This is a genomic window from Anabaena sp. UHCC 0187 (assembly GCF_009712035.1).
GTDB lineage: Bacteria > Cyanobacteriota > Cyanobacteriia > Cyanobacteriales > Nostocaceae > Dolichospermum.
The window spans coordinates 1-57,671 of record NZ_VILB01000011.1 but is presented as its reverse complement, the minus strand read 5'-3'; the positions used below and the strand labels follow the sequence as shown (position 1 = coordinate 57,671).

The window sequence follows — 57,671 nt, the reverse complement described above, 5'->3', positions numbered from 1 at the left end:
AGATCCCTATATTGTCCGAGCTATTTTGTGGACGCTTTCAGAAACTCAGGCAACTTTTGCAATTAAATGGCTAAGAGGTGAGGAATTAGCAAAGTCTAATGCTGATGTTCTAGGATTACCAAATCCCAGTAAAACTAATCAAGATAGAGAAGCTGAAGCACTCAAGAATATTCAGCAAATTTTAAATTTAGTTAGTCAATACAATTCTATTGTCATTTGTTTCGACGAAATAGATGTTAAAAACAATTGTACTGATAATGGATTATCAACAGAAATTGTCATAGCCAATCTAGTCAAAATTCTGCATGATACTCTCGAAAATTCTGAACTAGGTAAAGGTATTGTAATTCTCACAGTAATGCTTCCTGAAACTTGGAAGGACAAGATTTTAGAGATACCAGGTGGTACGCCTGATAGACTTTCAAAGTATACGGGACGGAAACCGATAGATTTAAGAAATATTGATGGTGATTCTCTAGTTGAATTAGTAACCCTTTGGCTGAAGGATTTTTATGAAATTAGGAATTTATTACCACCTCAAAAAACCTACCCTTTTGAAGAAATTAATCTTAGGGAATATGCAAAAAAAAGACCAACTGTTAGGGAAGCTTTATCCTGGTGTGCAGAAAATTTTAAAGTTGAGGTTAAGGTTAATGACAGTATTCTACCCAAGGAACCATTAAAGCGATTTGAAATAGCATTAAAAATAGAGAGTGAGGCAGATATTGGAGATTATCTGGATGAGAAGAATAATTCTATCATTGCTGATGCTTTACGCTTTTGTTTTCAAAGTTTAAAAGGTTATAAATTAGAAGGTGAAACTCCTACAGGAGAGAAATTAGAACAAGTAATAATCGAAGATATTACTGAAATTGAGCCACAGTCAATTAATCAAGGTTGGATAAATTTCAAACTTGTTGGCAAAGAAAAAGACAAGCTGTTCAAAATTGGTGTAGCCGTTCTACAACACTCAAATGGACGTACAGTAGGAGCGGGAATGTGGCGTTTAATCGACTATGAAAGATTTGACTTAACACGAGGCTGTTTAGTTCGTTCTAAAGAAAAGAAAATTCGTAAAGCTTGGGATTCTTACACTTATCTCAATAAACTTGTCAAAGAATATGGTGGAGAATGGGTATCTTTAAATAAAGATGAAATTCGACCACTTATTGACATCTATTCTGTTTATCAGAAGCGCGACAGTTATCAACTTAATGAAGAACAAGTGCTGGAGTATGCCCAAAGTTTAACTCGTATTAATCCGTTATTACTGGAAATTTTGAGTGATCCTTCTGGTCAAATAGATGAAGAAACTTTAGAGGGAGAAGAACTATTAAATGATTTCTCAAAAAATCCATCCCTTACTGAAGAAATAGACGATACAGATGATTTGAGTGAATTATTTAATTAAGCATGATTAAATCAGTTTTGATTGATAAAGCCCTATGTATTTCTACTCTCGATTTTGAGGCTTTAATACAAGGGCGAATTATTGTAGCTATTCCCCAAACATTGCTAAATTCAGGGCAGAAATTTGCACTTTATCCTGTTGATGATTCAGCAAATCAACTTTCAATTCAAAAATACTATCGCTCAAGTTTTTTACTTACTGCTCAAACTGCTATCAAGCAGGTTAATTCTGAGACAGTTTCAATTAAAACTTGGGCTAAATGTGAACGTTGTCAAATGCTAGATAAAACAACACCATTAGATATTTTATCTCAATTAACAATCTGGAAACCAGAAAGATTTGAGGAAATATTACAAAACCGTCCGCATTTTTTTCTGGCTTATTTGCGCGTTTATCATTTACCTCAGTTTATTGAAGTTCCAGCTAATCCAAATATTCAAGATAAATTAGGTAAGTTTGTAGGTTTACCTAACATTTCTGCTTCCGAAGATAAACCCGTATTAAGTGATCAGGTTTTTATTCGACGCAAACAACAATTAGAAAAACGAGAACCTCCCCTACATCCTGAACTAGAAAAATTGCAAGTTGCATTATCACAAATAGTCAATAATAACCCAGCAGCAGAACAATTAGAAAATGAAATCAAAGTATTTTTAGGTTGGAGTAATGAAGCAACTACCAATACAATAGATGCTGATTTAGCTTGGATAAAAACAATTGCTGCTTTAGGAGATAGAAGCATAGAACAAGACGAAGGAAAAAGTAATTATCAAGCAGGTACAGACTTTGAAAATGTAGTCCGTCAAAGCCTTGAATTTTTAGGTTTTATAGTTGATTATTTCCATAAAGGAGGTGCTGGAGGAGTAGATGTATTTTGTTCATACCCTTATCCATTAGTTTCCGAATGTAAATCAGGTAAAAAAATTCCTAATACCACAGCAGTACAGCTACTAAACTTAGGAATGCTTCGCTTAAAAAGTCAAGAACTATTTAAGCAAGCAACCAAATTAATTATCGGACCAGGTGAACCTACAACCCAACTAAACGACGCAGCAAAAGTACAAGATATGGCTATTATTAACCCAGAAACATTAGAAAAACTAGTTCAACTGCAAAGTAAATATCGTAATTCAATAGACTTATTTAAACTCAAAGAATATTTAAAACCTGGTCAATCTGATCAAGAAGTTGAAAAATATATTGTACAAGTAGAACAGGATATTAAATTACGTTCAGAAATTATCAAAACTGTCAAAGAACTCTCTGCACAAAATAACGATAATTTACAAATAACCCATCAACAGCTAACAGTTACAGAAATTCGTGTTCATTACAACGCAATTAATAAGCAAAATTTAACAAATGAAATAACTCATGATTTATTAATAGAACTATCATCACCATTAACAGGTTATTTAGGAAGAGAAAAAGGAAATGATGGGAAAACAGATAAATTTTACTATTTGCGAGACTTATCAATTAATTAAAAATTACTATTCTCTCTTCCGTCCCCGTTCCCCCGCCTAACCCCCAACGATAATTAATTACGGTTTCAGCACGTTAGCGGGAAACTGTCCTTGCACGTTACCAGCGGGCGCATAATTACAGACGACATAGAAAGCGTTGAATTTAGTGCCATTCATCGTTTTAGTGCCTTGTGCTGCACCACAACCTAATTGGGTACTACTCTTCCACACGACCTGGGTAAAATGCCCAGTGGCGCTAGAAAACCCAGGATTATTGTAGTTATAAGCGGAAACTTCGTCGTACCAACTCTTAATTGCTAAATTGGCAAGAGTGGCTGGGTCTACTGAGGTAGCCGTAGTGTAGTAAACATACAAATTTTCTCCAGCATTATTCCGTTGACTGGGGGTGCTATGTTGAAACAATCCATTGGTCGCCAGGTATTGCGCCCAGCTTTGAGCAGTATTATTGATTGAACTACTAATTGCCATGCTAGGACTACGGTGAATAGCTCGATAACTGTTATGTTTAGATAAGGAAGCTGTACGAAAAGTATCTAAATTAATAGATGTCTGCGCTAGAACGGGTTTACTACTGATGGGAATCATACCTGCAAATTGAGATGGAGCTATTCCTGTTAATATGAGAGTTAAAGCTGTACCTGTTGTTAGAGTTAAAGTTGAAAAGAACTTATTCATGCTTTTATCTTTCCTATTTTTTGAGTAAGTAGATTATCATCTCTACAATAACAAATAAAGCCCATCCTCTAATAAGAAACTATATTATTATGGTTGAGTCAAACTCCGCTTAATTCAACCTAGGAAATACAAAAAACAAGATCCCCGACTTCCTAAAGAAATCGAGGATCTCATTAATTAACGAAGAGAATTTTATTAACCGAGAGAAACAGTTAAACTGCCAGGTTTAGCCAAATCACCAGTTAACACCACACCCCGATTATTACTGTGTAAATGACGGAGAATTTTGTAAATTGCTTCAACTTCCTCAGCAGCGCCGGCAATATCTGCAACTTCAGAAATAGAAAGTGCTTTTTTCTGAGTTTTTAACACTTCTAAAACTCGGTTTTGTAAATCCAGAATCACAGCAGCGGCTTTTTTACCAGCTTCCACACCTGGTTGATGATAAGCATTGACATTTACTAAACTGGCATATAAACCTACAGCCCGTTCATACAATGCAATCAACGCGCCCACAGTGCGAGCATTAACTTGAGGAATACTGACTGTAATGGAATCGCGGTGATTCTCATACAATGCTTGACGAGTTCCTAACAAGAAACCACAGAGATAATCACCAGAAGTCACACCAGGATCAACTTCTACGGATTTTCCTTGACGATCTTCCAAAACTTCAATCAAGGTGGCAAAGAAGTTGGGGACACCTTCGCGCAACTGTTGCACATAGGCGTGTTGGTCGGTTGAACCTTTGTTACCATAAACTGCAATCCCTTGATATACAGTTTTGCCGTCTAAATCTTTTTCTTTACCCAAAGATTCCATCACCAGTTGTTGCAAATAGCGGCTAAATAGCAACAAGCTGTCTTTGTAAGGGAGAACCACCATATCTTTTTCACCTTTGCCATTTCCGGAGAAATACCAAGCAAGGGCTAATAAAGCGGCTGGGTTGTTTTTGAGATCAGCGACGCGGGTGGCATCATCCATTTCTTTTGCACCATCCAGCATGGCACGGACATCAATGCCCTGTAATGCCGCAGGTACTAGCCCGACAGCGGACATTTCCGAGGTACGTCCACCCACCCAGTCATACATGAAGAACCGGGCTAACCAATTTTCAGATTTGGCGACTTTATCCAAGTTGCTATCTTGTCCAGTAATAGCGACTGCATATTTAGCAAAGTCTAATTTTTGGTCTGTGTAGGCTTGTTTGACCTCAATCATGCCGTTGCGAGGTTCGGGAGTGCCTCCAGATTTGGAAATTACTAATACCAAGGTTGTGGCTAGTTTATTGCCAAGTTGGGCAAGAACCCGATCAATTCCGGTGGGGTCGGAATTGTCAATAAAGTGAATTTGTAAGGGAGGTAAGTCCGGGGAAAGGGCTTCAGCGACAAATTGGGGACCCAAGGCTGAACCACCAATACCAATGGAGATGATATCTGTGAAGCGGCATTCCTTGGGGGGATGAATGGACCCGGTGTGTACCTGGTCGGCAAAAGCTTCGATTTGTTCTAAAGTTTGAACTATTTCTTGGGTGAGTTCGGGGGTGGGGGCTAAGTCTGGATTCCGCAACCAGTAATGTCCTACCATGCGGTTTTCGTCGGGATTGGCGATCGCCCCTTTTTCTAATTCTGCCATATCCGCAAACGCTTTGTCAAATTTAGGCTGCAATGATGCCACGAACGCATCATCAAACCGCATCCGACTAATATCTAGATATAGTCCTAATCCCTCGTGTAAATATAACCAATCTTGGTATCGTTGCCAAAGTGCCTGAGCATCCATATATGGGAATCTCAAATAAAGTGTTGGTCAAACACAAGTTTAATGTATGGTTTTGGCGATCCCTGCTTTGTCTTATACAGTTTTTAATAGAATAACGAATATGGGGATATTAGGTTCATATTGCTTTACACATCTGGCATCGGCACAACACGCAGGAATTTGACTATTTCTCCCCTAATTTCTATAGCTATCAAGTATTTATCTAAACTAAAGCGAAAAAAAATCCCTTCCTGATCAAGCTGTCGCAGTTCTGGGAGGTTATGGGGCTGTAATTTTTCGGCTAAGGTAACAAAGACAAAATTATACACCTGTTCATAGGCAGCAGGTTCTAAACTTTTAAGGTCCATTAAAAAAGACCTAGCGTAACGCACTTCGTGATTCACTAACCATTACCTAGATTCAAAGGGATTGGGAAGATAGTCTGATCCAGGATTTACGCAAAAATGGCGTAAAATACCTGGTTTACCCTAGGGTAAAAACATCAATTGTTTGGTAGCTTCTTCTAGAGTTAGCATATCCCACGGTTGCTGAAATTCCTTAAGTTCTTCTATAGCCTTAAGCATATAAAAGTCATAATGGGAAGCTTCTATAATATTCCAAACGCCATACAACTCCTCCTCAGCTAGTTGTTCAATGAGATGGTGCATTCTAATCCGTAGTAAGTTCATATATTTGTTACCATTTAATACCATTTGACTTTTTATATTAAAACAGTAATCCTCAATAATCTTCAAGATAAACTACAATTTATGGCACTAAGAAGCAGGGCAGCAAATAAATAATTACCACTAACCACTGACAACTGACTAACCTATGATTGAATATCTGATTTTTCTGGCTATTTCTACTGCAACCTTTGCCCTATTTGGACTAGGACTCAATTTACAGTGGGGTTTTACGGGTTTAATTAACTTTGGTCATATTGCTTTTATGACTTTAGGTGCATATACAACAGTTTTGTTAAGTTTGAAGGGCGTACCCTTGCTGCTATCAGCGGGAATTGGGGCAATTGTTGCCGCAATGCTAGGTTTATTAATTGGTTTTGCGACTCTGCGCTTACGTGAAGATTATCTTTCAATTGTCACTATTGGTACAGGTGAATTGATTCGATTGATCGTCAATAACCAGGAGTTACCTGTGGGTAATGCGTGGATATCGGGATCTTTCGGTGTGCAAAGTTATGTTATCCCTTTATCAACAACTCCCAATTTATTTTTCCGCTTGGTGATGATTGGGGTATTAACTTTATTAACAGGAATTACATTATTTTCTTTGTGGGGTTGGGTGCGAACTGCTCAAATTTCTGCCCGTAATATTACAATTAGAAATAGCAGTATTCGACAAGAATTTACTTCGCGGTTGATAGTGGGAATTGCTTTAGGATTATTAGCTGCTGCAATTTATATTTCTGGTGTGATCGGACTGTATAATTATAATCCCAAAGCGGGTTTAATGTTGTTTGTGTTGTTAATTTTGGCTTTTGTATTTTGGCGGTTAGAAATTTTAGTCCGTTCTCCTTGGGGAAGAGTGCTAAAATCTATTCGTGAAGATGAAGAAGTTCCCAAAGCATTAGGAAAAAACGTCTTTTCCTATAAACTACAATCATTAATGTTAGGTGGGGCAATTGCGGGAATTGCTGGGGCGTTCTTTGCTTGGCAACTAGGAGCAATTTATCCTGATAATTTCCAACCTCAACTGACATTTGATGCCTGGATTATGGTAATTTTAGGTGGTTCTGGGAATAATTTGGGGACTATTTTAGGTGCAGTTATTTTCTTTACCTATGATGCCCTAACTAGGGAATTTTTACCCAAAATTGTTCCCCTAGATGTAGAACGCATAGGTGCTTTTCGGATCATGTTTATTGGGTTACTTTTAATGGTGTTGATGATTTGGCGGCCTCAAGGTATTTTAGGGAAAAAGGAGGAACTGACTCTTGGTAAATAATATCGAATCACCCCAATTACCTCTATTAGCTGCAACGGGGCTTTGTAAAAGTTTTGGCGGCATTAAAGCAGTTCAAGAAGCTAATATTGAAGTTATCAAAGGGAGTATTACTGGATTAATTGGTCCCAATGGGGCTGGGAAAACTACTTTATTTAATTTACTTTCTAATTTTATCCGTCCAGATAAAGGTAGAGTCATTTTTGATGGTGAACCTGTTCATCAATTACAACCATACCAAATTGCCCAACAGGGATTAGTGAGAACCTTTCAAGTTGCACGGGTTTTATCGAAGTTATCAGTATTAGAAAATATGCTTTTGGGGGCGCAAAAACAAACCGGTGAGAACTTTTGGCAAGTGCAATTTCAACCCCACATTGTTGCTAAAGAAGAAAAGCAATTAAAAGAACGGGCAATGTTTTTATTAGAGTCAGTAGGTTTAGAAAAAAAAGCCGCTGATTATGCCGGTGGTTTATCTGGAGGACAACGGAAACTTTTAGAAATTGGTCGAGCGTTGATGACTAATCCTAAGTTAATATTGTTAGATGAACCTGCTGCTGGCGTAAATCCCAGGTTAATTGATGAAATAAGCGATCGCATTTTAGCGTGGAATCGTCACGACGGCATGACATTTTTGATTATTGAGCATAACATGGATGTAATTATGTCCTTATGTGATAGAGTTTGGGTATTAGCTGAAGGACAAAATCTAGCCGTTGGTACACCTACAGAAATCCAAAATAATACCAAGGTTTTAGAAGCATATTTGGGACAATAATATTGTATTAAATATGCCCAAAAAAATTAGAGAACTGAAAAATTTATTACTGCAATCAGGTTTTACTTGTCGGACTGGAAAAGGTAGTCATACTAACTGGTATCATCCTTTGTTATCTGGGAGAGTTACTATATCAGGTAAAGACGGAAAAGATGCGAAGGAATACCAGGAGAAAGACGTTAATAACGCTATTAAAAGAATAGAAGAAATTAAAAAAGCTCAAGAGGAAGCAGAAAATGAATAATCATTACACAATCATTATTCAATGGTCAGAAGAAGATAAATGCTTTGTGGTAAGTCTTCCTGAATGGGGAGAGTTTTGTCATACCCATGGAGACACTTACGAAGAGGCTTTAAAAAATGCTCAGGAAGTTTTAGAAATGCTGATTTCATCTTATTTAGAAGACGGACAACCAATACCCGAACCGCAAATTGTCGGAAAGTCATTAACAGCAGCTTAATTTTAAGTAAATAAAGTTAGAATTAAAGAATCAATCTGTAGGGGTAAAGCACAATCCTAAACCCTGACAATATTTGAGAATAAAGAGCATTTTTCTGTTCCCTGTTCCCTATTCCCTATTCCCTGCCCCCTGTGAGTAACCGTAACCTACAAGAAACCCATTTAAACCGCGCCCGTGCTAGTCTCAGACAAGCATTATCTTGGTATGGATATCTCCGTAAATCGGGACAAATGGCAGCAAATCCAGAATTGGCAAGTTTGCTAAAACCGGAAATAGAAGCCTTAAATACCACCCTCAATAAATTAGATGCAAATGTCATCAGAATTGCCGCTTTTGGTTTAGTTAGTCGGGGAAAATCAGCAGTCTTAAACTCTTTGTTAGGGGAAAAAATTCTGCAAACAGGACCTTTAAATGGTGTCACTCAATGGCCGCGTTCTGTGCCTTGGAAGCCCGGAGATAAGGTATTAGTTGAATTAATTGATACTCCCGGTTTAGATGAAATTGCCGGAGATGCACGGGCGCAAATGGCACGAGACGTAGCGCGTCAGGCTGATTTAATATTGTTTGTGGTTTCTGGGGATATTACTAGAACCGAATATCAGGGATTATTAGAATTACGTCAAGCCCAAAAACCCTTAATTTTAGTATTTAATAAAATTGATTTATATCCAGAAACAGATAAAAATGCAATTTACAAAAATCTCCAACAATTAGGGGCAGGAAATATCCAAAATAAGCCTTTATTACCCGATGAAATTGTCATGATAGCGGCTGAACCTGCACCCATGGAAGTTAGGGTAGAATATCCAGATGGAACTATTAATTATGAATGGGAAAACCCACCACCTCAAGTAGATGAATTAAAGCAAACAATCTTAACTATCTTAAATAGAGAAGGACGATCTCTTTTAGCTTTAAATGCACTAATTCAAGCTAGGGAATCGGAGCAAAATATCGCCGAAAAAACCATTGATATCCGCGAGAAAGAAGCAGAAGATATTATTTGGCGATTTAGTCAATATAAAGCCCTCGCTATTGGTTTAAATCCCATTGCTTTTTTAGATATGATTGGTGGTTTAATTACCGATTTAGCTTTAATTCGAGCTTTGGCTAAATTGTATGGTTTACCCATGACTAGCTATGAAGCCAGTAAATTATTAAAAACAATTTTATTTAGTTCTGGTGGTTTATTATTAAGCGAAATCGGTAGTAGTTTTATATTAGGTTTAGGTAAAAGTACCGCAGCCATAGCTAGTGGTGATAATCCTCTTAATATTACTACTTTTGTGGGGAGTGCTATTACCCAAGGGGGAATTGCTGGTTATGGTGCTTACACAGTCGGTAAAGCTGCACAGTTATATCTAGAAAAGGGCTGTACTTGGGGACAATTGGGTGCTAATACTGTCATTCAAGAAATATTATCACAAGTTGATAAAAATACTATTTTGTATCGCTTACAGCAAGAATTAGGCGGTAACTTTGGTGAAGGTTAAAAGTTTTGGTTGGTAAATTACTAAGCTGAAGGCTTTTGTGTTATCGCAATTCAAATATTAATGGTTCTTGACTAATGGGTGGTTCGGTGGAAACTGCCACCACATGATCCAAGGGAATAATAATTGTTTTTTGGGTATTGACTGCTAAAAATTTTTCATGCAATTCCCAGGAAATTTGTAATTGATTGTGATTAATAAAAGTCATGTTCATAGGTTTTCTCCTTGATGCTTAAACAATGTAAAATGGGGAAAAAGAATTTCGATCACTGCCTCTCATAATGCAGATTTTCAACCATCTTTTCAATCATCAAAAACAACTATTACTCAAGAAATAGATGCAAATTTACTTCTTGGTTTACCAAACTCCTTAATTTCAGCTAGTAAAGTGAGTTACGCTAACTTACCAAAACAAAAAACTAAATACCTAAACTATGAGCAAACAAAAATTATTAGAAAGAATCACATTTGACCCCCAAATCTTTGACGGTAAACCAATCGTTCATGGTCGTCGTCTAGCTGTTGAACATATTTTAGGAATGTTAGCAACAGGAGATACTATCGAAACTTTGTTAGAAGGATATTTCTGGCTAGAAAGGGAAGATGTGCAAGCCTGTTTAGTCTACGCAGCTAATTAAAACATTGCAGTTATGAGTAATCAGATTTCTGATGATTATAGACATCTACTTATGGAAGTACAACAACGAATTCGTGCAGCCCAATACGATGCTCTCAAAGCAGTTAATCGAGAAATGATTAACCTTTACTGGGATATTGGCAAGATGATTGTTACCCGACAACAGAATGTTAATTGGGGTAAATCAGTCGTAGAACAGTTAGCAAAAGACTTACAAGCAGAGTTTCCAGGTATTAGTGGTTTTTCTACTCGCAATATTTGGAGAATGCGAGATTTTTACCTAACTTACCACTCTCAGGAAATTCTGCCACCAATGGTGGCAGAATTTGGATGGACTCACAATATAGTCAAATATTATGGTTTGTAGTCAGGGCTTTAGCCCTGATTTTGAGGACTAAAGTCCTCACTACGAACATTAATCCGAATATTTTCTATTTAGGTTAATTAAGAGAATATGATATCATTAAAAAATGATCAGATTAATCTAATTTTCAAGGAATCAGCAATACCATAAATATTCACCCAATTCAAAACTTCTGGAGTCAGTAGATTCAAAGATGCACCTTGATTAGCCGCTGCTCTGAGTAAGCATAAAACTGACTCCGGTACTTCATCAGAACTTAAACTATTCCAACACCCTTTTAACTCTTCAATTCGTGTTTGGGCTAATTCAAGTTCTTGGGTATTTTTAGGATAAATTACTTGTTTAATTTCTTTATCTAAGCGTTGTATTCGTTGAACATTATGAGTAAATGCCTGAACCTTAGATAAAAGATTGAGCATTTCATGATTAGTGCTGGGCATATTTTGGGATAAGTAAATTTGCCAATTTGTAGATAATTGCTGTTCTAAGGTTTTTGTTAGATTATCTATGCCTTTTTTTAAAATCTTGGCATTAAAATTTTCAGTATCAATAATCCAATCTGGTGTTTTCCGAAAATTCTCTTCAGCATGGATAATAAAATTCAGAAGATCATCTAATTTTTTATCCAAGGTAATGTTACTAATACCTTTTTCCCGAAAAGCTTTTACAGCTTGAACAATTAGCTGTATATCTGTGACAAAATCACTAATTTGTTCTTCTCTAGTTTGAAAACCTTGGAGATTGTTTGCATAATTTTGCAGTGCATTTTTACGCTGAGATAATTCAATTAGTTCCTGTGATTTTTCTATCAACATATTATTTATCCTTTAATTTCTATCAGTAACTTACGTAAGTTAGCTAAACCATCCTGAATAGCTTGATGACTGGTTTCTATAGTTGCACCATCAGATTTTTCTAAATCACTAATATTTTGTTTGACTTCAGCTAAAGAAGCATCAAGAAAATTATTAGTATGTTTAATAAATTCCTCAGTATCTGTCATAGCTTTTTGATAATCTTCACTCAGATACGGAAGCAGCTTGGCTATTTCAGCATGACAATTTTCTTGCTCAGACTGTAACCGTTTCATTGATTCCATATAGCTAGAAGTAGCTGTCCGTCCGAACTGATTTAGTACCAATGTCATATCATCAAAGTTTTTCCTACCTCGAAACACCGCGGCTTCTCTGGCTTTTTCCATTGCTACTTTTAATTTATCAGTAACATCTTTTTTCTTAAAGTTATCTCCTAATTCCATTACTAAAGATTGGTAAAGAGCTAATTGTCTTTCTGTTTCTTCTAGAATAGCTTTTTCTAATAATTCATCTACCTGTTGACGGGATTTATAGATTGGTTGAAGAATATCACAATTAACATCACTGGGAATTTCAGATTGAGGTTGCCAAGATTTTCTAATTTTTTCTAATGGTTCAATAATTTGAGTTGAATCAATAATTTGAAACTGAGTCGAATAACCTTTAGTACAAGCAATCCGACTTTGGACAATATCTAATAAGTCTTGACGGTGTTTTTTGAGAGTATCAAATAGCTTTTTCCAACTGGAAGCGCGATTTACATTTTCCTGATTATCTATTTCCAGAAATAACGCGTTAATTAACTTGTCTAAGGAATTAGTATCATGTCCGGCCATTGTGGAACTTATTGATAACAATTCTACTGCTGCTGGGAGAGGATTCCAAGCTGCTCCAGACTCACGAGGATAACGACGAATTGCAGTTAAGACGTACTGACTCCATTTTTCTAGTTGTTTGCTGTAGGTGCGAAAATAGCGATCGCCATCTTTGAACTTCCAGTGTTTATAATGACTATATAGTACGATAGCTTGAAAAGCGATCACAGTTTCCCTGAAATCAACTTTATCATCTGGATTGAGAGGAAGGGTTAATTTAACTCCAGCAATGGTTTCTCTAGTAACTCTGGGACTATAAAAGACGATATTTCTTTGTTTGAAATATTTACTATAATTACTAGCAAATGTCTTTTCTAATAACATTTCATTATCCCACTCGATATACTGAGCAATAGCGGGAAAGATAAATTCACGGATATCTTTAGCTACTCCTTCTTGAGGGAGAATACTTTGATTATTCCAATTATTTAAAATCTCGATTTTTTTAGCTAAATTTTCGGGAATTCCTTCTAGTTTTATACTTGTGTTAACAACAGGTTTGGGTTCTGTTATATATACATTTTTTTGTTTTTGTTCCTCGACTGTAGTTGTAATTTGGGAAAGTGGCTTAATCTTTACTCCTATGGGTGGTAAATTAAAAGCTGTATGCAACTCCGTTGGTAAATCACAAAGTTCATCCCCATCATCCCATGAATCTAAAAGTACCTGACGACGATCAAAATTTTGTGGATCTTTAATATTTATATCCTGCTGAAGCATGGCACTTAGACGCATTTTACCAAAGTGTTTTTGCAAACTCACAGATGGAAAAATACCTTTTTGAATATCATCATAACCATTTTCTAAAGTGTATTTGAGGACATCTTTAATGAGAATACGGGGATTAAATTCTTTCTGATTAACTTTAGCAAACATCTGTTTTAAAGCTATTGCATTAAAGGGATATAACCCAATTTCATTAACAGCACCAAAACCAGCATGACAAGCTTCTCGATGTTCACAATCACGACAAGCATTTGTTAAAGATTCTGCATTTAAATCTGTTTGTTGATCAGAAATAGCCCAATTTAAAATTACTTCATTTTCTAAACGCACAGCATTCAGGTATTTAGATACAAACTCTTGAATATCAACTTGAGTAACTAAAGATTGTTCACCTATTTTTTCAACATCAAGATTGACACTGAAAGTAACACGCTGTTTCACTGTATCAATTAAAGCTTTAAAATAACCTGTGGTACAAGCTAAAGCTGTTCTCATGGCACATAAAGGTTTACTTCCTGGTTGTTGAGGTCTAGCTAAAACGGCTTCTAATAATTCTCTATCAATACCTTGTAATTTGGCAAAATCCTCAATCAGTAAAACTAATTCAATCCCTTGTTCTGCTAAAGTTTCCCGCACTTCACGCATTAATCTTTGTAAGTCTTCACGACCTAAATTCAAAACTTGAGTAATGGCTTCATCTAAATGCAGATTTAACCAATCTACGGTAATTTTTTTAATGTCGTCATTACTCCAAAGTTCAGTATAAAAACTGCGAGATTTTTCACTAGCTTTTTGAATATGATGAACATCATTGGGTAAATCATGAAGAGAAAATTCTCGTCGTTCTTCAACAATTTCTAATGTATCTCGATATCCGAGAATATGAATAACTAAACGGTGAATAATCCCATTATCTTTTAACCAATAATTTTCTCGGAAAAATGGATCATATAGTAGAGAATCTAATTCTTCAATCAGATAATTTTCTTCATCAGTTAGTTTACTTTTATCCCGTTTTCCATTATCACCAACTGCTGCTGCTAATTGATTAAGTAACTGAATTCGTGCTTGAGTTTCTGTTAATGTATTGGTTGCTCGATTTATCCGCTGACGATATTCATCAAATTTTTCTCCTTCCATCCCTTGGAGAATTAAATTAATGATATCTTTTAAATTAGTGCCAATTTTAGGAATTAATAAAACTTTTCTTTGAGGTGTTGATTGAATATTAGCTGCTAACCAACGAATTAAATGAGATTTACCTGTACCAGAAGTTCCTAAAACTGGTACAAAAGCAAAATCTTTTTCAGCTAAAAAGTCTTTAAGAAATTGCTGTTCATTATAAGGGACTCTTACTGAAGTATCTCTGATAAGTTCCTGAAGATACATTTTAATAGGATGATGGGTAGCCAAGAAAATGTGATTTTCTGCTTGTGTTGCTTCCACATCCATAACGCGACGGATATTTTCTGAATTCCAACAAACAAATTTTTCAAAAGTCATAATTTTTACCCTTTCCAGATAATGTGTGAAACTTTGCTATTATCATCAACTTCATTATTCGCTTTTGGAAGCAACATTAAATCAGCATCTGATTCTCTGAGTAACTGAATATAACCTTCATCTTGGAGACGAAATAAAGCGAAAGCTGTACTGGTAGATAAATAGTTAGGTTGACGAATACCAATATTTGCTTCTATTTGATCTCGAAATTTACCTGTTTCAAATAAAGGACACTTTTGGGCTAATCTATCAATAAATTCTCTAATAGGGAATTTTCTATTTTCTTGTTCAGAAAATAAATGTGAAAGATTACGTTTAATATAAGCCGTAGGATCAGGAACTATCACTTTTTTTCCTTCTAAAGCATGACCCCAAGCTAAACCCATGTAACACATCCAGTCATTCATTTGACCAGCAAGTGTACTACTAGACATTTTTAAATCTAAGGATTCGGAAACTCCTTGTTCAGTGACAACATATTGTAATTCTTTCCAATTTCCGGGGGAATCATATATATCTTGTGCCAAAAACCAAGCGCAGACAAGTGCAAAATCTTCTTCATCTTTATTATCAGATGCAAAAAATAAAGTAGCTAGAGTATCAGGTAATAAATGTTCACCTAATTCACGATTCCGGGCTTCTTTTGGTAATAGGGGATTGATAGATATCTCATAATCAATTTCTATTAACAGACCAGATTTAATACATTCTCTCAGGTTGTTATGCAGCATCGGGTGTGCTGCTTTTTTACCACTGGCTTTTTCTTCGGAAGAAAGAAGACGCTCAACCAATTTATTAGGAGAAAGTATTTGCTCTAATCTCTCTCTTTTCTCTTTCTGATATTCTGTATTTAGCAAATATCGAAAAATACCTTTAAATCTACTGGGTGTTGCTAAAGGTTCTTTAAGTACACTCATAAACTAATCTCCGTACAAAAAACTGCAAATTTTAATTGTTTTCCGGCAAAAATATCTATTAATCGTCGCTCAGGACGACTAGGATCTGGGGTATCTATTGGCAATAAAATAATCCGGGGAGCTTGAAAATTATTATTTATTGTTAAGTAGTTATCCGGTAGTTTCTCTCCTGGAGAATGAACAATTAATGTCGGAAGATAGGGCATTTTTAATGGTTGATATTTTTCCCATAAAAAAATAAAAGCATTGGGGATTATCTTGATATCTTCAGTTAAAGTTTCTGCAAACTCAGATGGAATAATCATATTTCTGATGCCCTGTTCTACAAACCATTTTAATACATTATTTATGGGTATTTTAGTATTTCTATTATTTAAAGATTCATAAAAAATCAGTAATAATTTGTTACCTGCAAGTAAGCGTTCTAATTCCTCCCCAACAAAAAAATTAGGTTCTTGCCAAACACGACTAGGGGAGGGCATAATTCCCGCAAAGGGTTGGATAGCTTTTTGCCGACAGACAGGACAACCTCCACAAGCGCGAGAAACTTTTACAACTTTTCTAGGTTGCGGTACATTGCGGGAAGAAATAGTGTAAGCTTCTGCAAAAATTTCTGAAAGACAACGCTTTGCTGTTAAAGCTTCTTTCATAAGTTTGAGATTTTGATAACTCCAGTTTTTACGTTGTAGTCGGACAGGTTCAACTTCATCTTCCCATGTGGATGGATCTAAATGTTTTTCATTGTGGATATTAATAATTCGAGTATTTTTGGAGATGTCCCAGTCTTTTTGAGGTTCTTCTGAATCAATATCAATTAATTTAACCCTTTGTAGTAATGTTAATGTTCGCAAATTCCAAGCTGTATTTTGCTCACTATTCATATCAATATCTCCAGGTTTCCAAGAAGGAGGTTTATTGATAGGAACTCGAAATCTACCATTAGTTAATATTTTCTTTGCGTCAAACATACTTTGCCAACGTTGTAAACCTCTCTCGATAGTTATGGCGGAATTTTCATTGATATCTGTAGCTATATCGTAATCTTTACTTGTATACAATGTCAGTGATAAACAAGCTTTACCGTCTCTTCCACCTCTACCTACTTCTTGATAAAAACGGTTAATATTTTCGGGAATACAAACATGAATAACTGCCCGCACATCACTTTGATCTACACCTAGTCCAAAGGCAGAGGTGGCAATAACTATGTCAATATTTTGTTCTCGCCAATTTTTGATTAATTGTGACCTTTCTTGCTCACTAGATTGACCTGTCATAATTGCACAACGTTTGAATTCAGCCTGATATAATTCCTTTTTTAAATTATTAACATCATCAACTTTTGTTGCATAAATAATTAGTGGTCGTGGTAGGTAATACAGTGATTCAATCAGTCTTTGTTTTCTCTTTTCTTCACTATCACACCATCTAAACCAGTAAGCAGGTTCTGGACGTAGTTGCACAGCAGAAATAACTTGTAAGTCTTCACCAAATAATGATTCTAGAGTATCTAAACAAGATTCAGTTAATGTTGCTGTGAGTAATAATGTGTTGAAGGAACTATAGTTCCATAAATTTCTAATAAAGCCTGGAAGTTCTTGAAAAGCGGGGCGAAAATCATTACCCCATTGCTCAATCATGTGGGCTTCATCAATCACAAAATATTGCAACATTCCCAGTTTTGCAGCCTCATAAATAGGGCGTGCAAGACTACCCATGAGGCTTTCTGGTGAGGTAAAAATTATTTTTTGAGTTCCTGCATGAATCCGATTGCGTATTTCTTGCTTCCTTTTTTGTCCCTCGAAAGAATCATGACTATAATATGCTGTGGGATGATAAATAAACTGTTTTAATGCTCGTTCTTGATCTATTGCTAGTGATGTTGTGGGGACAACTACCACAGTCAGACTACCATTTTTAGAACTTAACAAAGCTGGTAATTGAGCGCAAAGACTTTTCCCAGAACCTGTAGGTAAATTAATGATTAAAGTTGAGTTTTTTGGTGCAGTTAAAACTGCACGAATAGCTTCTCTTTGTCCAATGCTGAGATATTTATCTAACTGCATTATTTGTAGAAATGGATCACCAACTATTGGTTCATAGTTGCGGCGATTTTCTTCTTTAAATAAGGGTGTATCTGGGGGATATTGATCTGCAAATTTTAGCCATTGGGGTTGCCAAGGACGGGAACTAATGAGAAAGTATTCTCTATCTTCAGCTAGTATATTCATACCAGATTGTTCCCAAATATCTCGATTAGGAAAATTAGGTTTTCGAGGAATTTGCAGTAAAATTTGCGAATTCCCACCCTGTTTTTCATCCTCAAAACGCAGAATATGGCGAATTAAACTGGCAATATCCCCTACCCCAGATTGATTCCGCAGTGCGTTTAATAAACGTTGATAACACCCTTCTTGAAAATCGCTAGTATCTTCAGGGATGTTACCTGTGTGCAGAATTTCTCTCAGTTTGATAAATGAATCTGTCATTATTCACTTTCCTGATTTAGCTGTAAGTTTTGTCCAGAAACAATGATAAAACCTACAGAATCTAAGCGAATATGTGGTTGTCTAATTCCAGCAATAATTTCTTGGTTTAATGCTGTTTCTTCCAAAAGTTCTTGCTGTAATAGTGGATCATTAATTTGCTGTTCTTGATTAAATCTATTGATCCTTAAACGAAGTTGTTCTAATCTTTTACCAAGCTTTTCTTCGGCACGGTTAGCACTTTTTTCACACAATTCTTGAAAATCTGGACGTTGAGATAATAGATTTAAACTGGAATTACTAGCACGACGACAAAAATCAGCCCATTGACTAGGTTCAACAAAATCATCAAGAATAGATAGGCGATTTTTAGCTAAGTTGTAATCTCGATAGGGACTACCTTTAGCTTTATAAGGAGTTTGTAATATTTCCAGTAGTTCTACATCCTCAACAATGCTCATGGGTTCATGACGAGCATCAATAAATATGGTTTCTAAACTGGGTGCAAATAGTCCGTCTGCTAATCTTTGGATGGTTTTTAATTGAGCGGGGTTTTTAACACATTTGGCTAAGTTGGTTTCGATCACATAGTTGAATTGAAAACCAAACCATTCCCTCCCTGGACTAGCATCCCAAGATGGTGCAAATCTCCACATCGCAAAGCATTGTCCTCGATCATCCCAATTAATATAAGATGATAGGGAGTCAATAAATCTTTCACCAATTCGATAAAGATTAACTTCAGTATTTCTGTTAGCAACTCTGCGGTTAAAAGTGCCGATGTTATTTGTACAAGCTGCGAAATGAGTTTTTAGTTCATCTAATGATACCAAGGTATGTTTATCAGGATAATAGCTAATTACTCCTTCTTTATTCACATCTAAACTCCGCCGAAAGTTGATGGTTTGGCAAATCCAAGCTTCAGTTGCTTGCTGCATTCGTTGATGACAAGCATCATCATCATCTAATGTTTGAAAATATTCTGTTGCATTATCATCAAGGGCATCAATTTCATCAATTGCATATTGTTCATTAATCTTCAATAGTTCTCCTTGGATTTGTTCCTGGAGTGGCTCAACCATTGCTAATATTCCCGCAGCACTCAATTCAAACAAAACTGTTTCTAATTCTGGCAATTTTTCATCTATATAAAACTGTAAACTGGCAATTGATTGCTGAAAGATATTAAAACCATTTTTTAATAGTTGAAACCAAGCATTATGGGGACTGTCTTCTGAATAAATACCCAGAAATACACAAGATTGGAAATTGATTTTACTCCCAATGCGATCAAGTCTGCCGATTCTTTGCTCTAAACGGTTAGTTGATAAGGGAATATCAAAATGAATTAACCAGTCTGCAAACTGGAGATTATGTCCTTCTTCCCCAGAGCGATCGCATACAAGAATAAAGCAATTGGGGTTATTCTGGAAATCAGTTAAATTCTTCTCTAGCTTTGCTCGTGATTCCCCAATTTGATGACTAACTACTGCTGTTTCTGGGAAAGTCTGAATTAAATAGCGGACAATTTCTGTACAGGTTTGTCCAAAACTTGTAAAAATAACAAATTTGGGGAGAATATCATCAGAAACAGGCCGACGAATTCTCTGCTGTATTTTTGTTAGTAAATCTTGCTTATTTCGCCGCACCGATGGCGGTAGTTTGAAATAAATACCCAACTGATTTAACAGCATTGTTTGTAAATGATCAATCCTTTCTCCTTCTTCTGCACGTTGTTGAATCGTTTTCAGTAAGGATGTTAGAATCTCTTCTTCACCTGTAAACTTTGGTGTTTGCATCAAGATATTGATATCTTTTTCTCCAAACTCCTGCACAAGTTTTTGTAACTGGTTCTTATTGCCTTGACGGGCTGTAATTACCTGTTCTAAAATTCCTAACCAAGTCCCAGATGCTAGGAAAAATAGTAAATAAATCCGCTGATATTCCTGTTGATGAGGTGCAAGAGAACGCCATTGATCAAGAAGTTCGTGAATATCAATTGCTCGCTCGTCTAAATCATATTCTTCTTGAGGAACAATATTTCTGTCAAAAATAACATCTTCTACCGAAGCCCGACGGTTACGTAACATTCGCCGATGTAAACGATAGGTTTCGCTGATATGGATGCGAATAGACTGAATAATTGCATCTGTTTCCGTGGCTTTTGTTTGTAAACAATTTTCCAAATCATTCGCCAAACTTAATAAATATTTATCTTCTGCAAATAGGCTACGCAGCAGCTTAATATTAGATTTGATCACAAAAGGATTTGCACCTTCTTTAAAAGAGAAAAGAAGTTTACCAATCTGTTGACGATTTTCCACTCTGGCGCGAAACCCAACTAAATCATTGAGGTGATAGGTGTCAGGATCAAGCAGATGTAACATTGCCAAAAAATCTCTCTCATTACTGAGTACAGGAGTTGCAGATAATAAAAGTAAGCGATCACTTTTATGGGCAATATGTTTACAAAGTTCAAATATTTGACGTTCTCCAGAATTTTGAGAATTTGCCAAAGCTGCAATATGATGAGCTTCATCTATAATCACAAAATCAACTTTTACTTTGGGATTAATTTTCTGAAGTTCATCAATAGTAATGATGGCTACTCGCTTAGGAAAATGGGAAAGATAAAATTTTTGTTCTAATTCTTGTCGCCATTGCGCTACTAAATATTGGGGAACTATAATTACTGCCCGCCCTTTTGGTTCATCTAACAGGTATTGGCGCAGAATTACACCAGCTTCAATGGTTTTTCCCAGTCCCACCTCATCTGCTAACAAATAGCGTTGTATAGGGTCTTCTAGCACCCGCCGCACAACTTCAACTTGATGAGGATAAAGCTGAATATTTGCAGATATTAATCCTGTCATTCCCCGACAGACAGCACGTTGCGAAATCAGGGCTTGCACAAAAGTCAATCGTCTATCATAAAAATATGGTGTTTCATGAGCTTTGATTGACAAAGTTTCCATGGGGTTTGCTTGAGGAATATTGCAGCGCACATAAATTTCCTCTTCGCTGACAAAAATCACTTTTTTATCAGGTAAGTGAACTTCATATTCCTCAATTTCTTCATCCCAAGCCCAGATTCTACCTATTATCCAGACAGCTTGGCTTTCTAGCCAGATATAGCATCGAGTTTGACGTTGTAGCTTGGTTTTAGATAGGGCATTTAATAGGAAAGTTTCGGATATGCGTTGACTAACAGAACAGAAATACTCAACTGTTGCTTTTGTATCAGATACATCAACTACCTTTGCTACTCCTAAATTATTTGTCTGAGAATGCACTAATGAACCAAGCTGTATCATATTCATAGTCAAGGATTTGCTTTAATCTTTATTGTTGTGTTACGTTGCTGAAAAAACAAGTGTGCAAAATCACACTGCATTAGTGATTATTGCATAAAAAACTTGCTGTTACAAAAGATATCGAATAACCATAGGTTAGTTTTTATTAATTATTAATAGTTAATATGAAATAAAATGATGTGTGATAGCAGATTTTAATTGAGGAAATTTTCAACATGGCTTTTACATATTACTACACTGTCCGATTTCAAGATACTGATGCGGCTGGAGTCGTTTATTTCGCTAATATTTTCAGAATTTGTCATGAAGCTTATGAGGTTTCATTAGCAGCTTCTGGTATTAATCTTAAATCATTTTTTACTAATCCATCTGTGGCTTTTCCTATTGTTCATGCAAATGTAGATTTTTTTCTTCCTATGTATTGTGGTGACAATTTAGTGATTAGTTTGTTACCGGAAAAAATAGGTTCGGATAAGTTTGAAATTACCTATGAAATGACAGTAGATGAAGTAATGGTTGCTAAGGCAATTACTAGGCACGTTTGTATTGATGCCAGTAGTAAAAATAAGCAGGAATTACCAAATTATATGAATCATTGGTTAGAAACGAACCACAGAGACGCAGAGGGCGCAGAGAGAAGAAGATCGAGGGAGGAGGTTAGGTAATTAGTTAAGTAAGTGGGCGTTAAAAAATATAATATAAACCTCACCCCCCAACCCCCTTCCCTACCAGGGAAGGGGGAGTCAAAGCCTCTCCCCTAGCAGGGGAGAGGTTTGGAGAGAGGTTTTATATTTAATTGTGCCAAGCTACTTAGTTTTCAGAAAGTCTTCGGCGATTTTTTGGAGTTGTTGACGGTTGATTTTACCTTGGGTGTTACGGGGTAGGTTTGGTAGGGAAATCCAATGTTTGGGAATTTTGAATTGACTCAATTGATTTTTTATTTGGGTTTGAATTTCTCTGGGGGAGATATTTCTATCTTTGGGAATATAAATGGCTGTTAATGCTTGTCCCCAATGTTTATCAGTTATACCCATTACACAAACATCTATTACCATGTTTGTTTTTCTAATCGCTGATTCGATTTCTGTGGGGTAAACGTTTTCACCACCTGTAATGATTTTGTCACTGTTGCGGCCAATAATATGTAAGTAGCCGTAATTGTCTAAAAAACCAATATCATCAACTACAAAGTTATCTCTATTTTCCCACATTTGGGGATAATAACCCAAAGCTAAAGATTGACTTTGAATATTTATATTTCCCGGTGGATTATCAATAATGATTTTAGCATGGGGAAGAATTTTTCCACTATTAAATTTACCTTGTAAAAATTCATCAGGTTTAAGAGTTGCTATTTGAGAAGCGGTTTCTGTCATGCCATAGGTAGGTGCTAATCTAATTTGATGAAATCTCGCTTTTTCTAATAGTTCATCCCAAGCTGGCGCACCTCCTAACAGAACTGTAGAAAATTTTGATAGCCATTGAGTTAATTCGGGATTTTGCAGGATTTTTTGTAATTGGGTGGGAACTAAAGATATAAAAAAATTAGTCGGGTTAATATTGGGTATTTGAGAAATTTCTAATGTTTTAGATGAGGTAATTACTAATTTACCTCCTGTTGTGAAGGAACGCATAAATTGCATTAATCCACTCACATGATACAATGGCAATATACAAAATGAATTAACTACATTTATGGAAAAATATTCTGTAAATCCTTGCACAGAAGCCGTTAATGTTTCCCATGTATGAATGGCAAATTTAATCTTTCCTGATGAACCACCTGTAGGAATCATGATAGCATTAGTAATTGGTAATTCATAATTGATAATTGGTGATTTTAAAAAATTATGATCTATTCCTAAAACTATATCTGGTTGTACTAAATTAAAGACTTGTTCCCATTCGTTTTGACTCCAATCTGGGTTACAGAGAAAAACCGGACATTTAGCCGCACAAGCTGCAATAAAACTTCCTAAAAATCTGACTGGGGATCTTTCTGCAATGATGATTTTTGGATTTGATAACTGGGTTAATTTTAAATATAATTCTGTAGCTATTTGCGGTAATTCTTGGCTATGATTACAAATTAGCCAATCATAGTTTTGTAGATTTTCTAACAGGTTTTCCATAGACTTTCTAGCCAGTTTGATTCTTGTGGTTGAAAAAAGTGGTTAATTCCAAAACCAACAGCGCGGTTATTACTAGATAATTCTGCTGCTAATTGTAATGCAGCTTGTCTCCCAATTTCAGTTTCAAATACCGATGAAAATACAACATCAATTTGATGTTTTTTGCAAAACTCTTTTAACCGAAATGGTGAACCGACTATTCCCGGTTTAATCACAAAAATTCCTCGCCAACCTTTCTGAAAACATGATTCTAATTGCTGAAGATTGGCGATAGATTCATCTAAGGCTATTGTTGTAAAATATGAATTACTTAATTCTTGCATTTCTCTAAATTTATCTACAGGTAAAGGTTGTTCGATAAATTCAATTTTTGGTAAGAACTGATCACATTTTTGTAACCATAATTCAGCTTCTTGATAACTAAGTCCCCCATTAGCATCTAAACGTAACTTTGCTGAAGTTGGTAAACTGGAAATTAGTAAATCAAATATTTCTAATTCTTGATTTATATCATCAACAGCAATTTTCCATTTAAATGTTGTATATCCTTGTTCCCATAAATTACCCCATTGATTTAAAGCTAATTTCCCCGCTGATAATAAGCCGCTGTAGGTAAGATTAAAACTAGTACCTTTTCCCACAACCAAAGCAGATTCAAAAGCAAATTGACAAGCTGGTAAATTATCTGGAATCTCTAAAATTATCTCTTGAGTAATTGCTTTTGGAAGTTGACGACAAAAATCTAAAGCTTGTTTGATAGTTTCTGAACCAAACCAAGAAATAGGGGAAATTTCCCCCCAACTAACATTATTTTTTGCATCAATCAAGCGAATAATGATACATTCGCGGATTTCCCAAACCCCATGATTAGTAATAATGGGATTTGTAAATTTTTGACTAAAGTAACGAAAAGAAAATTGATAACCCATAAGGGACTTCCAAATAAAAAAACACTCAAACCCTCATTCCTCCGTGTCCTCTGTGCCTCTGTGGTTAGTTTATTCTATTTGCAAGAAGTCCCTTAACCAAAAATAAATCCTAAACCCAAAAATAAGCAACTCAAAAAATGAACATTGATAGCAATGAATTTAGAATTACTGACTTTATCTGGTTCGCTGTGATTTTCTAAAACGTGACGACATAATTTCACCGCAAAAGGTAAACTCAAGAAACTTAATAATGTCCAAATTGGGAAAATATTCAAAATCACAAATAGCAAAGTTAGAGGATAAATACTAGCAGTAAATCCCACTAAAACCTTTGCACCTGTTTGAGTTCCTAAACGCACAATAGGAGATTTCTTTCCTGCGGCTATGTCATCTGCAACTTGATGAAAATGAGAACAAAATAATACTAAACTGGTAACAATGCCCAAAATTACCGAAGCTGCTAAATTAGTCATAGACCAGGTTTGAGTTTGACTATAATAAGCCGCACTCATACCCAAAGGGCCAAAGGCAAAAAAGCAAAGAATTTCCCCTAAACCCTGATATCCTAGGCGAAAGGGGGGACCTTGGTAAGTGTAGCCTAAACCACAGCATAAGAGGATTATACCAATAACTGTGGGGTCTTTTTGCAAAATAGCGATCGCTATTATCCCCAACAAACCCAAACCTAAACACAGATTTCCTATCCAAAACATTAAAGTTCTGTTACCAGTTAAATTCACCAATGAATGATGTTTATTTTGATCAATTCCTGTTTCCGCATCAAATACATCATTACTAATATTTTCCCAAGCTAAAATTAAAATTGCTGCGCCAATAAACAAAGAAAATATTGTTATATTAAAAATCTTTACTTCCCTAAATGCTACCGCCGAACCTACCCAAATCGGCATAATAGCAACACTGTACATTGGCGGTTTAATAGCCGCCATCCATAGTTTAGCTTGAGGTGGTGAAATCTGAGTTGAAGTCATTAGTTGTGAGTTAGTTAAATTATCAGGACTTGAGTTATCAATTAAATTTTATAATTTTACAGTTTACCTTTAGTAAATTACCAAAAAATGTTAATTTTGTGATTATAGGTGAATATCCTGCCATAAAACCTGCCATCTTGCAGCCAAAACAGGATTAACCTCATAATCAAGCTAAGTTTATGCTGGTTAATGGTAACTGAATTATGTTACCTATAAAAATACCACCATGATTTATTACATTTTAGGAAGATAACTTAATAAAAATTAACTTATACATCCATGACAATTTCACCATGTCGCAGCCACACCTTTGTAGACTACAAATACCTCAATCAATTACTATTAGAGATTCAGGAAAATTGCCGCCGCAATAATTATAGTAAAATTGTGAGTATTCCCCTAGAGATTGGCTTGGTTGATCCTTTGCTAGTTTTTGATCAATTTAATCAGAAAAATACCATAAACTTTTATTTTGAAAATAAAAGTAATGGTGAAGCAATAGCAGCAATTGATACTTTAGATAAAATAGAAATTTCTGGTAAAGATAGATTTACAAAATCAGAAGAATTTATTAAAAATTGCCTGAAAAATATAATTCCTATCTCTCATAAAAATCAGACTTTTTCCCTACCTCGATTTTTTTGTACTTTTAGTTTTTTTGATCAGCACGAGAAAGCAGATTATCCATTTCCCTCGGCTACGGTTTTCTTACCTTGTTGGCAAATAGCTTTAAAAAATAATCGCTGCACATTAATAATGAATACAATTATTAATTCTACTGTCAGTATTACAAAAATATTAGATAATTTACAACGCCATTTAGAAATTATTAAATCTTTGAATCATCATCCTATAAATATTGATAAATTTCCTTTAAATCTATATAAAAGAATAACTAAAAATGGTGATAAATTCAAAACTTCTGTCTCATCAGTTTTAGAAATAATTCACGCTAATCATTTAAGAAAAATTGTTTTAGCTGATACCTTAGATGTCAGTGCTAATCATGATTTTAACCTATTACAATCTTTAAATAACCTGCGCCAATTACATCCTAATTGTTATATATTTTCTACCAGTAATGGCAAAGGACAAAACTTTATTGGTGCTAGTCCAGAACGATTAATTAGTATTTACAAACAACAATTAATTACTGATGCTTTGGCAGGTTCTGCACCCAGAGGAAAAACACCCATAGAAGATGCGGCAAATGCTAACAACTTAGTCAATAGTACCAAAGAAAAACACGAACATAAACTTGTTCTCGATTTTATTACTCAACATTTATCTCAACTAGGTTTATTACCCCAAGTTTTAGCCCCCAGACTGCGACAATTATCTAATATCCAGCATTTATGGACACCAATTAGCGCCGTAGTTCCCAATAATATTCACCCTTTACAAATCGTTGCTAAACTCCATCCTACTCCAGCAGTTGCCGGGGCTGCGAGAGATATTGCTTGTGCTGAAATTCGCCGTTATGAAAGTTTTGAAAGGGGTTTATATGCAGCCCCGTTAGGTTGGGTAGACGGAGAAGGAAATTGTGAATTTATTGTGGGAATTCGTTCGGCTTTAATTGATGGTAATTATGCCAGACTATATGCGGGTGCAGGTATTGTTGCTGGTTCAGATCCTCAAAAAGAATTTGCAGAAGTGCAACTTAAATTGCAAGCTTTATTAAAAGCATTGGTTTGAAGTGAGGACTGATGGATACTTATTAAAAGTTTAAGGACTCCTATTTTACTTTACTGCTAATTCAGGAAGAAAATTCATTTGTAATTGAGCGCGAATTTCACTAATTGGGACATTCCAAAACTGATCCCATTTCTTAGAGATTAATTTGACGGAAGTATGAGAACCTAAACTATAGCCACGTGCTATTTCCGTCATGACAACGTTGAGTTTAGTAGGTTGATAAAGACTAGTTAAAACCATGCCAAAACTTACTAACATGATACTAATAGGAGTGGGGTTTTGTGCTAAGACAAAAGCTTGTAAACCCAATTCACCCATCACATCAGTATCAAAGCCAGTGACTACATGATAAATATCATGGGTAGTTCTCCAAAGCATCTTCAAATAAGAAATATCATCAACAACAGCAACTTTCTTATAGAAATTAGGATCAAAGCCTCTAGCTTTCATTTCCTTGGCATAAATATAACCTAAAGTTCCTTCTGGAAGCTTGCTTAACTCATCTAAATTTATCGGTGCAGGTAGCCAACGTTCTGTAAATAAGGCGTTAATTTCTGGATTTTTTTTCAATTCATCTACAGTTAAATGTGCTATTTCTGTTTGATCAAGTGCATCTTCAAAATCAAATATTGGATCAGTTCCATCGTATTGGTTTTTTAATGCTCTTGATGCGATAAATTGAATGTAAGCTAAGAGTCCTTTGTCGTTGTTATAGGTAATAATATTATCCATGATAATTTTCAGTGAATAATGAAAGTATGTTTTCATTATTGGGGATAATAAAAGTATTTTTCATGTATCAAAGGAAGGATTATTGAAGAAGGAGTCAGGAGTCAGGAGTCAGAATCAATCGAAGATTTAGACCTGCGACTGATTAAAGACCACCAAATCTACGATTTGGTGGGGGTCTTAAACCCGGTTATTCATCCCCCACTCGCACAGAATTCTGTTCGATAAAAGTCACTCTCCTTCTTTCCTGTTCGCTGACCTCGTTCCCAGTCTCTGACTGGGAACGAGATTTTAATTGTTATTCCAAATCACGATGAGTAAATGATTTTGCATTTGCACCTGTGTAGGTTTTCACAATATGTCCGTTACCAGACATTTGATATTTATATGTGATTAAACCTTCTAAACCAACTGGTCCACGGGGTGGCATTTGTTGGGTACTAATTCCCACTTCTGCACCAAATCCATAACGGAAACCATCAGCAAACCGGGTAGAACAATTATGATAAACTCCCGCTGCATTGACTAAGCCTTGGAAAGTTTCTGCGGCTGTGATATCTTCAGTGATAATTGCTTCTGTGTGTCGAGAACCATAATCTTCAATATGGGATATTGCTGCATTTAAAGAATCAACAATTTTAATAGCTAAAATCAAATCGCTGTATTCTGTTTGCCAGTCTATTTCTGTGGCTGGGGCAATATTAGGTAAGATTTGTAAGGTGCGTTCATCACCTCTTAATTCTACATTTTGCGCTTGTAAAGCTGTGGCAACTTGGGGGAGAAATTCGGCAGCAATGCTACTATGAACTAGCAAAGTTTCAATGGCATTACAAGCAGCAGGATATTGAATTTTAGAATCTACAGTAATACTCACAGCTTTATCAATATCAGCGGCTTGATCTACATAAAGATGACAAATTCCATCAGCATGACCTAATACGGGAATGCGGGTATTGTCTTGGACAAATTTCACAAAAGCATTAGAACCTCTAGGAATAATTAAATCTACATATTTATCTAATTGCAAAAGTTCTAATATTTCTGATCTAGTGGTTAACAATTGCACCGCATCAGGATTAACTGCTGTGTGAGATAATCCTTGTTTAATGGCTTTAACTATAGCTGCACAAGAATTTAGGGCTTCTTTGCCACCTTTGAGAATGACACCGTTACCCGATTTAATTGCTAAAGAAACAATTTGAATTGCAGCTTCGGGACGGGCTTCAAAAATGATTCCTAGAACTCCCAAAGGACAGGTAATACGTTTGAGAATTAAACCTGTGTCAATTTCTCGATGAATTTGCACCTTACCAATAGGATCATCCAGTTTACCAACATCACGCACACCAGCGATCGCATCCCTTAATTTATGTTCATCCAAAAGCAACCGTTTATAAAGGGGTTTAGCAATTCCTGCGGCTGTTGCTGCTTGACAATCAGCCAGATTTGCTGCCAAAATATCATTCTTAGCCAATTCTAAAGCTTGAGAAATTGCTTCAATGGCTTGATTTTTTTCCTCAGTTGATAGCACAGCTAACTTAGTAGCAGCATGACGGGTTTGTTGAGCAATTTGAATTAAATCAGCACCAGTATTCATACACAAAAATAAAATTATGAAAGGATGAGTAATTAACTTTGAGAAAGTTGAGCTTTAGCCTGTTGCCACAGAGCATCTAATTCTTCTAAACTGTAATCTGCAAAAGGACGTTCAATCACATCCTCCATTTTTTGTAACCGTTGAATAAATCGCTGACTTGTCCCTTGTAAACCTTTACTGGGGTCAAGATTATGCCATCTCGCAACTTGAATAATTGCAAATAGTAAATCACCTAATTCTGATTCTTGTCTTTCTTTTGTTTCTTCAGCTAAAGCCTGTTGAAATTCCCCTAACTCTTCGTGAAATTTTCCCCAAACTTCATCAACATTGTTCCACTCAAAACCAACCTTAGCAGCTTTTTCAGATATCTTCATCGCTGCATTTATGGGGGGAAGACTGCGACGATAACGATGCAGTTTATCACTAAGTTTTTGCGCTTCTACAGTTTCTCCTTTTTCCGCAGCTTTGATGGTTTCCCAATTTTTGTGTACCTCATCTATGCTTTCCACCTTCACATCAGCAAATACATGAGGATGACGACGAATTAACTTTTGAGAAATGCCTTCAGCGATTTCTTGAAGAGAAAAATCATTAGCTTCCCTGGCAATTTGTGCTTGTAATACTACTTGTAATAATAAATCACCTAATTCTTCAGCGATCGCTTTTTTATCCCCAGTTTGAATCGCATCAACCACCTCATAAGCTTCCTCAATCACATAGGGAGTCAGGCTTTCCGGTGTTTGTGCCAAATCCCAAGGACAACCTTCAGGCGATCTTAATTTTGCCACCACATCAATTAATTCTTGTAACGCCAGCAAAGTTTGATTAACTTCCATATTTTTTACCGCTTTTTTGCACTGCGACGACTGGGGCTAACTTTACGTTTCTTAATTTTGCCACGGGGAAGTAAACCTTGAATACCCTGTTTTTGAAATCGCTTGTAACCAGAAACAGTCCAATCGCTGCAAGAATGACTCATTGCACCGAGTTCGCAACCGAGAAATAGAGCAAAAAATTCTCCATAATATATATAGATAGTTTTCCCCAAAGTCGCCCAGACTTCCCCCCAGTTCCAAGCCACATTTCCCAACTTGGTGAAAACCACCACAAGCACAATGGCCACCAACGCCAAAAAAGTCGTCAGATACACCACCCGTAACGTTGTGCCAATAATCGGACCGTGGGATAGAAAAGACCGATGCCGCAGACTTTTTTGATAAGGTAGCCAAATCCACCGCAGAAACCCCCAGCGCTGAAATTGACGGGAGTAAATATCCAAATCGGGGCCAAACATCAGCCCCCCAAACATAAACCCACCCGCCACCAGCAAAGTCATATTACTGCTGTGAGTGGAAACCAGCGTTATGCCCGCCACCACAGGCATAGACCAAATAGTAATGCGATCATGCGTTTGACCAGAGGGCATCGAAATTAAAAATATAAAATTAACAGTTAAATCCTGAGTCAGTATAGCTCAATACCGTTCCCATCAGCCTTTTCCATGCAGAAAAAAAATTTTCCCAAACCCCTTGCAAAATTTGGAAAGGCTATGCTATATTGATTAAGTGAAAGAAACGGGCGGTTAGCTCAGTTGGTAGAGCGCCTGCCTTACAAGCAGGATGTCATCAGTTCGAGTCTGGTACTGCCCATTTAAAAACGAAATTCTCTTTGCATAGCAGTTTACAACTAGTTTGTGAACTGCTAAAACATTTTTACCCCAATTTTCAATTATATTAATTTCCACTGTTGACGGGTTCGTAGCCTAGTACAGCACGGCGTAAATAAAACAACCATTCTCAATCGCCAAAAAGCTTACGCCATATTACTTTTGACTTTTGACTTTTGACTTCCGCCTTGCGGTACTAGTCCCGTTAGACGGTTGATCAGGTTTTCTTCGAGTTCTAGTTCAGATTGGATCATGTTACTCTAGTTGAGAATTTTATTGATGCCATCGAGAAAAACTTGAAAACTACGAGATTTGTTTTCAGTCAAGGATAAATAGGGCGCGATCATCCTAGAATGAGTACCGGGGTAATATTCTGGAACTAACTTTCTGAGTTCTTCTTTGGCGGAGTTGAGTTGATCGGGGTTACGAAACTTTGTTTTATTTTGTTGTTGACTCAAACTTTCGGGTTTTAGTCTGTATGCTTTTTCCACTGCAACTAAATCACCTAAAAACCAAGATTCTAGTTCATGACATATTATACGTATCAGTATATTTTTGTTCCCTGCATTTTGACAAATTTCTAAAAGTTCTGATTTGAGTTTTTTACAATCATGGGAATCTTGATCATGAACGATTATAAATTTTGTGTCGGGGTTAAACTTAAAGGCTTTGATCTTCTTAGGAATTGATTTAGTAAGATCCTGTTTGCCTTGATGGGGGATACAAATATAGCTAATATGTTCAGGAATTAATTTTGGAAGAATAGTCTCTAGTACAGTTTTCATAGAAGGTTCTTCTAGTAAAAAAATCAGGTTATAGCTCATCAGGGGGCGACTCCTTCAAACCAGCCTTGATTCCAGAGATATCCGGCTAAATCTCCTGCTTTCACTAAGTTATTCAGAGTTTCATTATCACTAGCTCGAAAAATTTTGGTAATTCCTTGTTCTTTTGTCAACCAGAAAATACTTTCTAGGGGAACAGCATTAAGAAAGTCGGGGGAGTGGGTAGACACAAAGACTTGTCCACCTCTGTGGGCATAACTGGCAAATTCTTCAGCAAGTTCGTGAAGCAAACTAGGATAAAGTTGGTTTTCGGGTTCTTCGACGCATAGTAAAGGATGGGGTTTAGGATCGAAGAGTAGAATTAAATAGGCAAACATTTTCATTGTGCCATCAGAAACATAGCGATCAATGAAGGGGTCTTTAAAAGCTTGGTCTTGAAATTTGAGAATTAGTCTACCGTCTTCTGTTTCTTGTGCTTCTACTTTAGAAATACCGGGAACTCTTTCTTTCATTTTGTTGAGAATAGCTTGAAAAATGTCAGAATGGTTTTGATAAATATATTGAGCAACCACTGCCATATTATCACCTGTAGGAGTGAGGTGTTCGGCATAGGATACATCTTTGCTACCTCTGGCATCGCTGATATGGAAGTCGGAAACGTGCCAATTTTCAATTAGTGAACGAAAGGCACTAGCAGCTTTGAAGCGTTGAAATTGCCCCAATCCTTTAATTGCTAAGATATCGCTAGATTCGAGTTGTTGTTCTTCGCGTTCTAATTCTTCGTCAGTTTGTTCAAAATTTTCTTCATTGGTGATCGCATAACCTTTACCTTTCTGGAAGTCGAGAAAGTGATAGGGAGAACCGTATTCGCCGCGTTTGTACCGGAGAATTTCTCTTTTAACTAAGGGTCGTCTTTCTTCTTGTCCAACAATTAAAATATAAGTAACGAGGCGCTCTGTCTCCAGAATTTTCATGCGGAATTTTAGTTCTATTTCGATATCTTCTTGTTCTTTGCCTCTGGTGACGACTTGATTAAATCCACCCCGGATCTGAAGGGCTTGACGAATGTTATTTTTTAGGGCATCGCGGAGAAAGCCAAAAATATCGAATAGGGTAGATTTACCTGTACCATTAGCGCCGATGATGACGCAAAAGGTGGGAATTTCTGTGATTTCTAGAAATTCAAAGGCTCGATAATTTTTAATTTTTATAGAAACAATTTTCATAACTAAATCTACCTTAAAAAGCAAGAATACTACTTTTTTGCTGCTATTTATAGAGTTTGGACATTGGGTAATGCTTTTATTCTATTGCCAATTCTCTGGTTCAAGGCTTAAACCACGATAAACTTGTTCCATGGGGAAACTAAGATTGATGCTTTTTAGTTCAATGGTGTCACCTTCTCCATAGTTAATAATCATCCATTGTCCCGCATCATTTTTGTGATACAAATCTATTTCCATCGCAGTGGAACTAACCAATAGGTAATCTTTCAAAATTGGGTTATTTTGATACATTCTGAACTTGCCGCCTCTGTCGTAGGCTTCGGTAGTTTTTGAGAGAACTTCAACAATTAAGCAGGGGTAGGTAATATATTGGGTTGTGGTTTTATCGCGATCGTCGCAGGCAACGCTGACATCGGGATAGGTGTAGTTATTTGTACCAACAATATTAACTCTCAGGTCTGAGTTACCTATTATGCAACTACTAGCGTCTAAATGGGTATCAACCATAGTCGTAAATCGAATTGCAATGCGGCTATGATTAACGCTACCGCCAGTCATAGCGTAAACTTGACCGTCGATCAGTTCGTGTTTTTCTAGTTGCTGTTCTTCCCAAGTGAAATACTCTTCTGGGGTGAGGTAGGCGGCGTTGTCTTTGGCTGCGATCATGGTTCGTTACCTCCTACGGTTTGCAGTTGCTTAGGGTCAGTTTGGCTCTGGGTTAGTTGATTTGATTTTAGCCCACTTAAACGTCGAAGCTGATCTCGAAAATAACATCTAATTTCAGATAAGCAAGGACTATCCATAGCATCAACTATTTTTTTGTCAAGTTCTATTGACAGTTTGTAACAATCTTGTTATATTAGTTTACATAAAGTAACAAACCAAAGAAAAAAAATTATGTATACCACCACTGACGAAAAAGGCATTCTTAACAACTACGCCAAAGAACCCAAACTTTACTACGCAGAATTTCCTACAAAAGCTCAACAAAGCAGCTATGCTTTTCAAGGTGTAGTAGCAATATTATTTTTAACTTCTATAGTTCTAATTACCTTGGGGGTTAGCTAAAATTTTCAGCTTCGGTATTTGTATCTAATCGTCATTTAAAATTTCTCCTAATCAACCCTGGTCAGTTTCGCCAGGGTTTTTTATTGCTCTACTTTGATTTTATTCGCTAATTTTTTGAGGAATGAGATAAATGATTCCCGAAACAATTGTCAATATTACAGATACCCAAAAGGTAATTAAAACCGGAGTTTGCCAAGTTGGTGATAACGGGGCAATTAGGAGAGATATGGCAATGATTTGACTAACTGTTTTCAGTTTACCCCAAATATTTGCCCCGGTGATGGTGGTTTGATTAACTCGCCAACCTGCGATCGCTAATTCCCGTGCTAAAATTATAAACACTGCCCAAGCTGGAATTTTTCCTAATTCTACTAATACTAATAATGGTGCAAGTACCAATAATTTATCTACTAAAGGATCAAGAAACTTACCTAACTCGCTAATTTGGTTCAGTTTTCTGGCTAAATATCCATCTAACCAATCAGTTAACGCTGCAATTAAAAATATAGTTAAACATATCCATTTTGCTTGATTTGTGGGATTGTATAAACCGTAAAGTAAAAAAGGTATTCCCAGTAATCGAGAAAAAGTAATCCAATTAGGTAGAGTCATCACAATTTAAAATTAAAAATCAAAGATAATTATATAACCGTATGCAATTGAATGAGGAACAAAATTTATATTGGGAAAGGGAATGAGTAATTTTCCAAATCCCTTCTCTCTTCTCTCTTCTTCCTTCTTCCTTCTTCCTTCCTTCTTTCTGACTCCTGACTCCTGACTCCTCTATTACAAATCTTTGATTATTTTCACCGCAGAAATTCCTGTTAATATTGCCACCAATAACCAGGTAAAAGCTAATCCTACAACTTCCCCTAAAAATAAATTAGTATTTCTGTGCAAAAATAAGCCTACAGTTGAACCAATCGGTATAGCTATCATCCAAATTGCTATATTCACAAATATCCATTTCCATGCTGAGGAAAATGATGGAGGAATAGCTAACCACCATTGTGACATCCCAATTAATAAACCACCAACAGCACCAACAATAATCCCGGTAAAAAGTCGCGTGGGTAGAAACGTAGAAATAGTCACAGTCCAACCCAAAACACCAATCCCAATTCCGGCAATAATTACCCAAGGAAAAAGGGTAGATAATACCCACTTTACAGGAGAAATGGTTTTTCTGAGGATATAACTTTGGGGAATAGCGATGGCTAAACTACCCATAGCGGCTTCTAAAACATCCATATCCGGTTTTTCACTAATTTCAATCATTAATAAACTAGATAAAAAACCCACTAAAGTAGCAAAAACCCATTTAATTGTAAAGTTTAGAATTCTATATTTAGTTTTAACAGGTAATAATTGCATTATAATTTCTTTAATTTTAATGGTCTAAGGGCTTGAGTATTAAACATCTTTAAAAAAGCCCGACGACGCTGATAAGGTGATTCAGGAGTAATATAACCCCATAAACTTTCCCAATAGAAAAAAGAGAAACCAGAAAGCTTTTGATTACGAACTATTTTTATCTGTTCCTTAACTGTGTCAATATCCACAGGTTTTAATAAAGTTCCTGTTGATATGCCAATAGCTACGGGAATTTTTCTCATAGCTAATTTTACCGCAGGTTTAGATATTTCGGTAATAAAAGAAGTTTTTTCACTACGATATACCTGTAAAATCAACTCATCTATCAAATCTTTTTTCACCCAAGTTTCCCAATCTTGTAAATAGTATTTATAAGCAAAATATTGTGAATTTGGAGAAAGAGATACTTTTGCATAGGGTTTAATTGCCTTGACAGACTTAGAAATACTGTCCATAAATTCAGTAATTTTATTAGCCCTCCAACGCATCCATTCTGGATCAAAAGGATTACTCGGCGGTTTTTCCCCCTTGTGTTCTTTTTGATAAAGTTGCACAGTAAAATTATCATAACCAAACTGTACAGGCATTCCAAAATGATCATCAACTTGAATACCATCTATATTATAATTTTTGACAACTTCTAAAATTAAACCGCGGATAAAATTCTGGACTTGAGGATGCAAAGGATTTAACCAAGCTTGTTTATAAACCCCATTGATCATATCTTCTTGTAAATTTTCAGATATAGATTCTACACCCTTTTGCCCAATAGTTAACCAATCTGGATGTAGTTTAGCCAAAGCAGAATCAGGGGGAGTCATTAACCCATATTCAAACCAAGGAATTATTGTCAAATTTTTACTTCTAGCTAATTTTACTAACTTGGCTAAAAAATCATTTTTTCTATGGATTAAATTTAGCAAAGGCTGACTATCTAAACCTGTAACTTTTTTCGCTAAAGGACTTTTATAAAAAGTGTAACCTCGATTCCAAACTACCGGATAAATAGTATTAAAATTCAGTGCTGCTAATTGATTTATAGCCCTGTCAATTCCCCAAGGCATATAAAATACACCACTGGCAACATTAGTCAGCCAAACACCACGAATTTCTGTAGTTACAGACAGAGAATTTGAATTTTGAGTATAACCAGAATTTGCAGAAATTGGAAATATTGTTAAACTGATTACAAATCCCAAACACAAAAAATATCCAAAAAACTGCCGTAGTACAGAATTCATTTTTAAAATAAGTCTAGATTGCTAATATCCATATAACTACAAAATGTAATTGTATTATCGGGATTAGATAAAGATATAATTTTTTTATAAAATAGTAGAAAAGTATTTATACGCCTATAATAATCATAAATGATCCGTAAGTTGCCATGGAAAATTGTCGTTATGACAAGGTAACAGGTAAGAAAATCCTGGACAGATCATGTCTCTATGAGGTTTTTAAATTAGTCAGATGTAATTTTTACCCAATGTCTACTGGGTAATGCTATAGAGTAATATCACAATTGCAAAATTTTTGTGACCTATTTTGGCAGATTGAAGAATGAAATCCAACTTATAGGAAGTTTTCGTGAATTTCCTTCTTCAAATCATCACATACGTGCAAGCGCGGCTACCTTAGTCAGTTTATCTTTTTGTAGTCCTGCTAATTCATTAATATCCAACCAGCCTTCCTTAACTAAACCAGCAAAAACAAAGATAAGAACTGAATATCTGTAGTCATACTTGCCGTCTATTTCATGTCTCCTAGCACTTAGGAAATCGTGCAACTGCCACATATCACGAAGCTCTACAATTGTACTTGCTCTTTGCCGAACTTCCTCGAGCAAAGCATTAATTTCTCGCTGATATGCTCTATCAAAAGCCTCTTTAGCTACCTTCTTCTCAACTTCAGACCAATCAACCTCTGTCACCTGGATTACCCTTTACGAACTACTTGAAAATACTAAGCGCCCTTTACCCAAGAGCGCTTACACCATTACTGTTTATCTAAACCAAATATTGCTCTAGCGAACCAAATTTAAAAGTTCTTTAGGAGATGCCAACAAATCAATTGCGACAAAGAAAATTTTGCCTTCAGGATTTATCAAAAACCGCCAAGCCATATTCATGCCTACAGCAGCACCAAACCAAGGAGTTTGAACTTTACCAGTTACTTTTACTTGAGTATAACCATCTTCAGCGGGTTCAGAAACTCCACGTTCTGGAATTAATTTGAGATTCTGACATTCTTCATTAAAAAAGCGAAATACAGCATCTCTACCCACAATGGGCTTTTGGAAAGGAGGTTGCAACGCACCGTCAGCAGCAAACAACTGAATCAGCGTGCCAAAGTCATTGGCGTTCAAGTTGTTCATGTAGCTTAATACGGTTGTATTACTAATGCCTTCAATCTTCACCTGAGTCCGCTGTGATATATCCTTAGGAACAACAACAGGTTCAGCAACTCTGCTGTAATCACCCAATTTGCTTAAATCAAATCCCATGTCAACTACAGCACTGCGTAATACCGTAATTTGTTGACCTTGATCCAGTTCTCTAACCGCTTGTAAAACGGCTTCGGCGTTAGCAGAAAGCTGATAACCCTCTGGAATTGGAGCAACGATAGCCTGATCCATCCATATCCCAAGTTGATACCAAAATCCCAGCTTGATATTCGCAGACCAAGCAGCATAAGTACGGCAAATCGGTGTATCAGAATGGTTTGCTAAGTCACACATAACCTGTGTTTGCTCAGGAAAACTCATTTGCCGAATTTGATTTAAAGTTGCTTCTGCAAACTGCATACTAGCAGCACCAGGAGCCGCAACTGTAATTGTTTTACCCATTTCAAGATAAGCGAACCAAGTCCATGCCAGTTGATCTTCGGCACTGAGTTGATTAAATCTGGCGATTGTGGCTGGAACCGCATCAGCAGATAATGTGTTAGGAAAAATATTCCGAGCGGAATCAATCGTAATTGCCATAGTAGATACCTAGTCTCGCTAAACTTTTTTTAAACGGGCAAAGTAAAAAGGTGGAACTATATATAAATAGTTGTCATCTCTTAACAAAGATTATCACAAAACTTTACAAATTTTAATAATTTTTCTTATATGTATTATATTTGCGTCTTCACTTAAAAGTATAAGTGTCTAATATTACCATTGTTAATCAATGTTTTTAACCCGCGCAGGCGGGTTTTACCTATATAGCCGTAATTTTTAGTCGCCAAAGCAAGTAATAAATTAGACCATTAAAACATCCTCTTAGAATCTTTCTACACCTGGGAATTGTTGAATAGATACTTTCGCAGCTTCTCCACAAGTGCGGGGGGTGGGGAAAATCTTCCCAGGATTTGCTAAACCTTGAGGATTAAATACCTGTCTTACCCATTGCATTGTTTCTAAATCAGCTTCACTAAACATATCTGGCATATAACATTTTTTATCAGCGCCAATACCATGTTCACCGGAAATACTACCACCTACTCTTACACATAGTTTGAGAATTTCTCCTCCCAATTCTTCTACTTTTTCTAATTCCCCATGTACAGAATTATTAAATAAAATTAGTGGGTGTAAATTCCCATCTCCAGCATGAAAAACATTAGCAATGGGATAACCATATTCATTGCTTAATCTTTCAATTTCTTGAAGGACATAAGGTAATTGAGTCCGAGGAATTACCCCATCTTGCACATAATAATCAGGGCTGATATGTCCCGCAGCCGCAAAAGCCGCTTTTCTACCTTTCCATAATTTTAATCTCGTTTCTGGGTCACTGGCACTGGTAACATTTCGCGCCCCATTCTTTTTACAAATTTCTATTACTCGCTGTTTATTTGCAGAAACTTCAACTTCTAAACCATCAATTTCTACTAATAAAATCGCTGTGGCATCACGGGGATAACAATTAGTGGCAACAACATCTTCTACAGCGTTAATACTAATGTTATCCATCATTTCCATGCCACCGGGAATAATTCCGGCACTGATAATATCAGAAACAGTGGCAGCAGCAGCATCTACGCTGGTAAAATCTGCTAATAATACACAAATTGATTCGGCACTTTTGAGAATTTTTAAAGTGATTTCTGTGGCAATTCCTAATGTTCCTTCTGAACCCACAAATACACCTGTTAAATCATAACCTGGGGTTTCAGGAAGTTGTCCACCAACATCAACAATTGCACCATCTGGAAGGACAAGTTTTAAACCTAAAACATGATTAGTAGTGACACCATATTTTAAACAATGAACTCCCCCAGAATTTTCGGCAATATTGCCACCAATGGAACAAATAATTTGACTGGAGGGGTCAGGGGCAAAGTAAAAACCAGCGCCGCTAACTGCTTGTGTCACCCAACTATTAATTACTCCTGGTTGCACCACAGCCCGCTGATTTTCTAAGTCAATACTGAGGATTTTTCTCATTAGGGAGGTGACAATTAAAACAGAATTTTCCGATGGTAAAGCCCCACCAGATAAACCTGTTCCTGAACCCCTAGCAATGAAGGGAACGGAGAATTGATTGCAAATTTTGACAATTTCTGATACTTGTTCTGTAGTGCGGGGTAATACTGCGACGGGAGGACGTTGTTTATAGCTGGTTAAACCATCACATTCATAAGTCAGGAGTTCTTCTTTACGTTGAACTACGCCTTTTTCACCGAGAACAGCGACAAATTTTTTGATGATAGGCTTCCAGTTTATGGTTTGAGTTTTGGGAGATTCTTGGGTAAGCATAGAGTTTTTTTATTGTTGGAATAGTAGAATATTGATTTAAGTTTTTGTTATTTTATCACATAAAAGATTTTTTTAATTCTTCTCTTGCTTTTCTATGACTTTTCCAGCCAGCCCTAATTAAGACTTTTTAGATAAAACTGATAATAACCAACTAATAAAATAGATTAATTACGATTAATAAACCTCAGACCAAATTTGCTGTTCTGGTAAACTGTAAACAAACTTCATCAAAAAGTAGAACACAAATATGGGAACATCAGGAAGAACTGCACCGATGAGAATAGCCAGACTGGCTTGGTTGCGTAGTTATACATTATTTTTGAGGCATATAAATGTTTAAATTACCAGATAATCTCCCCAATTTACCAGCAATTATTGATAATCTGCCAAATATCTGCGGTTGGGAAAAAGAAGTGTTGACTGTAGTTAACCACAATGAGCCTATTTTTTTACCAACTACTAATCTGAAATTAGCAGATATTAATGCAGTATTTGCGATCGCTCTACATATGCACCAACCCACCATCCCAGCAGGAAATCATGGTGCATTGATCAGTAATTTGCAATATATGTTTACCCACCAGCAAGAAGGAGATAACCACAATGCAGCCCCTTTTGCTAATTGTTATAGTCGCATGGGAGATTTTATTCCTGAATTAGTTGCACAAGGTTGTAATCCCCGTGTAATGCTGGATTATTCTGGTAATCTTTTGTGGGGACTGCAACAAATGGGCAGAAGTGATATTCTAGATAATCTCAAACGCATCACTTGCAATCCTACCTACCAGCCCTATGTAGAATGGTTGGGGACTATGTGGAGTCATGCTGTCATCCCTTCCACACCCATAGCAGATATTAAACTCCATATTATCGCTTGGCAACATTATTTTGCCGCAATTTTTGGCTGGGAAGCATTAGCAAGAGTCAAAGGATTTTCCCCACCAGAAATGCACTTACCAAACCATCCAGATACCTTATTTGCATTTATCAAAGCCTTGAAAGAATGTGGTTATCGTTGGTTATTGGTACAAGAACATACTGTAGAAACAATTAATGGTCAGCCTTTACATTATAAACATTTACCACATCGGTTAATAGCTCGCAATTCCCAAGGAGAAGAAATTAGTATTACTGCATTGATAAAAACTCAAGGTTCAGACACTAAATTAGTCGCCCAAATGCAGCCATACTATGAAGCAAAAACTTTATCTAAACAAAAATTAGGTGATGTTGTTGTACCTCCCCTAGTTAGTCAAATAGGTGATGGTGAAAACGGTGGTGTGATGATGAACGAATTTCCTAGCGGTTTTAAACAAGCTTGGGAGAATATGGTGCAAAATGGCGGAGGTAAAACTGGTGTGGTTGGTGTTTGCGGTACAGAATATTTAGAATTATTAGCAGCAGCAGGTTGTCAACCCGAAGACTTTCCTCCCTGTCAAGCAAGTGGACAACATCAAATTTGGGCGCAAATTGCCGAAGATAATTATCAAGCAGATGCTGTAGAAATTGCAATTCAAGAACTGAAAAAAAATCACCCCAACTTTCAGATTGATGGGGCATCATGGACAAATCATATTAGTTGGGTGCAAGGATACGAAAATGTTTTATCTCCCATGTACAAATTGAGCAATTTATTTCATCAGAAATTCGACAATTTATTATCTGATCAAGAAGGTGTAAATCTGACTCAAGACAGTCAATACCGCCAACTGCTATTACATAATCTCCTATTACAAACTAGCTGTTTTCGTTATTGGGGACAAGGGACTTGGACAGACTACGCTCAGGAAATTTACCGTCAGGGAGAGCAATTACTTTAAGTTCCTGGACGAGAACGAATATGATCAGGTAGATGATAGCGATCGCCTAATGTTTCCAACAAGGGACCATTAACGTCAAATTTAACCATACTTACCGATGCGACCAAAATATTTACCCGATAGCGATAGCGTCCTAAATCAATTCCCAGTAAACTGCAAAGCATAATCCGAATTGTGGCTTTATGGGAAACCACCAAAACATTACCTTGGGGATGTTTTTCCTGAATTTCCGCAATTACAGGCATAGAACGGTTAGCAATATCTACCGCAGTTTCTCCACCAATGGGTGCATTCCAAGCGGGTTCTGTCAACCATTTTACATAATTTTCTGGGTAACTTTCTTCAACAAAGGACTTACTCTTGCTTTCCCATTGTCCGTAACTACCTTCTCTGAGTCCTTCCCGCACCTGCATCTCCATACCAATAGCATCACAAAATGGCTTGGCAGTGGCAACGGTGCGCTTCATTGGACTGACATAAACCGCTTCCCAGGGCAACTTCTTATAAACATCGGCAAAACTCGATGCCATTTGCATACCTTCTTCTGTCAATTCTGCATTAGTTTCACCGCAGAAATTACCACTTTGACTAAAAGTAGTTTCACCATGTCGCAGTAAATATAAATTGAGTGTCATAGTTTATACGAGAATGAAGATAAAAGAGTTGGTGCAAAAACAAAATACCATCAATCTCCCAATCAAGTATGTGACAATAGGACAAATTAATTGTCCAAAAAAGTAAACCAACCACAAATTCCACCTCTCAAAATCCTCCTCTCCGCGCCTCTGCGTCTCTGCGTGCAAAAAATTCACTTTCATTCACCAACGCCGAAGTTTTTTTCATCAGCCTCAACTAGATAAATGGCAACCTGAGTTATTATAAATCAGAGATTTTTTTAAACCCTGAACTTCTAAATTTAAGAACTATTAATTTTATGAACTTTCGTGATGAGTTTAAATTGTTACTTCGCGCCCGTTATCCATTGATCTATATTCCTACTTATGAGGAAGAACGGGTAGAAGCGGCGATTCGGGAAGAGGCGATAAATCAAGGTAATCGTCCGGTGTATACTTGGGATTTTGTGGACGGTTATCAGGGCAGTCCCAATGATGTGGGATTTGGTAAACGTAACCCGTTACAGGCTTTGGAGTTTGTGGAAAAATTAAATCCTGCTGCCCCTGCGGTGTTGATTTTACGAGATTATCATCGGTTTTTGGATGATGTGGCCATTTCTCGGAAACTCCGGAATTTAGCCCGACTCCTGAAATCCCAACCGAAAAATATTGTTTTATTATCGCCTCGCGTCGCTATTCCTGATGATTTAACGGAAGTGCTGACGGTGGTTGAGTTTCCCCTACCTAACGCCCCGGAAATCAAAATGGAGGTGGAACGGTTGTTACAGGCAACTGGAAACCCTCCTGGTGGTAAATTTTTGGATGATTTGGTGCGTTCTTGTCAGGGGTTATCAATGGAAAGAATTCGCCGAGTATTAGCGCGAGCAGTTGCAACTCATGGACAATTAGAACCGGAAGATGTAGATTTAGTTTTGGCAGAAAAGCGGCAAACTATTCGCCAAACCCAAATTCTTGATTTTTACCCTGCCACTGAGGAAATTACTGATATTGGTGGTTTAGATAATTTGAAGGATTGGTTAATTCGGCGCGGTGGTTCGTTTACCGAAAAGGCGCGACAATATGGTTTACCTCATCCCCGTGGGTTAATGTTGGTAGGAATTCAGGGAACTGGTAAATCTTTAACCGCCAAAGCGATCGCCCATCATTGGCATTTACCTCTGTTACGCTTAGACGTAGGGCGGTTATTTGGCGGTTTGGTGGGTGAGTCGGAATCCCGCACCAGGCAAATGATTCAAGTAGCAGAAGCCCTCGCTCCCTGTATACTCTGGATTGATGAAATTGATAAGGCTTTTTCTGGTTTAGGTAGCAAAGGTGATGCGGGAACTACTAGCCGAGTATTTGGGACTTTTATTAATTGGTTAGCGGAAAAAACTTCCCCTGTGTTTGTCGTGGCTACCGCCAATGATATTCAGGCTTTACCACCGGAAATGTTAAGAAAAGGGCGATTTGATGAGATTTTCTTTGTCGGTTTACCCAGTCAAGAAGAAAGAAAAGCAATTTTTAATGTGCATTTATCCCGATTGCGTCCCCACAATTTGAACAGCTATGAAATCGAGAGGTTAGCTTACGAAACCCCCGATTTTTCCGGTGCAGAAATTGAACAAACTTTAATTGAAGCCATGCACATAGGTTTTAGTCAAAACCGCGATTTTACAACTGATGATATTTTAGAAGCTGCTAGTCAAATTATCCCCCTAGCGCGAACTGCTGTCGAGCAAATTCAAAAACTCCAAGAATGGGCAGCCGCTGGTAGGGCGCGTCTAGCATCTAAATACAGTCCTTTAAGCGATCGTATTCAACGTCAAGAGAAGAATTAAAAATTAAAAATTAAGAATTAAAAAACTTTTGCTTCTTCTCTATTCCCTGTTCCCTGTTCCCTGTTCCCTGTTCCCTATGTTTACAAACTTACTTAAATTTATACTTGGTGTTGTTTTAGCCCTTGCAGTTTTATTAGGTACTGGCTTGACAGTTGCGCTTTATTTTGTCAACCGTACCGCTGTAACACCTCCCAAGCCGATTTATCCTAATGATAATCCTTCTAAACAAGCTAAAAAGCCTAAAATCAGTCCCAAAACTCAAGCTAAAAAACAAGCTACTCCTAATCCCACATCTAGCCCTACTCCAACTCCCACAGAATCACCCAAGCCATTACCACCTGATGCTTACGAAGGAACTGTTACTTGGGCAGCAGGGCTAAGTTTGAGAGGAGAACCAGATACAAATTCTCCCACTACAGGTGGAGTTGGGGCTAATAAAAAAGTGATTATTTTAGAAGAAAGTCCCGATAAAAAATGGCAAAAAGTTCGCATTGCGGATACTGATAAAGAAGGTTGGGTAAAATCAGGTAATATTAAACGTTCTCAGTGACCAAATTTGTAAGCATTCAGCTATCAGTGGTCAGCAGTCAGCTAAAATCGGATTTTAGGGGTTTTGAAGTTGGGAGACTGACATCAGTAATTAAGATTCACAATGCTTATCAATTCAATTCTTGCTGATAGCTGATAACTGACGGCTGAATGCTTACCAAAATTTTGGATTTTAAATATTCAATTCAAAATCTAATGACTGCTAACAGAACCGCGTTTAATTTGTTCTCTTTCAATAGCTTGAAATAAAGCCATAAAGTTACCTTCCCCAAAACCTTGAGCTAGAGAACGACGTTCAATAAATTCAAAGAAAAAAGTTGGTTCAAAGAAAATTGGTTGGCTGAAGATTTGTAATAATAACTGTCCTAAAGGAGCATCTTCATGCCAGTCTACGAGGATTTCCTGGTGAGATATGGCTTTTAATTCTTGAGGTGAGAGGGGAAATTTATATCTTTGTTGTAACTGAGAATAGTAATTTTGGGGAATAGAAAGAAAGGATAAACCAGCAGCCCGAAACCGAGCAATTGCATCCAAAAGATTAGGTATTAGTAAAGCAATATGTTGAATACCTGCACCTCGATTCACCTCTAGAAACTCCTGAATTTGTGAACTAGGTGAAGCTGGTTCATTAATTGGTAATTGAATATTTCCATGGGGAGAAATCATTACCTGACTATGCAAACCCGAACGATCAGTTTTAATATTAAAACTTTGTTGAGGCTGAAAATCAAAGATTTCTTGATACCAATTAACAGCAGTTTCTAACTCACCAACTCCTACATTCAAAACTAGATGATCAATGGCCGTAATAGAATGATGGGAAATATTTTCCCTATCTGCTATTTTTGCTTTTTTTCTAGTAATTAATGTATGATTTAAACTACCCCAAGCAGAAATTTTAGCATACTTACAAAATCCATCATCTTCAACAGGTTGGAGAATTTTTGCCCCATGGCTTATAGCCCTTACTATCAAAGTTTCCATATCATCAACAGCAAAAGCTACATCAGCCACACCAGGAGGATGTTGACGTAAAAATTCAGCCACAGGGCTAATCGGTAAAATGGGAGAAGAAAGTAAAAAGTAGACAGATCCACTTTTCACAACTTCTGTATAAGTATGTAATGATTTTTGATGATGAGAAAGACTTGGAAAAATGCCATCATTTACTGCTTGGAAACCCAGACAATATACAAACCAATCTCGCCACCTTTGGGCATCTTCGACATAGAAGTGAACGTGATCAATTCGCAGCATAATTTATTTATTTTAAATCCAGTATTTACTATCACTTTTATCTGTTACATACTAGAAAAATAAATGACTCTCAGGTTGAATATTAATTTCCATGGGTATAGCTTGAGGTTCAGCAGATAAAGCATAAAAAATAGCATTTGCCGCAGTTTCACAACTGAGCATCTTATTGCGATCTACTTTTAAATTTACCTTATCCCAAAAAGGGGAATCTATGCCCCCAAAGTAAAAAAGCGTAATTTTTACACCAAAGCGTTTTAGTTCTTCTGCCATACATTTACTAAAACCCACAACGCCAAATTTAGAAGCAGAATAAGCCGCAGCCATGGGCATTGAATGTTTACCAAGAATACCGACAACGTTACAAATATGACCAGATTTACGTTTTTGCATCTCTTTTGCTGCGGCTTGAGTGGTGTAAAAACAGCCTTTCAAATTCAAATCCACCATTGCATCTAAATCCCCTGGTTCGATGTTGTTGTAGCCTTTGAGAATACCCGCTCCGGCTGCATTTACCAAAACATCAATTTGACCAAACTGGGCTATTGTTCTTTGGATTAACGTATCCACCTCTTGGGGTTGAGTAATATCTGTAGGAACTGTCAGTACATCTCCTGATAAATCATTTGCTAATGCTGCTAAATTTTCCCCGTCTCTAGCTGCAAGTACCAATCTCGCACCTGTGGGGGCTAATTGACGAGTTAAGGTTGCACCAATACCACCAGTCGCACCAACAATGACAATAACTTTATCTTGTAGCATCACAATATTTACATTTCTTTACAGACTATATTTATCATACAGTCTATCTCGGTATTCTGGGTTTAATCATCCAAACTAAATAAATTACCTCATATCTTGCACCTGGTTAAGGGAGACAGTATTAACCGAAAATGAGAGAATAAAAATAACATCCAGACTTGGATAAATAAATTAAAATATCGAGACAATAAATAACATACAGCCTACATAAAATAACTGATAACATACACAAAACTAGCAGTAATTAAATCTGCACAGAGATAATTTAAATTGATTAGTATCCTCAACTATCCTCAACCTATTCTGGTCTATGAGGGTTAATGCAAGGCTCGATAGCGATCGCGCTAGTAAGTTTAATTATATTCGCCAGCGGACAAATCAAGGTGCGTCTGACATTATGAAAGTGGCGATCGATCTTTATTATGAAAAATTACATCAAGAATCCCCTGTAAATCCTTTGCAACTCCTTAGAGAATCAGGGCTGATTGGTTGTGCTGAAGGGGACTCTGATTTGTCGGTTAATTACAAGCAATATCTCACTGAAAGTCTTAACGAAAAATATGGTCATCGTTGATTCTGGCTTTTGGATAGCATTAATCAATCGCCGTGATGATTATCATATTCTCGCTCAAGAAGTTTTAGATACGATTGATGAGCCTCTGGTTACAACATGGTGTGTGATTACGGAAGTTTGTCATATTCTCTTGAAACGTACAGGCACAAATGCTCAACAGACGTTTATTCATAGCTTAGAAATTGGTGCTTTTGAGGTTTTTGATCTCAAAGTTCAAGATGGGAAAAGAATCAGTGAATTGATGAATCAATATAGTTCTCTGCCAATGGATTTAGCGGACGCTTCATTGATTATTCTTGCCGAACATTTGGGGCATGGGCGGATTTTATCTGTTGATTTTCGGGACTTTAATACTTACCGATGGAAAAATCGTCATCCTTTTGAGAATTTGATGTCTATTGACTGAAGCGATTCCTAGGTCGCGCTTGGAGATCGCCTAAACTTTAACTAACGGTTGAATCGTATTTTGAATTTCTTCTCCCGCTAACTCTTCGGCTAGGCGTAACTCATAAGCTTTTTGCAAATTAAGCCATAGTTCTGCACCAGTGCCAAACCATCGTCCTAGACGTAATGCTGTGTCAGCAGTGATACCTCTTTGCCCTTTGAGGATTTGCGTAATCCGATTTGTGGGTATATGGAGCGATCGCGCTAGTTCTGATGCGCTAATCCCAAGCTCTTTTAGTTCATCGGATAAGATTTCGCCAGCGTGAATTGCAGGTCGTGCCATAGTTGTTTTCTCTTTTAGTGATAATCAACAATTTCGATATTAAATGGGTGATTTTCTGTTTCTGTCCACTCAAAACAAATACGCCATTTGTCATTTATGCGGATGCTGTACTGCCCTTTTCTATCTCCGCCTAGTGCCTCAAAATGGTTACTGGGCAAAGCCATTAAGGATTCCTTATTAGGTGCGGCTTCTAGAATCTCTAGACGTTTGTATGCTTGTCTTTCAAATGCCTGAAATTCTTTGACACGATCGCCCGCAGCAAATTCGGCTGTGCGTTTGTCTTTATATTTTTGAGGCATAGGCAAGTGTTATGTATTACGTCAAGCATAACATTTATATCGCAATTTCGCAAAAAATCAATCAGCGATCGCTTGTGGAGGAAAAATATATAGGTGCAATCTCCGATTCCCGTTTTTCGGTTGCCGAATATTTAGAAGCAGAAAGTAAAAGCAAACTCCGCCATGAGTATTTGGGTTAGTCAAATTTTTGCGCTGACGGGGGGCAGTAAGACGTAGAATATCATTACCTTAAATATTGCCAGTACAGCAATTTCAAGGATATTATACTAATACTATAGATATTCAACTAATTCATTTTTAACTTGAAAAAATGCTTGCAAGATTCTCGTCATACAAGATAAATCCTAAACACAGAGCATCTAAGCCTTCAAAAACTGCTAGTGTTTGGAAAGTTCCAGAATGGAATGAGGTTCAGTTATTCGGTATAGCTAGTGCTAAAAAATGGTATAAGGATGGAATATTCTGGGCTGTAATGAGAAAAGATTCAAAAATATCAAAGATCGGGGAAGATTTAGCAAATGATCTTTATATAGCTAAGTATCGGTGTGATCCTAATTCTGAGTGGCATGGATATCCTGTACATCCTAAAGATGATGATATTCCCCCTGACGTAGTCCTTGAACTTTGGCGTGAAGAGGAGTTAATTGATAAAACCGATAAAAGTAGAATTCAAAGAGGGAAGTTTTCTAGATGAGCCGTGAATATATTTCTATCAAAATTGAAGGCGATTTTATTGATTCATTTATCTACTCTGGAATACTGTTTTTAGTTAGTGCAAATTCACAAATATCAATCTATAACTGGGAGGGTCTGCTGTCTAATATTTCAGACAAGCGGCCTTTATATAATTTCTTGAAAGATTGCCGCAACGGTTTAAATTTAGTCGAGGATGAGTATCAGAAAATATACATTGAAGAAGAACAGCTTAAAGAGCATAAATTGGGAGAAACACTACTACTGAAGGCTTGGTCAACTGACATTAATGTATACAGTAACCGCCTTTACATTGCTGATGAAAATGGTGTCGATACAGTGAGACTTGACTTTGATTCTAAGAGGCTTGTTCAGAATACACGATTTCAATTGTGGGGAAAATATGCGTATAAAATATCTGCAAATGATAATTTGAGAATTGCTATTGCCGCAGGATCGAACGGTATAATTACTGCCTTTCCACGCAATACAACAATTAGAGAAAGCGAAGACATTAAGACTATTGAGATTAATTCATATGACTGTGAATGGATTGGGAATAATCTGATTACTAACTCTCAAGATGGATCTTACGTATCAGTTTTTGCCGAACTTCCAGAAAAACCTCAAGAAATTAATATACCTGATAGCTTCTATTCCAATCTAAATAGACTAAAAAGACAAACTCCTGAAACTATAAAAATTGATAATGACAGCCAAGCCTCTATTATTTATTCTTGGATGGCAGGGAGAAAACTATTCTCACTTTTAAACAATGGTGAAGTAATAGGAAAAGATATTAATATATTACGAGATATAAAAACTAAGAATACTACGCTTCTCAACTTGCCAATTTCCTCTCGTGTTTTAGCAGTTAGATCTGGTTTGTTTGGTGCAGTAATTGAAATTGGAGATAATTTATTCTCTTTGACAGAAAGTGGAGTTGATTCTATATCACATCGACCAGTGAGTTGGCGTGTATTTCCCAGAGCAAAAAATTATCTAAATCATTTACATATTGTCGAAAATGATCATCTTGCAATCCGTGCATATTTTGTAAGTAGTGAAAATGATTCAGATGATTATGGTATTAGTTTTAATGAGGTTATTTAGCAGTAGAACTAGGAGATAAAACAGCACTAACTAAGACATTAGCATCCAAAACATAGCGATTAAGCATCACTGTTAAGTATCTCGTTTAACAGTTCTAAGGTTAGTCCATTTGCCTGAGCTTCTGCCCCTAAATCCGCCGATATATTTTTTAAACGCAGATTTTTAATCTTTACCAAATCCTCATAATCATTCATCGAAATAATAGCCACATAATTGCGATCATGTTCCTTAACAAGAATGGGTTCTTGTTGGGCGCTATCCATAATGTAAGCAAAATCTTCCTTTACTTCTGAAACTGAAACTTGTCGCATTGCATTTTGTTTGAGAAATAACTCTGGTCATTGTAACATACCCTGTAGCGCGATTCCTGCGGAGCGCTTCGCTATCGCTTGCCCCTCAATTAAAAGGTGGGGACTTCTGCAAATCGTTAAATTAAGTCATCAAAGGTTTAGCATATTACTGGCTTCATCACTATGTGCTTATTTTAAATCCAGTCAAGGCTTCAACATTTTGTCGAAAAGCGATCAAGGCATGATTAGATTGATACTCGACCAGACCGGAGAAGATCGCCTCCGAGACTTCCTGAGACACAACGGTTTTGATCTCAATATTAGTGTTATAGCTGACCATATCTCCCCTACGGCTGCCGTGGCGACCTGCGCCTTGGGCTTGGGAGATAGTATAACCACTTACGTCTAAGTCTTTCAGCAGATTGATAATGGGACTTTGCAAGACGGTTTCACCAATGATGACAACCAGTACAGCCGATTCGATGGGTGGGGATGAGGGGGACATGGGCAATTCTCCAGAATAAAGATTTAATTCCTTCACCGCAGCGGCTTTCAATAGCGCAGGATAGCAGCTATCGCTTTATGTTCAGGTACATCTCCCTGTGCTACGGCGTAAACCGTTCCCCCATTGGTCAGCGTATGTAGTGCTGCCAGATCGAGCAAATCTTCATCACCTATTTCCTGTTGAGCATGAATCTGAATGGAATTCCCTTCTGGATTGAATACTCCCCAAACAGTTTTATCAATAGGCACAAACAAGGTTTCAACACGCTGGAAATAAGCGGCAGATACAACTTTTTCGATAGTATTAGCCGTTTTTTCGCTACCTTGTAGTTCCTCGTAATGGGAAATTGTTGATCCTTTGGCGAGATCAAAATAGGGTTGTGCAATCTGCCAAGCCTGGGTATGCAGTTCTTCCAAACTCAAAGTTTCTGGATTACCCGTGATACCATTGGGTAGCAAGTGGGCATAAGTATTTGCCTCGTGGTAAATCGGCAATAGATAATCAACTCCTGCCAAAATTAGCGGTGTTTGCTGGTTTGTGAAGAAAGACTCTAAACCGTTGTTAACTTGGCGAAAGTAACGCAATAAATCATTTTTGTGATCTTCGTTTCCGCCTCCTTGTCCATGAAAAATCCCAGTATTGCCTTGTGATGAACCTGTATGTACTTGGAGGTTTTTTTCGAGATCATCGTACTGCAAGGCTGCTGCAATATTGGTCGGTACATCCGTTAACTCAACTTCATCCAGGTGATAACGGGTTCCTTGAAATAACCGCACTTGGTTTTGGCTCAAAGCTAGAACAGAAAACGTCCCATCCCCGGACATTAATTGCAATAGTGGTTTGATGTGGAAGCGATCGCCAACTACCGTTAATTCAGGGAAAGTGATCGGTAAACAGTAGTAGCGGAACTGATTGGGAGATAGAAAAATTGCCAATCCATCGCTTTGATGTTGCCAGAAGTCATCATTTGCATCTAGTTCATGGATGGGTTGCAGCAACTCTTTGGCATCCTGTCCACGCATTCCCAGCGCCAGCAATTGTTCTTCCGCTTGTCGAACCAAATTCTTTAATCGAATTGGATTTTGTTTGGTTTCGACTCCTAAACGCTCTATTGGTGCATAGATTGAGATAGAGGTCGGGTTTGACGCTGTGGTTAAAGTGGTTAATTCATCAATAGTGAATAAGTTCATGATTTACCTCTTTAGTAAATTTTTTGCTCAAATTTGTATCAGGTTAGTTAAAATCTTTGGCAATTTCAGAGTAAAAATTCGGGATTTACAGCAAATTGTTATCAATCGTTTCACAGACAGAAATAATCAAACTTTGATTGCAAACTACTGATTTACTCCTTCTGCCTCCTGTCTCCTTCAATGACTATTAATTGAACTAGACAAAGGTGGGTCAGTCCGATGACTCGCTTGATGCGACCGTCGCCCAAGGGTGTGTTCAATCAAGTTGGTCAATTTCTCCGCAGCCCCGTCAACAGCTTGGTCTAAGGTTTCTGCCTGATCTGTTACCGCCAGGGGGTGGTATCCTGCGAGATGGGCTTCTATCATGCAGCGCATATCGTCATTGCCGCCCTTCTTGTCGCTGTTCTCATCACTCAGATGAACATCAACTTGAGTGATGTTATCGCTGAATCGGCTCAGACTCTCTGCCACTACATCACTAACCTGATTGGCGAGTGCTTCGTGACCTTCGATGTTATGTCCGGTATGGATTTGGATTTGCATGATGTTCTTCTGTTGTAATTGTGATTGGCTTAATATTTAGATGGAATGACCTAATTGAGTTTGCAAACTGGTCAGGTGAACGCCCGCCAGATTGGGTAGAACAGTATGAGCAGATCCACCAAAGCGATACCTTCGGTCAGCTTCGCTATCGCTATTTTTATTCCCGACCCCCATTTTTTCTAATCCCGAAATAATGTAGTGTTTTGGAGTCAAAGGTAGGAATAAGCATCCTTCCTGGGGAGTTTTTTGAAATCTAACAACATAGTTTTTCTATCAGAATATCGAATTAAATCTTCCAGTTATCAATAACAAAAACAAATGGTTCTACCTCTCCTTTTATGGAGAAATAGGATTGCAATCTAATAGTTTAATTACTCCATCTGCCCAAAATTCTGCGTGATCTGTTTGCAGCAGTGCTTCGATATCAAATATATCTCGAAATTCTTGTTTAAGTAGGTGCATTTTCTCTAGGACTAGAAAGACTTTTTGAACCATTTCTAACGCAACCAAAAAATGTTTTCTTACCTTGGGTAGCTTCTACAAAATCACCTTTTATAAATCCATGCCTTGTTGTAGTTCCACCATATTTACGTCCATTCCCACCTTTGGAAAAACCATATTAATTACAAGCCCCATCCCTCTTTAGGGTAGGGTTATTGACGCTTTATTTCTCTGAATTCCAATTATAATTAAATTTATCCTAACCTTTACTCTATCTGAGGTTGAGTTGTTTTCTCGACAGAAATTCGTCTATCTACCTCTTTTGATTTGCTTATCCCATCGCCGATTTCCCTTGGTTGTTTACACAAGCTTTTGGCAGTTGAGTAAGCATCCTTGCGGTGTCTATAAGGTCTTGTGTATTCATATAATTTCCCAATTGTAAGGGAGCAAGTCAATTAATTATGGCGTTGAATATGTAGCCAATGCTGATAATGCCAACGGTCATCAACCCAATAAATACAGCTAATAGCTGTGGTCGTAGGACTTTTTTAAGAATCACTATTTCCGGAAGAGATAGTGCTGTTACCGCCATGGTGAAAGCTAAAACTGTACCCATAGGCATTCCTTTATTTACTAAAGCTTCAGTAATTGGCATTACACCCGCAATATTGGCATAGAGTGGAACACCCAAAATTACTGCAATCAGCACTGCAAAAGGATTATTCGCGCCTGCATATTTAATAATAAAATCTGTCGGCACATAACCATGAATCCCTGCACCGATCGCAATCCCAATTACCACATAAAGCCAAACCGATCGCACAATTTCACTGGATTGGAATCTTCCTTGCTCAAATCTTTGTCCCCAATTTAACGCCACTGTTTCTAGGTTGTCTTCCCCTTCTAGAGGTATTGCTTGATGAGATTTTTGCAGTTCCCAAACAAATGGTTCTACCCATTTTTCTAATTTCATGAGTCCGATGATGTATCCAGAAGCGATCGCTAAACCCACACCAAAGCCAATGTAGATCAGCGTCACCTTCAACCCAAATAATCCCCAGAGAAGGATAACAGCAACCTCATTTACCATTGGCGCTGCCATCAGATAAGAAAAGGTCACGCCTAAAGGTACACCTGCTTCCAAAAAGCCGATAAACAAAGGAACCGCAGAGCAAGAACAGAATGGTGTAAATATTCCTACCATTGCCGCCAAAATATTTCCTGCAAAAGTACGCTTTCCTTCTAGCAAAGAGCGAACGCGCTCTGGTTCTAAAAAGCTTTGAAATGTTCCAACAATGAAGCTAATTACAATCAGTAATGTTAAGACTTTTGGTACATCGTAAAGAAAGAAGTGCAGACTTGACCCTAAATGCGATGAAATCGGCAAGCCCAAGATTTGGGTGACAATTTGGATTGCCAACCAATCAAACGGATAAAATGGATCGAACATAAATTGGCCCCTTTAACGCTGTAATAGAGGCTTAATCTGTTCGACACTTATGACTTGACCTTTGCTGGCAACTTTGCCATTGATTGTCATGGCGGGAGTAGACATCACACCTCGTTTAGCAATTTCGATTGGGTCGGTAATGTGTAGAACTTCAGCAGTTAAATTGAGATTAGCTACCGCTTCTTGAGCATTGGCTTCTAGCTGTTGGCACTTTTTGCAGCCTGTACCCAAAATTTCAATCTTGATAGCATTCATGGCATATCTCCTTTTTTATGTTCTGTAATTCAGGCTTCTATCATGCAGCACATATCTTCGCCTTTCGTTCCCCAAATCGCTCTAGCAGCAGCCTTTACCGATTACTTTCCAGCATTGCTTTTGCAACCAACAGTTCTTGATGTTTTTCTTTACTGACGTTTGGATACTTGAGATCCAATTCTTGCAACTTGGTATAAATGATGCCAGCTACCACTAGCCGGGTGAGAGCTTGAGGATTTTAGATTGGCGTTAGCGAAGCACACGGCGCAGCGAGTATTTTCGATTAATTCCGCAGTGAAGAGGCTGGGAAGCTGTACCGAAAATTCCCAATCCAAAATCTAAAATTGTTCGGTCAGACAGATTGCGCCCAGATATTATTCGCACACAGTTTACCGGATTTGCACCAGATCCTTCGAGCTATCAACCCAGTAGCCTTGGCGATTGTAATGTTGATGCAGTCGAGTCTCGTAATCCCGGATTAGCACGGTATCCTGTATATATTCCGGCGATCGCTGGATGATTTCGCGGGGCAGATTGATGAAGACTTTTGACTCACCCCAACTCACGCGCTCAATCCATTGCGGTGAAAGCAGAACTTTTTTCCCCGACCACCAATTGACTGTATCAACGATTAGATACCGAATCGCCCAGGTTTCATAATCAATGATAAAGTCCTCAACGTGACCGATCTCGCCATCTGTAGCTTGAATATGATAGCCACTCACCTCACGGGTACTCCGCAAATTGGGATCTTCTTTTTTCTCTGCTGGGCTAGATTTAGACCATTGTTCACGATCTCGCTGAATATAGGGGTAAGCTCCCCACATATATGAGCCACCCCAATACATTGGATAACCATAATATACATGATAATCCATCTCAAACTGTTGTGATACGGGTTTGGAACTGTCCAAGGATGGACTATTCTCAATCTGCTCTTTGGTCAAATAGACGGTGATGTACTGCTGTCCCTGATCCGGATCGCCAAGCACGTAGGGTGAAATTAGCACCTGTCTGCCCGTCAGCCAATCTCTGGTGTCGGCCACTAGGTAGCGAATCGTCCAGTGCTGGTCGTCGAAGTAAAATTCTTTGACCTGCCCGATTTCACCGTTGAAGCTATTCAATTTGAAACCTTCGAGGGTTTTGGCTTTGATGAACATATTGCAACTCCTTTAATTGTTTGAGTTTTGTGGTTGGCTGGTATGAATCTTTCGGGCTTCGCTAACACGCAGAGGCGCAGAGTCGCAGAGAGGAAGAGATGGAATTTTTGACTTTCATTTTCACTACCCCCACTTCCAATTGCGGATTTCTGGCAAGTCTTCACCGTGTTTGTCAATGTAATGCTTATGCTCGATATCTGCGATCGCTTTGTCCAAGGTGCAGGCCATAAGTTCGTGCATCTTTTCCGGTTCGTTACCTTCCACAAAGTAAGGTGTCCAGCCGCAGCCTCGGAGAAATTGCTCCAACTCCTCATGCTCAATTTCTAATACCCTAGTCCGATCAATTGCTTTCACGGTTCTTCCCTCTTTATTTATCTTTATGCTTCGTTATCATAAGAAGGCGGTGAGGAGGATCGTCGCAAAAAAATAAGAACCCTAAAATCAGTCCAGAAATAATGCTTAAAATCAACTGTATCCAAAATCCACCCCACTCCAATGATCGCAGTAAACTAGCAGCTTGCTGCCTCTCGGAAGGATGAGATTTTGGTTCTAGGTAGGTAGAGATAACTCTTTGGGTGGGTTTTTCAGCAATTTTATTTGATGATTCACTCAGTCCGGATACTTGCTATTTTTATTTAGATGGTACTAGTGGTCTGTCAAATAAATTTTGACGGATAAACGAATGAACCACGAAGACGCGTTCGCGCAGCGTCCCGTAGGGATAGAACACGAAGGAAGAAGGAAAGAAGAAAAATTAAAAAAATCTATTTACCCGTGAATTAGTTCTTGACAGACTACTAGGTAACGCTTTGCGATTGCATTAGGTAGCAGCTACAGATTGGAAGTTTTGCAGTCGATTTAACCTCCATCAAATTAATCATCCAAATCAAATAAATCACACAAATCATAGTTCCGACTTTTTAACACCCACTTCCCATTTTTTACCTACTTGCTGAACTTGCAGAGATTTACAAGAATGTAAAAATTTAACAACC

60 protein-coding genes, 1 tRNA gene and 1 pseudogene (1 of these 62 running past the window's edge) are annotated in these 57,671 nt (G+C 37.3%); 21 read left to right on the top strand and 41 right to left on the bottom strand.

Translation table 11 applies throughout. The features are described from left to right. Both FJR11_RS09355 and FJR11_RS09350 read left to right on the top strand, forming a co-directional pair. A protein-coding gene (locus FJR11_RS09355; protein WP_168503426.1) for a P-loop NTPase fold protein crosses the window boundary here: on the top strand, positions 1–1,411 show its 3' portion. 593 nt of this gene lie to the left of the window's left edge; only the last 1,411 of its 2,004 coding nucleotides appear in the window; its start codon lies beyond the left edge, outside the window; its stop codon occupies positions 1,409–1,411. A gap of 2 nt (positions 1,412–1,413) precedes the next feature. Next, positions 1,414–2,898: a DUF1802 family protein gene (locus FJR11_RS09350; RefSeq protein ID WP_168503425.1), complete on the top strand. Its 1,485-nt coding sequence runs from the start codon at positions 1,414–1,416 to the stop codon at positions 2,896–2,898. A 57-nt stretch (positions 2,899–2,955) separates the two neighbouring features. Here the strand turns inward: FJR11_RS09350 and FJR11_RS09345 are convergent, their stop codons facing one another. From FJR11_RS09345 to FJR11_RS09330, 4 genes are all read right to left on the bottom strand, one after another. Beyond that, positions 2,956–3,573, bottom strand: a complete 618-nt coding sequence (locus FJR11_RS09345; RefSeq protein ID WP_168503424.1) for a CAP family protein — start codon at positions 3,571–3,573, stop codon at positions 2,956–2,958. 195 nt (positions 3,574–3,768) lie between these two features. Next, complete coding sequence (locus FJR11_RS09340; RefSeq protein WP_168503423.1) at positions 3,769–5,355, bottom strand: glucose-6-phosphate isomerase; 1,587 nt, start codon at positions 5,353–5,355, stop codon at positions 3,769–3,771. A gap of 125 nt (positions 5,356–5,480) precedes the next feature. Beyond that, entirely contained in the window at positions 5,481–5,738 is a 258-nt protein-coding gene (locus FJR11_RS09335; RefSeq protein WP_168503422.1) for a cytotoxic translational repressor of toxin-antitoxin stability system, read from the bottom strand. An 84-nt stretch (positions 5,739–5,822) separates the two neighbouring features. Further along, positions 5,823–6,023, bottom strand: a complete 201-nt coding sequence (locus tag FJR11_RS09330) for a hypothetical protein (protein WP_168503421.1) — start codon at positions 6,021–6,023, stop codon at positions 5,823–5,825. 145 nt (positions 6,024–6,168) lie between these two features. Here FJR11_RS09330 and FJR11_RS09325 point away from each other — a divergent pair, with 145 nt between their 5' ends. The 5 genes from FJR11_RS09325 to FJR11_RS09305 all read left to right on the top strand — a co-directional run bounded on the left by FJR11_RS09325 (position 6,169) and on the right by FJR11_RS09305 (position 10,031). Further along, complete coding sequence (locus tag FJR11_RS09325) at positions 6,169–7,302, top strand: branched-chain amino acid ABC transporter permease (RefSeq protein ID WP_168503420.1); 1,134 nt, start codon at positions 6,169–6,171, stop codon at positions 7,300–7,302. Continuing rightward, positions 7,292–8,077: an ABC transporter ATP-binding protein gene (locus tag FJR11_RS09320; protein ID WP_168503419.1), complete on the top strand. Its 786-nt coding sequence runs from the start codon at positions 7,292–7,294 to the stop codon at positions 8,075–8,077. Before FJR11_RS09325 ends, FJR11_RS09320 begins: the two co-directional genes overlap by 11 nt. A gap of 13 nt (positions 8,078–8,090) precedes the next feature. Further along, a complete protein-coding gene (locus FJR11_RS09315; protein WP_168493486.1) occupies positions 8,091–8,321 on the top strand; it encodes a type II toxin-antitoxin system HicA family toxin in 231 nt (76 codons plus the stop codon). Next, complete coding sequence (locus FJR11_RS09310) at positions 8,314–8,538, top strand: type II toxin-antitoxin system HicB family antitoxin (protein ID WP_168503418.1); 225 nt, start codon at positions 8,314–8,316, stop codon at positions 8,536–8,538. The genes FJR11_RS09315 and FJR11_RS09310 overlap by 8 nt, the downstream gene beginning before the upstream one ends. Before the next feature lie 131 nt (positions 8,539–8,669). Beyond that, positions 8,670–10,031 (top strand): GTP-binding protein, encoded by a 1,362-nt coding sequence (locus tag FJR11_RS09305; protein WP_168503417.1) that lies wholly within the window; start codon positions 8,670–8,672, stop codon positions 10,029–10,031. A 40-nt stretch (positions 10,032–10,071) separates the two neighbouring features. Here the strand turns inward: FJR11_RS09305 and FJR11_RS09300 are convergent, their stop codons facing one another. Continuing rightward, positions 10,072–10,242, bottom strand: a complete 171-nt coding sequence (locus tag FJR11_RS09300; RefSeq protein ID WP_168503416.1) for a hypothetical protein — start codon at positions 10,240–10,242, stop codon at positions 10,072–10,074. 220 nt (positions 10,243–10,462) lie between these two features. Between FJR11_RS09300 and FJR11_RS09295 the strand changes: the two genes are divergently transcribed. After that, positions 10,463–10,666 carry a DUF433 domain-containing protein gene (locus FJR11_RS09295; protein ID WP_168503415.1) on the top strand — a complete coding sequence of 68 codons (204 nt, stop codon included), beginning with the start codon at positions 10,463–10,465 and terminating at the stop codon, positions 10,664–10,666. A 12-nt stretch (positions 10,667–10,678) separates the two neighbouring features. Further along, positions 10,679–11,014 (top strand): annotated as a pseudogene (locus tag FJR11_RS09290) (DUF1016 N-terminal domain-containing protein); the annotation flags it as partial. A 125-nt stretch (positions 11,015–11,139) separates the two neighbouring features. On the opposite strand, the gene FJR11_RS09285 reads toward FJR11_RS09290, so the two are convergent. The 5 genes from FJR11_RS09285 to dpdE are packed head-to-tail and all read right to left on the bottom strand — an operon-like array spanning position 11,140 to position 21,665. Next, a complete protein-coding gene (locus FJR11_RS09285) occupies positions 11,140–11,844 on the bottom strand; it encodes a hypothetical protein (protein WP_168503414.1) in 705 nt (234 codons plus the stop codon). Positions 11,845–11,849: 5 nt separating this feature from the next. Then, positions 11,850–14,948, bottom strand: coding sequence for a protein DpdH (gene dpdH, locus FJR11_RS09280; RefSeq protein ID WP_168503413.1), 3,099 nt, complete (start codon positions 14,946–14,948; stop codon positions 11,850–11,852). 5 nt (positions 14,949–14,953) lie between these two features. Next, positions 14,954–15,865: a protein DpdG gene (dpdG, locus tag FJR11_RS09275; protein WP_168503412.1), complete on the bottom strand. Its 912-nt coding sequence runs from the start codon at positions 15,863–15,865 to the stop codon at positions 14,954–14,956. Next, positions 15,862–18,354, bottom strand: a complete 2,493-nt coding sequence (gene dpdF / locus FJR11_RS09270; RefSeq protein WP_168503411.1) for a protein DpdF — start codon at positions 18,352–18,354, stop codon at positions 15,862–15,864. The genes dpdG and dpdF overlap by 4 nt, the downstream gene beginning before the upstream one ends. Then, entirely contained in the window at positions 18,354–21,665 is a 3,312-nt protein-coding gene (gene dpdE / locus FJR11_RS09265; protein ID WP_168504153.1) for a protein DpdE, read from the bottom strand. The genes dpdF and dpdE overlap by 1 nt, the downstream gene beginning before the upstream one ends. Positions 21,666–21,880: 215 nt before the next feature. On the opposite strand from dpdE, the gene FJR11_RS09260 reads away from it, so the two are divergent. Then, positions 21,881–22,330 (top strand): thioesterase family protein, encoded by a 450-nt coding sequence (locus FJR11_RS09260; RefSeq protein WP_168503410.1) that lies wholly within the window; start codon positions 21,881–21,883, stop codon positions 22,328–22,330. Positions 22,331–22,471: 141 nt separating this feature from the next. Here FJR11_RS09260 and FJR11_RS09255 read toward each other — a convergent pair whose 3' ends face one another. The 3 genes from FJR11_RS09255 to menA all read right to left on the bottom strand — a co-directional run bounded on the left by FJR11_RS09255 (position 22,472) and on the right by menA (position 25,718). Further along, positions 22,472–23,797: a 2-succinylbenzoate--CoA ligase gene (locus tag FJR11_RS09255; protein WP_168503409.1), complete on the bottom strand. Its 1,326-nt coding sequence runs from the start codon at positions 23,795–23,797 to the stop codon at positions 22,472–22,474. Next, on the bottom strand, positions 23,782–24,726 hold the full coding sequence (locus FJR11_RS09250; RefSeq protein ID WP_168503408.1) for an o-succinylbenzoate synthase: 945 nt from the start codon (positions 24,724–24,726) through the stop codon (positions 23,782–23,784). The genes FJR11_RS09255 and FJR11_RS09250 overlap by 16 nt, the downstream gene beginning before the upstream one ends. A 92-nt stretch (positions 24,727–24,818) precedes the next feature. Continuing rightward, complete coding sequence (gene menA / locus FJR11_RS09245) at positions 24,819–25,718, bottom strand: 2-carboxy-1,4-naphthoquinone phytyltransferase (protein WP_168503407.1); 900 nt, start codon at positions 25,716–25,718, stop codon at positions 24,819–24,821. A gap of 279 nt (positions 25,719–25,997) precedes the next feature. Here menA and FJR11_RS09240 point away from each other — a divergent pair, with 279 nt between their 5' ends. After that, complete coding sequence (locus FJR11_RS09240) at positions 25,998–27,413, top strand: isochorismate synthase MenF (protein WP_168503406.1); 1,416 nt, start codon at positions 25,998–26,000, stop codon at positions 27,411–27,413. A 45-nt stretch (positions 27,414–27,458) separates the two neighbouring features. Here the strand turns inward: FJR11_RS09240 and FJR11_RS09235 are convergent, their stop codons facing one another. The 4 genes from FJR11_RS09235 to FJR11_RS09220 all read right to left on the bottom strand — a co-directional run bounded on the left by FJR11_RS09235 (position 27,459) and on the right by FJR11_RS09220 (position 31,165). Continuing rightward, on the bottom strand, positions 27,459–28,145 hold the full coding sequence (locus FJR11_RS09235) for a Coq4 family protein (protein WP_168503405.1): 687 nt from the start codon (positions 28,143–28,145) through the stop codon (positions 27,459–27,461). A 295-nt stretch (positions 28,146–28,440) separates the two neighbouring features. After that, entirely contained in the window at positions 28,441–29,739 is a 1,299-nt protein-coding gene (locus FJR11_RS09230) for a glutamate-5-semialdehyde dehydrogenase (protein WP_168503404.1), read from the bottom strand. Positions 29,740–29,771: 32 nt separating this feature from the next. Further along, positions 29,772–30,575 (bottom strand): nucleoside triphosphate pyrophosphohydrolase, encoded by an 804-nt coding sequence (gene mazG, locus FJR11_RS09225; RefSeq protein ID WP_168503403.1) that lies wholly within the window; start codon positions 30,573–30,575, stop codon positions 29,772–29,774. 5 nt (positions 30,576–30,580) lie between these two features. Continuing rightward, positions 30,581–31,165 (bottom strand): metal-binding protein, encoded by a 585-nt coding sequence (locus FJR11_RS09220; protein ID WP_168503402.1) that lies wholly within the window; start codon positions 31,163–31,165, stop codon positions 30,581–30,583. A 150-nt stretch (positions 31,166–31,315) separates the two neighbouring features. On the opposite strand from FJR11_RS09220, the gene FJR11_RS09215 reads away from it, so the two are divergent. After that, positions 31,316–31,388, top strand: a tRNA-Val gene (locus tag FJR11_RS09215). Between the two features lie 277 nt (positions 31,389–31,665). On the opposite strand, the gene FJR11_RS09210 is transcribed toward FJR11_RS09215, so the two are convergent. The 3 genes from FJR11_RS09210 to FJR11_RS09200 all read right to left on the bottom strand — a co-directional run bounded on the left by FJR11_RS09210 (position 31,666) and on the right by FJR11_RS09200 (position 34,079). Next, complete coding sequence (locus tag FJR11_RS09210; RefSeq protein WP_254444726.1) at positions 31,666–32,190, bottom strand: DUF4276 family protein; 525 nt, start codon at positions 32,188–32,190, stop codon at positions 31,666–31,668. 38 nt (positions 32,191–32,228) lie between these two features. Then, positions 32,229–33,413: an AAA family ATPase gene (locus FJR11_RS09205; RefSeq protein WP_168503400.1), complete on the bottom strand. Its 1,185-nt coding sequence runs from the start codon at positions 33,411–33,413 to the stop codon at positions 32,229–32,231. Between the two features lie 81 nt (positions 33,414–33,494). Beyond that, positions 33,495–34,079 carry a Uma2 family endonuclease gene (locus FJR11_RS09200; RefSeq protein ID WP_168503399.1) on the bottom strand — a complete coding sequence of 195 codons (585 nt, stop codon included), beginning with the start codon at positions 34,077–34,079 and terminating at the stop codon, positions 33,495–33,497. A 231-nt stretch (positions 34,080–34,310) separates the two neighbouring features. On the opposite strand from FJR11_RS09200, the gene psb34 reads away from it, so the two are divergent. Next, a complete protein-coding gene (gene psb34 / locus FJR11_RS09195) occupies positions 34,311–34,481 on the top strand; it encodes a photosystem II assembly protein Psb34 (protein WP_168503398.1) in 171 nt (56 codons plus the stop codon). Positions 34,482–34,580: 99 nt separating this feature from the next. Here the strand turns inward: psb34 and pgsA are convergent, their stop codons facing one another. The 6 genes from pgsA to glcD all read right to left on the bottom strand — a co-directional run bounded on the left by pgsA (position 34,581) and on the right by glcD (position 40,599). Continuing rightward, the gene (pgsA, locus tag FJR11_RS09190) at positions 34,581–35,093 is read right to left on the bottom strand and encodes a CDP-diacylglycerol--glycerol-3-phosphate 3-phosphatidyltransferase (RefSeq protein ID WP_168503397.1); all 513 of its coding nucleotides are present in this window, start codon (positions 35,091–35,093) and stop codon (positions 34,581–34,583) included. Between the two features lie 174 nt (positions 35,094–35,267). Then, positions 35,268–35,855, bottom strand: a complete 588-nt coding sequence (locus FJR11_RS09185) for a hypothetical protein (protein ID WP_168503396.1) — start codon at positions 35,853–35,855, stop codon at positions 35,268–35,270. After that, complete coding sequence (locus FJR11_RS09180) at positions 35,855–37,096, bottom strand: glycoside hydrolase family 10 protein (protein ID WP_168503395.1); 1,242 nt, start codon at positions 37,094–37,096, stop codon at positions 35,855–35,857. Before FJR11_RS09180 ends, FJR11_RS09185 begins: the two co-directional genes overlap by 1 nt. 368 nt (positions 37,097–37,464) lie before the next feature. Beyond that, positions 37,465–37,791, bottom strand: coding sequence for a hypothetical protein (locus FJR11_RS09175; RefSeq protein WP_168504151.1), 327 nt, complete (start codon positions 37,789–37,791; stop codon positions 37,465–37,467). Positions 37,792–37,878: 87 nt separating this feature from the next. Further along, positions 37,879–38,838, bottom strand: coding sequence for an orange carotenoid-binding protein (locus FJR11_RS09170; protein WP_168503394.1), 960 nt, complete (start codon positions 38,836–38,838; stop codon positions 37,879–37,881). Between the two features lie 282 nt (positions 38,839–39,120). Further along, positions 39,121–40,599, bottom strand: a complete 1,479-nt coding sequence (gene glcD, locus FJR11_RS09165; RefSeq protein ID WP_168503393.1) for a glycolate oxidase subunit GlcD — start codon at positions 40,597–40,599, stop codon at positions 39,121–39,123. 332 nt (positions 40,600–40,931) lie between these two features. On the opposite strand from glcD, the gene FJR11_RS09160 reads away from it, so the two are divergent. Further along, positions 40,932–42,419, top strand: coding sequence for a glycosyl hydrolase family 57 (locus FJR11_RS09160; RefSeq protein ID WP_168503392.1), 1,488 nt, complete (start codon positions 40,932–40,934; stop codon positions 42,417–42,419). On the opposite strand, the gene FJR11_RS09155 is transcribed toward FJR11_RS09160, so the two are convergent. Further along, the gene (locus tag FJR11_RS09155) at positions 42,416–43,054 is read right to left on the bottom strand and encodes a histidine phosphatase family protein (RefSeq protein ID WP_168503391.1); all 639 of its coding nucleotides are present in this window, start codon (positions 43,052–43,054) and stop codon (positions 42,416–42,418) included. The genes FJR11_RS09160 and FJR11_RS09155 overlap by 4 nt on opposite strands. A 299-nt stretch (positions 43,055–43,353) precedes the next feature. On the opposite strand from FJR11_RS09155, the gene FJR11_RS09150 reads away from it, so the two are divergent. Both FJR11_RS09150 and FJR11_RS09145 read left to right on the top strand, forming a co-directional pair. Next, positions 43,354–44,871, top strand: a complete 1,518-nt coding sequence (locus FJR11_RS09150; RefSeq protein WP_168503390.1) for an AAA family ATPase — start codon at positions 43,354–43,356, stop codon at positions 44,869–44,871. 76 nt (positions 44,872–44,947) lie between these two features. After that, positions 44,948–45,421 (top strand): SH3 domain-containing protein, encoded by a 474-nt coding sequence (locus tag FJR11_RS09145; RefSeq protein ID WP_168503389.1) that lies wholly within the window; start codon positions 44,948–44,950, stop codon positions 45,419–45,421. Positions 45,422–45,612: 191 nt separating this feature from the next. Here FJR11_RS09145 and hppD read toward each other — a convergent pair whose 3' ends face one another. Then, positions 45,613–46,677: a 4-hydroxyphenylpyruvate dioxygenase gene (hppD, locus tag FJR11_RS09140; protein ID WP_174762991.1), complete on the bottom strand. Its 1,065-nt coding sequence runs from the start codon at positions 46,675–46,677 to the stop codon at positions 45,613–45,615. 51 nt (positions 46,678–46,728) lie between these two features. After that, positions 46,729–47,436: an SDR family oxidoreductase gene (locus FJR11_RS09135; protein WP_168504147.1), complete on the bottom strand. Its 708-nt coding sequence runs from the start codon at positions 47,434–47,436 to the stop codon at positions 46,729–46,731. Between the two features lie 310 nt (positions 47,437–47,746). On the opposite strand from FJR11_RS09135, the gene FJR11_RS09130 reads away from it, so the two are divergent. Continuing rightward, positions 47,747–48,010: a CopG family transcriptional regulator gene (locus FJR11_RS09130; RefSeq protein ID WP_168503388.1), complete on the top strand. Its 264-nt coding sequence runs from the start codon at positions 47,747–47,749 to the stop codon at positions 48,008–48,010. After that, positions 47,997–48,416 (top strand): type II toxin-antitoxin system VapC family toxin, encoded by a 420-nt coding sequence (locus FJR11_RS09125; RefSeq protein ID WP_168503387.1) that lies wholly within the window; start codon positions 47,997–47,999, stop codon positions 48,414–48,416. Before FJR11_RS09130 ends, FJR11_RS09125 begins: the two co-directional genes overlap by 14 nt. A gap of 30 nt (positions 48,417–48,446) precedes the next feature. Here the strand turns inward: FJR11_RS09125 and FJR11_RS09120 are convergent, their stop codons facing one another. Both FJR11_RS09120 and FJR11_RS09115 read right to left on the bottom strand, forming a co-directional pair. After that, a complete protein-coding gene (locus FJR11_RS09120) occupies positions 48,447–48,737 on the bottom strand; it encodes a HigA family addiction module antitoxin (protein WP_168503386.1) in 291 nt (96 codons plus the stop codon). A gap of 14 nt (positions 48,738–48,751) precedes the next feature. After that, a complete protein-coding gene (locus FJR11_RS09115) occupies positions 48,752–49,036 on the bottom strand; it encodes a type II toxin-antitoxin system RelE/ParE family toxin (protein WP_168503385.1) in 285 nt (94 codons plus the stop codon). Positions 49,037–49,047: 11 nt separating this feature from the next. Here FJR11_RS09115 and FJR11_RS09110 point away from each other — a divergent pair, with 11 nt between their 5' ends. The 3 genes from FJR11_RS09110 to FJR11_RS09100 all read left to right on the top strand — a co-directional run bounded on the left by FJR11_RS09110 (position 49,048) and on the right by FJR11_RS09100 (position 50,842). After that, positions 49,048–49,215 (top strand): hypothetical protein, encoded by a 168-nt coding sequence (locus tag FJR11_RS09110; RefSeq protein ID WP_168503373.1) that lies wholly within the window; start codon positions 49,048–49,050, stop codon positions 49,213–49,215. A 131-nt stretch (positions 49,216–49,346) separates the two neighbouring features. Beyond that, positions 49,347–49,730: a hypothetical protein gene (locus FJR11_RS09105; RefSeq protein WP_168503384.1), complete on the top strand. Its 384-nt coding sequence runs from the start codon at positions 49,347–49,349 to the stop codon at positions 49,728–49,730. Beyond that, entirely contained in the window at positions 49,727–50,842 is a 1,116-nt protein-coding gene (locus FJR11_RS09100) for a hypothetical protein (RefSeq protein WP_168503383.1), read from the top strand. Before FJR11_RS09105 ends, FJR11_RS09100 begins: the two co-directional genes overlap by 4 nt. Before the next feature lie 59 nt (positions 50,843–50,901). Here the strand turns inward: FJR11_RS09100 and FJR11_RS09090 are convergent, their stop codons facing one another. The 10 genes from FJR11_RS09090 to FJR11_RS23870 form a co-directional block, all read right to left on the bottom strand. Then, the gene (locus tag FJR11_RS09090; RefSeq protein ID WP_015081441.1) at positions 50,902–51,153 is read right to left on the bottom strand and encodes a type II toxin-antitoxin system Phd/YefM family antitoxin; all 252 of its coding nucleotides are present in this window, start codon (positions 51,151–51,153) and stop codon (positions 50,902–50,904) included. 160 nt (positions 51,154–51,313) lie between these two features. Then, positions 51,314–51,637 (bottom strand): P-II family nitrogen regulator, encoded by a 324-nt coding sequence (locus FJR11_RS09085; protein ID WP_168504145.1) that lies wholly within the window; start codon positions 51,635–51,637, stop codon positions 51,314–51,316. 47 nt (positions 51,638–51,684) lie between these two features. Beyond that, the gene (locus tag FJR11_RS09080) at positions 51,685–52,698 is read right to left on the bottom strand and encodes a hypothetical protein (RefSeq protein WP_254444725.1); all 1,014 of its coding nucleotides are present in this window, start codon (positions 52,696–52,698) and stop codon (positions 51,685–51,687) included. Between the two features lie 306 nt (positions 52,699–53,004). After that, the gene (locus FJR11_RS09075) at positions 53,005–53,370 is read right to left on the bottom strand and encodes an HPF/RaiA family ribosome-associated protein (protein WP_168503381.1); all 366 of its coding nucleotides are present in this window, start codon (positions 53,368–53,370) and stop codon (positions 53,005–53,007) included. Positions 53,371–53,706: 336 nt separating this feature from the next. Further along, positions 53,707–53,865, bottom strand: coding sequence for a hypothetical protein (locus tag FJR11_RS09070; RefSeq protein WP_168503380.1), 159 nt, complete (start codon positions 53,863–53,865; stop codon positions 53,707–53,709). 397 nt (positions 53,866–54,262) lie between these two features. After that, on the bottom strand, positions 54,263–55,261 hold the full coding sequence (locus tag FJR11_RS09065; RefSeq protein WP_174762990.1) for a permease: 999 nt from the start codon (positions 55,259–55,261) through the stop codon (positions 54,263–54,265). A gap of 12 nt (positions 55,262–55,273) precedes the next feature. Next, positions 55,274–55,516, bottom strand: a complete 243-nt coding sequence (locus FJR11_RS09060) for a thioredoxin family protein (protein ID WP_168503379.1) — start codon at positions 55,514–55,516, stop codon at positions 55,274–55,276. Between the two features lie 389 nt (positions 55,517–55,905). Further along, positions 55,906–56,676, bottom strand: a complete 771-nt coding sequence (locus tag FJR11_RS09055) for a PRC-barrel domain-containing protein (RefSeq protein WP_168503378.1) — start codon at positions 56,674–56,676, stop codon at positions 55,906–55,908. Between the two features lie 123 nt (positions 56,677–56,799). Next, positions 56,800–57,030 (bottom strand): hypothetical protein, encoded by a 231-nt coding sequence (locus FJR11_RS09050; protein WP_371417492.1) that lies wholly within the window; start codon positions 57,028–57,030, stop codon positions 56,800–56,802. Positions 57,031–57,043: 13 nt separating this feature from the next. Beyond that, positions 57,044–57,241 (bottom strand): DUF3611 family protein, encoded by a 198-nt coding sequence (locus FJR11_RS23870; RefSeq protein ID WP_371417520.1) that lies wholly within the window; start codon positions 57,239–57,241, stop codon positions 57,044–57,046. Positions 57,242–57,671 lie beyond the last annotated feature (430 nt).

Excerpts from the sequence above, each read along its gene's own strand:
- FJR11_RS09350 (WP_168503425.1), top strand. The coding sequence starts at position 1,414 with ATGATTAAATCAGTTTTGATTGATAAAGCCCTATGTATTTCTACTCTC.
- FJR11_RS09345 (WP_168503424.1), bottom strand. The coding sequence starts at position 3,573 with ATGAATAAGTTCTTTTCAACTTTAACTCTAACAACAGGTACAGCTTTA.
- FJR11_RS09340 (WP_168503423.1), bottom strand. The coding sequence starts at position 5,355 with ATGGATGCTCAGGCACTTTGGCAACGATACCAAGATTGGTTATATTTA.
- FJR11_RS09330 (WP_168503421.1), bottom strand. The coding sequence starts at position 6,023 with ATGAACTTACTACGGATTAGAATGCACCATCTCATTGAACAACTAGCT.
- FJR11_RS09325 (WP_168503420.1), top strand. The coding sequence starts at position 6,169 with ATGATTGAATATCTGATTTTTCTGGCTATTTCTACTGCAACCTTTGCC.
- FJR11_RS09315 (WP_168493486.1), top strand. The coding sequence starts at position 8,091 with ATGCCCAAAAAAATTAGAGAACTGAAAAATTTATTACTGCAATCAGGT.
- FJR11_RS09310 (WP_168503418.1), top strand. The coding sequence starts at position 8,314 with ATGAATAATCATTACACAATCATTATTCAATGGTCAGAAGAAGATAAA.
- FJR11_RS09300 (WP_168503416.1), bottom strand. The coding sequence starts at position 10,242 with ATGAACATGACTTTTATTAATCACAATCAATTACAAATTTCCTGGGAA.
- FJR11_RS09295 (WP_168503415.1), top strand. The coding sequence starts at position 10,463 with ATGAGCAAACAAAAATTATTAGAAAGAATCACATTTGACCCCCAAATC.
- FJR11_RS09285 (WP_168503414.1), bottom strand. The coding sequence starts at position 11,844 with ATGTTGATAGAAAAATCACAGGAACTAATTGAATTATCTCAGCGTAAA.
- dpdH (WP_168503413.1), bottom strand. The coding sequence starts at position 14,948 with ATGACTTTTGAAAAATTTGTTTGTTGGAATTCAGAAAATATCCGTCGC.
- dpdG (WP_168503412.1), bottom strand. The coding sequence starts at position 15,865 with ATGAGTGTACTTAAAGAACCTTTAGCAACACCCAGTAGATTTAAAGGT.
- dpdF (WP_168503411.1), bottom strand. The coding sequence starts at position 18,354 with ATGACAGATTCATTTATCAAACTGAGAGAAATTCTGCACACAGGTAAC.
- dpdE (WP_168504153.1), bottom strand. The coding sequence starts at position 21,665 with ATGATACAGCTTGGTTCATTAGTGCATTCTCAGACAAATAATTTAGGA.
- FJR11_RS09260 (WP_168503410.1), top strand. The coding sequence starts at position 21,881 with ATGGCTTTTACATATTACTACACTGTCCGATTTCAAGATACTGATGCG.
- FJR11_RS09255 (WP_168503409.1), bottom strand. The coding sequence starts at position 23,797 with ATGGAAAACCTGTTAGAAAATCTACAAAACTATGATTGGCTAATTTGT.
- FJR11_RS09250 (WP_168503408.1), bottom strand. The coding sequence starts at position 24,726 with ATGGGTTATCAATTTTCTTTTCGTTACTTTAGTCAAAAATTTACAAAT.
- menA (WP_168503407.1), bottom strand. The coding sequence starts at position 25,718 with ATGACTTCAACTCAGATTTCACCACCTCAAGCTAAACTATGGATGGCG.
- FJR11_RS09240 (WP_168503406.1), top strand. The coding sequence starts at position 25,998 with ATGACAATTTCACCATGTCGCAGCCACACCTTTGTAGACTACAAATAC.
- FJR11_RS09235 (WP_168503405.1), bottom strand. The coding sequence starts at position 28,145 with ATGGATAATATTATTACCTATAACAACGACAAAGGACTCTTAGCTTAC.
- FJR11_RS09230 (WP_168503404.1), bottom strand. The coding sequence starts at position 29,739 with ATGAATACTGGTGCTGATTTAATTCAAATTGCTCAACAAACCCGTCAT.
- mazG (WP_168503403.1), bottom strand. The coding sequence starts at position 30,575 with ATGGAAGTTAATCAAACTTTGCTGGCGTTACAAGAATTAATTGATGTG.
- FJR11_RS09220 (WP_168503402.1), bottom strand. The coding sequence starts at position 31,165 with ATGCCCTCTGGTCAAACGCATGATCGCATTACTATTTGGTCTATGCCT.
- FJR11_RS09210 (WP_254444726.1), bottom strand. The coding sequence starts at position 32,190 with ATGAAAACTGTACTAGAGACTATTCTTCCAAAATTAATTCCTGAACAT.
- FJR11_RS09205 (WP_168503400.1), bottom strand. The coding sequence starts at position 33,413 with ATGAAAATTGTTTCTATAAAAATTAAAAATTATCGAGCCTTTGAATTT.
- FJR11_RS09200 (WP_168503399.1), bottom strand. The coding sequence starts at position 34,079 with ATGATCGCAGCCAAAGACAACGCCGCCTACCTCACCCCAGAAGAGTAT.
- psb34 (WP_168503398.1), top strand. The coding sequence starts at position 34,311 with ATGTATACCACCACTGACGAAAAAGGCATTCTTAACAACTACGCCAAA.
- pgsA (WP_168503397.1), bottom strand. The coding sequence starts at position 35,093 with ATGACTCTACCTAATTGGATTACTTTTTCTCGATTACTGGGAATACCT.
- FJR11_RS09185 (WP_168503396.1), bottom strand. The coding sequence starts at position 35,855 with ATGCAATTATTACCTGTTAAAACTAAATATAGAATTCTAAACTTTACA.
- FJR11_RS09180 (WP_168503395.1), bottom strand. The coding sequence starts at position 37,096 with ATGAATTCTGTACTACGGCAGTTTTTTGGATATTTTTTGTGTTTGGGA.
- FJR11_RS09170 (WP_168503394.1), bottom strand. The coding sequence starts at position 38,838 with ATGGCAATTACGATTGATTCCGCTCGGAATATTTTTCCTAACACATTA.
- glcD (WP_168503393.1), bottom strand. The coding sequence starts at position 40,599 with ATGCTTACCCAAGAATCTCCCAAAACTCAAACCATAAACTGGAAGCCT.
- FJR11_RS09160 (WP_168503392.1), top strand. The coding sequence starts at position 40,932 with ATGTTTAAATTACCAGATAATCTCCCCAATTTACCAGCAATTATTGAT.
- FJR11_RS09155 (WP_168503391.1), bottom strand. The coding sequence starts at position 43,054 with ATGACACTCAATTTATATTTACTGCGACATGGTGAAACTACTTTTAGT.
- FJR11_RS09150 (WP_168503390.1), top strand. The coding sequence starts at position 43,354 with ATGAACTTTCGTGATGAGTTTAAATTGTTACTTCGCGCCCGTTATCCA.
- FJR11_RS09145 (WP_168503389.1), top strand. The coding sequence starts at position 44,948 with ATGTTTACAAACTTACTTAAATTTATACTTGGTGTTGTTTTAGCCCTT.
- hppD (WP_174762991.1), bottom strand. The coding sequence starts at position 46,677 with ATGCTGCGAATTGATCACGTTCACTTCTATGTCGAAGATGCCCAAAGG.
- FJR11_RS09135 (WP_168504147.1), bottom strand. The coding sequence starts at position 47,436 with ATGCTACAAGATAAAGTTATTGTCATTGTTGGTGCGACTGGTGGTATT.
- FJR11_RS09130 (WP_168503388.1), top strand. The coding sequence starts at position 47,747 with ATGAGGGTTAATGCAAGGCTCGATAGCGATCGCGCTAGTAAGTTTAAT.
- FJR11_RS09125 (WP_168503387.1), top strand. The coding sequence starts at position 47,997 with ATGGTCATCGTTGATTCTGGCTTTTGGATAGCATTAATCAATCGCCGT.
- FJR11_RS09120 (WP_168503386.1), bottom strand. The coding sequence starts at position 48,737 with ATGGCACGACCTGCAATTCACGCTGGCGAAATCTTATCCGATGAACTA.
- FJR11_RS09115 (WP_168503385.1), bottom strand. The coding sequence starts at position 49,036 with ATGCCTCAAAAATATAAAGACAAACGCACAGCCGAATTTGCTGCGGGC.
- FJR11_RS09110 (WP_168503373.1), top strand. The coding sequence starts at position 49,048 with ATGTATTACGTCAAGCATAACATTTATATCGCAATTTCGCAAAAAATC.
- FJR11_RS09105 (WP_168503384.1), top strand. The coding sequence starts at position 49,347 with ATGCTTGCAAGATTCTCGTCATACAAGATAAATCCTAAACACAGAGCA.
- FJR11_RS09100 (WP_168503383.1), top strand. The coding sequence starts at position 49,727 with ATGAGCCGTGAATATATTTCTATCAAAATTGAAGGCGATTTTATTGAT.
- FJR11_RS09090 (WP_015081441.1), bottom strand. The coding sequence starts at position 51,153 with ATGCGACAAGTTTCAGTTTCAGAAGTAAAGGAAGATTTTGCTTACATT.
- FJR11_RS09085 (WP_168504145.1), bottom strand. The coding sequence starts at position 51,637 with ATGTCCCCCTCATCCCCACCCATCGAATCGGCTGTACTGGTTGTCATC.
- FJR11_RS09075 (WP_168503381.1), bottom strand. The coding sequence starts at position 53,370 with ATGCAAATCCAAATCCATACCGGACATAACATCGAAGGTCACGAAGCA.
- FJR11_RS09070 (WP_168503380.1), bottom strand. The coding sequence starts at position 53,865 with ATGGTTCAAAAAGTCTTTCTAGTCCTAGAGAAAATGCACCTACTTAAA.
- FJR11_RS09065 (WP_174762990.1), bottom strand. The coding sequence starts at position 55,261 with ATGTTCGATCCATTTTATCCGTTTGATTGGTTGGCAATCCAAATTGTC.
- FJR11_RS09060 (WP_168503379.1), bottom strand. The coding sequence starts at position 55,516 with ATGAATGCTATCAAGATTGAAATTTTGGGTACAGGCTGCAAAAAGTGC.
- FJR11_RS09055 (WP_168503378.1), bottom strand. The coding sequence starts at position 56,676 with ATGTTCATCAAAGCCAAAACCCTCGAAGGTTTCAAATTGAATAGCTTC.